Source organism: Citrobacter tructae, from assembly GCF_004684345.1.
Taxonomy (GTDB): Bacteria; Pseudomonadota; Gammaproteobacteria; order Enterobacterales; family Enterobacteriaceae; genus Citrobacter; species Citrobacter tructae.
In genome coordinates, this window is the sequence record NZ_CP038469.1 from 4,254,344 (window position 1) to 4,312,014 (window position 57,671).

Consider the following 57,671-nt stretch of genomic DNA (forward strand, 5'->3'; position numbering starts at 1 on the left):
CATCACCTGGTTGCTGAGCGAGAAGGCATCTTACGTGACGGGCAGTTTTCTGGAACTGGCGGGCGGGAAGTAATGTGTTGTTTGCCGGATGGCGACCTGGACTAATAAAATGTCCAGGCCACCACCCGGCAATCCGGATTACAGGTTTTCGCCGTTGCTGGCGATCACTTCTTTGTACCAGTCAAAGCTCTTCTTGCGTGAGCGCGACATATCGCCGGTGCCATCGTCATGTTTGTTCACGTAGATAAAGCCGTAGCGTTTGCTGTACTGGCCGGTGGTGAACGACACGCAGTCGATGCAACCCCACGGCGTGTAGCCCATCAGGTCTACTCCATCATACGTTACCGCTTTCATCATCTCTTCAACGTGGGCGCGCAGATAATCGATGCGATAGTCGTCGTTGATGCTACCGTCTTCTTCCACTTTGTCGTAAGCGCCAAACCCGTTTTCAACGATAAACAGCGGCTTCTGATAGCGTTCATACAGCTCACATAAGGCATAGCGCAAACCCACGGGGTCTATCTGCCAACCCCAGTCAGAGGCTTTTACGTGCGGGTTCGGTACGCTGCCTTCAAAGCCGGAAATCGCATCACCGCTGCCGCCTTCCGCTTTAACGGCGTTGGTCATGTAGTAGCTGAAACCGAGATAGTCACAGGTACCTTCGCGCAGGATCTGTTCGTCGCTTGCCTCCATTTTGATGTTGAATTCACGGCGCTCCCACTCATTCAGTACATAAGATGGGTAGTAACCGCGCAACTGGACGTCGGTGAAGACGTAGCGCTCACGCATCGATTCTTGTGCAAACATCATATCTTCCGGCTTACAGGAGAAGGGGTACAACGGCACCATCGCCAGCATGCAACCGACTTTCATTTCGGGATTAATACGACGAGCAGCCTTCACCGCCAGCGCGCTGGCGATAAATTGATGGTGCAGCACCTGGTACATGGTCTCTTCGGGGTTTTCGTGCTCGGTGTACACCACGCCGGAACAGCAGTAACCAAACAGCGGCGCGCGCCAGTTGCGCTGGTTGTTGATTTCATTAAAGGTCATCCAGTATTTGACCTTGTGCTTGTAGCGTTCAAACACAACTTCAGCAAAACGAACAAAGAAATCGACTACTTTTCGGTTGGTCCAGCTACCGTACTGCTGCACCAGATGCAGCGGCATTTCAAAGTGGGAGAGGGTGATGACTGGCTCAATATTGTACTTAAGCAACTCATCGAACATGTCGTCGTAAAACTTCAGCCCTTCTTCATTCGGTTGGGTTTCGTCACCTTGCGGGAAGATTCGGGTCCAGGCGATAGACGTGCGGAAACATTTGAAGCCCATCTCAGCAAACAGCTTAATGTCTTCTTTGTAATGACCGTAAAAATCGACGGCTTCGTGGTTGGGATAGTATTTACCGGGCACAACGTCCTGAGTGATTTCGCGCGGAACACCGTGCGCGCCGCCGGTCAGTACGTCACAAATGCTTGGTCCTTTGCCGCCTTTGTTCCAGCCGCCTTCGACCTGATGCGCCGCAACCGCGCCGCCCCATAAAAAATCTTTCGGTAAGGTAAGTTTTTTCATTTGCGCTCAGTCTCAAATTAATATCATCTGATTTTGAGTCTAACAAAGGAAAGGTAAATGTCACGATATAACAAAATAGGTTTAATGTGATTTGTTACATCAAAAAAACAGATTGTTTTTTTACGCTAATCTTTTCGCCAGTTTGCGGCCCAGTGATTCCAGAATATAAATAACGGGGATTTGCGTGGTAATATCATAGACTCCGGCAATGCGGGTTTGCGGGACGTGCCAGGAGAGGTTAAAGTCGGCCAACTTCGCCAGACGTGAATGCTCATGGCTGGTAACCGACAGTACCTTGCAGTTGTGCAGGCTGAACTGGCTGGCGAAACGCAGGATCTCTTCTGTTTCACCAGAAACAGAAAGGACGATCGCCAGCGCGTTTCTGGCCATATCGTTGGTTACCGGGAAATAGGGATCATCAATATGGTTGCTGAATTTCCCAACGTTAGAGAAAAAACGTGCGCCGTATTTAGCCAACGATCCGGATGTGCCCGCGCCGACGAATATAATACGCTCGGAAGATAATATAATATCAACAGCCTGATCGAGTAATGTGTCGAACTCGTCGTTATTCACACCTTTAAAAAAACTGATTATTTCGCTGGCTCCGAAATTAGCCTGTTGCGGTTCATTCTGCTCTAAATATAATTTAAAGCGTATGCGAAACTCAGAGTAGCCTTCACAGTTAAGTTTGCGGCAAAAGCGCAGCACGGTGGTGGTCGAAACCCCTACGGCATCAGCCAGCTCGCGAATGGTCATGTACATGACTTTGTCACGGTTCTTGATGACATAGTTGTAGACCAACATCTCAAGATTGTTGAGACTGGCGATGGCGGCGTGGGAGAACATACTCACAATGGCAAAACTCACTCATCAGACTTCATCTACAGGGAATAATAACATGCAGCCAAATGACATCACTTTTTTTCAACGTTTCCAGGATGACATTCTGGCCGGACGCAAGACCATTACTATTCGCGATGCTTCCGAATCCCACTTCAAAACCGGTGATATTTTGCGGGTTGGACGTTTCGAAGATGACGAGTACTTCTGCACTATTGAAGTGGTCGGCACCTCGACGGTGACATTGGACTCGTTGAATGTAAAACATGCTCAACAGGAAAATATGACCCTCGAAGAGCTTAAACGTGTGATTACAGAGATCTACCCGGACCAGACGCAGTTTTATGTGATTGATTTTAAATGTCTTTAATTTTTATGGTACGGCTGTTAGCTGAAAAATAAAAACTAACTATATGATTTTTATGAATTATTGGTTTTTTAGTAATTATTTTAGCTAACAGGTGTTCACTGGAACCATTCTCAGTTACGCTAGAGACGAAATCACGAAAGTGTTCGTCTCTTGGGAGTAAGCTATGGTTCAGAAGCCATTAATTGCGCAGGGATATTCGCTGGCAGAGGAAATAGCCAACAGCATCAGTCATGGTATCGGGCTGGTGTTTGGTATTGTTGGACTGGTGCTGTTACTGGTTCAGGCTGTGGATACTAATGCCAGTGCTATGGCCATTACCAGCTATAGCCTTTACGGCGGCAGCATGATCTTGCTGTTCCTCGCTTCAACCTTGTATCACGCGATCCCCCATCAGCGAGCGAAAATCTGGCTGAAAAAATTCGACCATTGCGCTATTTATCTGCTGATAGCCGGGACCTATACGCCATTTCTGCTGGTGGGGTTGGACTCGCCACTGGCGCGCGGGTTAATGGTTGTGATCTGGAGCTTGGCACTGCTCGGTATTCTGTTCAAACTGACCATTGCACACCGATTTAAAGTTCTATCGCTAGTGACCTACCTGACCATGGGCTGGTTGTCATTGATTGTTGTTTATCAACTGGCGATTAAGCTGGCGGCTGGGGGAGTAACGTTGTTGGCAGTTGGCGGAGTGGTTTATTCACTGGGCGTTATTTTCTACGTCTGCAAGCGTATCCCTTATAACCATGCCATCTGGCATGGGTTCGTGCTGGGCGGCAGCGTGTGCCATTTTCTGGCCATCTATCTTTATGTTGGGCAAGCGTAATCCTTGATGCCGGATGATGATAGCACCATCCGGCGGTACTTTTTTACTCTTCCAGCGAATACGGCAGCGGTACAATATGCAATGTTTTCGCGTCGTCACGAACGCGGAACACGCTATCGGCTTCCATGTCGTTATTCATCACAACCTGTACCAGCACCTGACCATCCGCCAACTGAACTGCAGCAAGCACGGTACCGGTACGGCGCCAGTTCTCGCCCATTTTCAGCTCCAGGTCTTCACCCGCTTCCGGTACTCGACTGGCAGAACCCGCCAGTGACCACAGTGCGCGTTTGTTAGCGCCGCGGAATTTTGCCCGAGCCACCATTTCCTGACCGGCATAGCAGCCTTTTTTGAAGCTGATGCCACCCAGCGCCTGCAGGTTGGTAGCCTGCGGAATAAACTGACCGCTGTTGGCGGTATCAATCACCGCGATACCGGCTTCGATATCCAGCGCCAGCCACTGTTGGCTGTTGTTCAGCTCGGCTTCTCCGCGCAGTTTTTCTACCAGCGCTTCCGCCGTGGCAGTATCGGTAATTAGCAAGAAGCGTTCGGCCGGGTGTTCAAACCACAATATTGTGGAAGCACCTTCCGTAATCACCTGCTTATCGCGTGTTGGCAGCTCGCTAAAGAGATTATCCAGTGCGGCACGCGCCTGGAATCCGGCAACGCCCAATAGCACGCGCTCATCGTCAGGCGCAATTACCACCTTTGAGAAGACCGCATATTTTTTCAGTTCGGTAAGCTGGGCATCGCGCAGGCTACGGCGTTCAAACCACGCAAAGCCATCAGCCTGGCGGAAGAGGCGCAGATTGCTCCACATTTTGCCTTTGGCATCGCAGTGGGCAGCCAGCACATGTTGATGCTCGGTCAACTGGCTGACATCAGCAGTGACCTGGCCCTGAATATACTTCTCACTGTCGGTGCCGGTAATGGTCGCGAGCGCCCAGTCATCAAGCGTCATCAGCGTCAGAGGCAAACGCGTTGACGCACAAGGCTGACGAGGAGGAAAAGATGTAAAAGCCATAATAATGTCCTGATTTGCTTAACGCAGTGATAGTGACTAATGGTAAAAGAGCTATGGCCCATTGCAAGCGGTTTAAACATCCTATTTGTGCCATATTTAAGCTTTGCGAGGAAACATCCATAACGGATGAACCCTTTGACTTAATGTGGTTTTATTTAGCGATCGTGCTTCCGTTTACTGATATTCCCGTAAAAGCGCGTGAAAAACACGTTACAATAACGGGTACTTCGTTTTCGCGAGACAGGAAGAAGAACATGGATATTAACAACAAAGCACGTATTCATTGGGCATGCCGTCGCGGTATGCGTGAGCTGGACATCTCGATCATGCCGTTTTTCGAACATGAGTATGACAACTTAAGTGATGACGAAAAACGCATCTTTATCCGTTTGCTGGAATGTGATGACCCCGATTTGTTTAACTGGTTGATGAACCATGGGAAGCCGGCTGATGCACAGCTGGAGCAAATGGTACGGCTTATTCAGACACGGAATCGGGAACGTGGTCCAGTGGCAATCTGATTTACGCGTCTCCTGGCGCGCACAGTGGATTTCGCTGCTCATTCATGGGCTGGTGGCGGTGCTTATTTTATTGATGCCCTGGCCACTGAGTTACACCCCTTTATGGTTGATTTTGCTCTCTCTGGTGGTGTTCGACAGCGTGCGCAGTCAGCGCCGTATCAACGCTTGTCAGGGAGAGATTAGACTATTGATGGATGGTCGTCTGCGCTGGCAAGGGCAAGAATGGACTATCGTTAGCGCACCCTGGATGATGAAAACGGGCATGATGTTGCGCTTGCGGTCAGGTACAGGAAAACGTCAGCATCTGTGGCTGGCGGCGGACAGTATGGATGATGCCGAGTGGCGGGATTTGCGTCGGTTAATATTACAACCATCGATGCAGAAATAGCGCTGACGGTAAGGTTGCAGACCTTAACCGTCAGCCAGCGGACGATCAGGACCAGTGTTCGGCCATTTCGCCGAGAATTTGTTCACACCACGCCTGAATGCGTTCATCGCTAAGGTCGTACTGGTTAGTTTCATCCAGCGCAAGGCCGACAAACAACTGCCCATCGGCAATAACAGGTTTATCGCTGGTGAATTCATAGCCTTCTGTTGGCCAGTAACCGACAAACTTCACACCTTTCGTGACTAACTTGTCGTGCAGCATACCCAGCGCATCCAGGAACCATTCGCCGTAGCCCAGTTGATCGCCCATGCCATAGAGAGCAACAATTTTGCCTTCCAGATTGAGGTTATCCAACTGATCCCAGACCGCTTCCCAGTCCTCCTGAATTTCACCGAAATCCCAGGTTGGGATACCCAAAATGAGCACGTCGTATTGCTCCATTAAGGTCGGGGAATCATCCTTGAGGTTGTGTAATGTCACCAGCTCGGGACCAAGGATATCGCGGATTTTTTCTGCTGCCATTTCGGTGTAGCACGTGCTGGAACCGTAAAAAAGACCCATGTTCATTACGTAAACATCTCAATTCTGCTGTAGCGTTGCGCGTAGTGTATCAGAATCCCCGCAATCACGGCACAATGAGGCATAATGCATCAAAAATGAGAGTGGAATAAGGGGCGCGAGTGGAACAAGATCTGGCGCGCATCGAGCAATTTCTTGATGCCCTGTGGCTGGAACGAAATCTGGCGGAAAACACGTTAAGTGCGTATCGTCGCGATCTGACCATGCTTATTGAATGGCTACACCATCGTGGTGTTTCTCTGGCGACGGTACAGAGCGATGACCTGCAAACACTGCTGGCTGAGCGAATGGATGGGGGTTATAAAGCCACCAGTTCCGCGCGTTTGTTGAGTGCAATGCGGCGCTTTTTTCAGCATTTGTATCGCGAGAAAATTCGCGATGATGATCCCAGCGCTTCGCTGGCTTCACCTAAGCTACCGCAGCGTTTGCCAAAAGATCTCAGTGAGGCGCAGGTAGAGCGATTGTTGCAAGCACCGCTGATTGAGCAGCCGCTGGAGCTACGCGACAAAGCCATGCTCGAAGTATTATATGCCACCGGTTTGCGTGTTTCTGAACTGGTGGGGCTGACGATGAGCGATATCAGTCTGCGTCAGGGGGTCGTACGGGTCATCGGTAAAGGCAACAAAGAGAGACTGGTGCCGTTAGGTGAAGAGGCCGTGTACTGGCTGGAAACATACCTGGAGCACGGGCGGCCATGGTTGCTGAATGGCGTCTCTATTGATGTATTGTTCCCCAGCCAGCGCGCGCAGCAGATGACACGACAGACCTTCTGGCATCGAATTAAACACTATGCTGTGTTAGCGGGAATTGACAGTGAGAAGCTGTCGCCACACGTGCTGCGGCATGCTTTTGCTACGCATTTGCTTAACCATGGTGCTGACCTGCGCGTGGTGCAGATGCTGCTTGGTCATAGCGATCTCTCTACCACACAAATTTATACCCATGTCGCAACGGAGCGCTTGCGTCAATTACATCAACAGCATCACCCGCGTGCGTGAGTGCTGACAGGAAAGGATAGGTTATGAAAAAAAGCTTTATGATGCTCACCCTGCTGGCGACGGCGTTTTCAGGCATGGTGCAGGCAGACGACGCGGCGATTCGTCAGTCATTAACTAAGTTGGGCGTACAAAGCACTGAAATTCAACCCGCTCCGATTGCGGGAATGAAAACCGTACTGACCAACAGCGGCGTGTTGTACGTTACTGAAGACGGTAAGCACATTATTCAGGGACCGATGTATGACGTAAGTGGTGCAAGTCCGGTGAACGTCACCAATCAACTGCTGATGAAGCACCTGAACGCGCTGGAAAAAGAGATGATTATCTACAAAGCGCCGCAGGAAAAACACGTTATCACCATTTTCACCGACATCACCTGTGGCTACTGCCACAAGCTGCATGAAGAGATGAAAGACTACAATGCATTGGGGATCACCGTGCGTTATCTGGCCTTCCCTCGTCAGGGACTGGAAAGCCAGGCTGAGCAAGACATGAAGTCTATCTGGTGTGCGCAAGACAAAAACAAAGCGTTTGATGATGCGATGGCGGGTAAAAGTGTGAAGCCAGCGACCTGTGATGTGGATATCGCTAACCACTACGCGCTTGGCGTGCAGTTTGGCGTTAGCGGCACACCTGCGATCGTCCTGAGCAATGGCTATGTCGTTCCGGGCTACCAGGGTCCGAAAGAGATGAAAGCATTCCTGGACGCACACGAAAAACAGACCAGCGGTAAATAATACGCGTGAAACAACAGATACAACTGCGTCGGCGTGAAGCCGACGAGACTGCCGACCTGCCTGCGGATTTGCCGCCACTGCTGCGTCGTTTGTACGCCAGTCGCGGTGTGCGCAGTGCGCTGGAACTTGAGCGTAGCGTCAAAGGCATGTTGCCGTGGCAGCAACTGAGCGGTGTCGAAAAGGCGGTTGAGATCCTCTATAACGCCTTTCGTGAGGGAACTCGCATCATCGTGGTGGGAGATTTCGACGCCGATGGCGCGACCAGTACGGCGCTGAGTATCCTGGCGATGCGTGCGTTGGGCTGTAGCAACATTGACTACCTGGTGCCCAACCGTTTTGAAGACGGTTATGGTTTGAGCCCGGAAGTCGTGGATCAGGCTCATGCCCGGGGCGCTCAACTGATCGTCACCGTCGACAACGGCATCTCTTCCCATAGCGGTGTTGAACATGCCAGAACGCTGGGGATCCCGGTAGTGGTTACCGATCACCACTTGCCTGGCGATACCCTGCCTGGCGCAGTGGCTATTATCAACCCTAACCTGCACGATTGTGCGTTTCCGTCGAAATCACTGGCAGGCGTCGGCGTGGCTTTTTACCTGATGCTGGCGCTGCGTACTTTTCTTCGCGATAAGGGCTGGTTTGATGAGCGCGGTATTGTCCCGCCAAACCTCGCAGATCTGCTTGATCTGGTGGCACTGGGTACGGTGGCGGATGTTGTTCCGCTGGATGCCAATAACCGCATTCTAACGTGGCAAGGTTTAAGCCGTATTCGCGCGGGGAAATGTCGTCCTGGCATTAAAGCGTTGCTTGAGATTTCGAATCGAGATCCGCAAAAACTGGCCGCCAGCGATTTAGGCTTTGCGCTGGGACCGCGTCTGAATGCGGCAGGCCGCCTGGATGATATGTCCGTTGGCGTGGCGCTGTTGTTGTGCGACAACATAGGTGATGCGCGTGTGCTTGCCAGTGAACTTGATGCGCTCAACCAGACGCGCAAAGAGATAGAACAGGGCATGCAGACGGAAGCGTTGACCCTGTGCGAAAAGCTTGAGCGCAGCAGCGAGACGTTGCCGGGTGGACTGGCGATGTATCATCCCGAGTGGCATCAGGGAGTGGTGGGGATACTGGCGTCACGAATTAAAGAGCGTTTTCACCGTCCGGTGATCGCTTTTGCACCGGCTGGCGACGGCACGCTCAAAGGGTCGGGTCGTTCGATTCAGGGACTGCACATGCGTGACGCGCTCGAGCGACTGGATACCTTGTATCCCAACATGATCCTCAAATTTGGCGGACATGCCATGGCAGCAGGATTATCGCTGGAGGAAGCGCAGTTTGAGTGCTTCCAGCAGCGTTTCGGCGAGCTGGTGACCGAGTGGCTCGACCCTGCCTTATTGCAAGGTGAAGTGGTGTCTGATGGCCCGCTGACCGCGGCGGAGATGACCATGGAGGTCGCGCAAATGCTGCGCGATGCCGGACCGTGGGGGCAAATGTTCCCGGAACCGCTGTTTGATGGGCGTTTTCGTCTGCTTCAGCAGCGTTTGGTTGGCGAGCGTCATTTGAAGGTAATGGTAGAGCCCGTAGATGGCGGGCCGCTGCTGGACGGTATTGCGTTTAACGTCGATACCAGTTGTTGGCCTGATAACGGCGTACGTGAAGTCCAGCTTGCCTATAAGCTGGATATTAACGAGTTTCGCGGCAACCGCAGTTTGCAGATTATTATCGACAGTATCTGGCCAATTTAGCGCCAGTAATCGCTATAAATAAGGGCGCAGATCCGGTAAAATCTCGCCCTTACACCGCATTTTGACTCGTCCAATAAAAGAAAACAGACCATGTTTGAAATTAATCCGGTAAATAACCGCATTCAGGACCTCACGGAACGCACTGACGTTCTTAGGGGGTATCTTTGACTATGATGCCAAGAAAGAGCGTCTGGAAGAAGTAAACGCCGAGCTGGAACAGCCGGACGTCTGGAACGAACCCGAACGCGCGCAGGCGCTGGGTAAAGAACGTTCTTCCCTTGAGGCCATTGTCGACACACTCGAGCAAATGAGTCAGGGCCTGGAGGATGTCTCCGGCTTGCTGGAACTGGCCGTAGAAGCCGACGACGAAGAAACCTTTAACGAAGCCGTTGCCGAACTCGATACGCTGGAAGAAAAACTGGCACAGCTGGAATTCCGTCGTATGTTCTCCGGTGAATATGACAGCGCAGATTGCTATCTCGATATTCAGGCAGGTTCTGGCGGCACCGAAGCGCAGGACTGGGCCAGCATGCTGATGCGTATGTATCTGCGTTGGGCTGAAGCTCGTGGCTTTAAGACTGAAATTATTGAAGAATCTGAAGGTGAAGTTGCGGGTATTAAATCCGTGACCATCAGAATTGCTGGCGAGTATGCTTACGGCTGGCTGCGTACCGAAACGGGTGTGCACCGTCTGGTACGTAAGAGCCCGTTCGACTCCGGCGGCCGCCGTCATACGTCGTTCAGCTCTGCGTTTGTCTACCCGGAAGTTGACGACGATATTGATATCGAAATTAACCCGGCGGACCTGCGCATCGACGTTTACCGTGCCTCGGGGGCGGGTGGTCAGCACGTTAACCGTACGGAATCTGCGGTGCGTATTACTCACATTCCAAGCGGATTAGTGACACAGTGCCAGAACGACCGTTCCCAGCACAAGAACAAAGACCAGGCCATGAAGCAGATGAAAGCGAAGCTTTATGAACTGGAAATGCAGAAGAAGAATGCCGAGAAGCAGGCGATGGAAGACACCAAGTCAGACATCGGCTGGGGTAGCCAGATTCGTTCTTATGTCCTTGATGACTCCCGCATCAAAGATCTGCGTACCGGGGTTGAAACCCGTAACACGCAGGCGGTGCTGGATGGCAGCCTGGATCAATTTATCGAAGCAAGTTTGAAAGCAGGGTTATGAGGAACCAACATGTCTGAACAACACGCACAGGGCGCTGACGCGGTAGCCGATCTTAACAATGAACTGAAAACGCGCCGTGAAAAGCTGGCTAACCTGCGCGAGCAGGGGATCCCGTTCCCGAACGATTTCCGTCGCGATCATACCTCAGACCAACTGCACGCTGACTTCGACGCGAAAGAAAACGAAGAGCTGGAAGCGCTGAACATTGAGGTATCCGTCGCTGGTCGTATGATGACCCGCCGCATTATGGGCAAAGCCTCATTCGTGACGCTGCAGGACGTTGGTGGCCGTATTCAGCTGTACGTTGCTCGCGACGATCTGCCGGAAGGCGTCTACAACGAGCAGTTTAAAAAATGGGATTTGGGCGATATCCTCGGCGCGAAAGGTAAGTTGTTTAAGACTAAAACCGGCGAGCTGTCCATCCATTGCACCGAGTTGCGTCTGCTGACCAAAGCGCTGCGCCCGCTGCCGGACAAATTCCACGGCCTGCAGGATCAAGAAGCGCGTTATCGTCAACGCTACCTGGATCTCATCTCTAACGATGAATCTCGCAACACTTTTAAAGTGCGTTCACAGATCATGGCGGGTATCCGTCAGTTCATGGTCGGTCGTGGCTTTATGGAAGTGGAAACCCCGATGATGCAGGTGATCCCTGGCGGTGCTGCTGCACGCCCGTTCATCACCCATCATAATGCGCTGGATCTGGACATGTACCTGCGCATCGCGCCGGAACTATACCTCAAGCGTCTGGTGGTTGGTGGTTTCGAACGTGTGTTCGAAATTAACCGTAACTTCCGTAACGAAGGTATCTCCGTTCGTCATAACCCAGAGTTCACCATGATGGAACTCTATATGGCTTATGCGGACTACAAAGATCTGATCGAACTGACCGAATCTCTGTTCCGTACGTTGGCGCAAGACGTTCTGGGAACCACCGAAGTTCCTTACGGCGAGGAAGTTTTCGACTTTGGTAAACCGTTCGAAAAACTGACCATGCGTGAAGCGATTCAGAAATATCGTCCGGAAACCAATATGGCGGATCTGGACAGCTTCGACTCTGCTAAAGCGATTGCTGAATCTATCGGCATCAAAGTAGAGAAGAGCTGGGGTCTGGGTCGTATTGTGACTGAGATTTTTGAAGAAGTGGCGGAAGCGCACCTGATTCAACCGACCTTCATTACCGAGTATCCGGCAGAGGTTTCTCCGCTGGCGCGTCGTAATGATGAAAACCCGGAAATCACTGACCGCTTCGAATTCTTCATCGGTGGACGTGAAATCGGTAACGGCTTCAGCGAGCTGAACGATGCAGAAGATCAGGCTCAGCGTTTCCAGGATCAGGTTAACGCCAAAGATGCTGGCGATGACGAAGCGATGTTCTACGACGAAGATTATGTTACCGCTCTGGAACACGGTCTGCCGCCGACAGCTGGCTTGGGTATTGGTATCGACCGTATGGTCATGCTGTTCACCAACAGCCACACTATCCGCGACGTGATCCTGTTCCCTGCGATGCGTCCGGTTAAATAAGCCTTAAAATGTAAAGTAAAGCCCCGGCCATGTGTCGGGGTTTTTTATTTGCGGCGTGCGAAATTCAGCAGTGATGCTCTTGCTGTAGGATTTGCTGTCTGCAATACCATCCACGGGCTGAAGGCCCACGGAGTGGTATCCAGCGCGCATAAAACATCCTCGAGTTCACTCCACTGGTAGTCCATCACTTCATCCGGATTCGGCTGTAGCTGACTCACGACCTGCGCGGCGTAGACCGGGCAAACTTCGTTTTCCACAATCCCACTGGGATCTGCGGCGCAGTAGCGAAAATCAGGATACACAGGGGTGAGTTCGGCGATCTCTGTGCCCATTTCGAAATGAGCGCGGCGGATAATGGCGTCAGTAATTGTTTCACCGGACTGCGGATGGCCGCAGACGGAGTTGGTCCAGACGCCGGGCCAGGCTTTTTTGTGCAGCGAACGGCGGGTTACTAACAGTTGACCCTGATCGTTAAATAGCCAGCACGAGAAAGCAGAGTGCAGGGGCGTTGTCGCGGTATGCGCCGCATACTTTTCCAGTGTTCCGCAGGGCTGTCCCTGCTCATTTAACAAAATGACGTGTTCCTGTCGCATAGCGTCCACCATTAATCTTAAGCATCACTATTATATGATTAATTGCGACAGATTGATTATCCGTCGGTGTGAAATGCCTGAACAGACGATTCGCGTCGCGATATGATTTGGCATCCGGCATCTGGCTGCTATGATAAAGCGTCTTAAAATGTTGCGAGGAATTGTTTTGAGTGCAGGACGCCTGAAGAAAAATGGCTTGGGTATTGCGATGCTGCTGTGTGCTGGCCTGCTGTTAGCAGGGTGCTCCGGGAACCAGTCGTCTGATACAGGAAGTTATTCCGGCTCCGTGTATACCGTGAAACGGGGAGATACGTTATATCGTATTTCACGTGCGACAGGGACCAGCGTCAAAGATATCGCTCGCCTGAACAACATTTCACCCCCTTATACCATTGAAGTCGGGCAAAAGCTCAAGGTTAGCGGTGGCGCGAAAACCAGCACCGCATCGGCTAAAACAAAATCGAAATCCTCCACCAAAACAGCAGCAGCCAGACCGTCTTCCTCTGTGCCGCAGTCATCCTGGCCGCCGGTGGGGCAACGCTGCTGGCAGTGGCCGGCCAGTGGGAAGGTGATTCTGCCATACTCCACGGCGGAAGGTGGCAATAAGGGGATTGATATCTCTGCCGCGCGCGGTACGCCAGTTTATGCGGCTGGAGCGGGTAAGGTGGTTTATGTTGGCAATCAGTTGCGTGGCTACGGTAACCTCGTGATGATTAAACATGGTGAAGATTACATTACTGCTTACGCTCATAACGACACGCTGTTGGTAAACAACGGACAAAACGTGAAGGCTGGGCAGAAAATTGCCACCATGGGCAGTTCAGATGCGGCCTCAGTACGCCTGCATTTCCAGATCCGCTATCGCGCGACGGCTATCGATCCGCTACGTTATCTGCCGCCGCAAGGCAGTAAGCCAAAATGCTGACGGTGAATTAATCGCCAGTCAGATGGTCAGCCCCTTGCCAGGAAGTGTGTAAGGTTTATAATCCCTTACGCACTTCAATGCGGGCGTAGTTCAATGGTAGAACGAGAGCTTCCCAAGCTCTATACGAGGGTTCGATTCCCTTCGCCCGCTCCAAATTCAACTCTCCTGAAGTATATCAAACTCAATTTTTCCTCGATAAATCAGCAGTTATAGCATTCTATTAGTCTATTGAACTCAATTGTACTCCCCCAGGGCCAAGCGACTAGGCCTGTTTGAGGGCTTCCGGAGTGGGGTCAGTCTAAAGTGATAATGCTTCAGCATAGAGAAAGTTCGGGGAGAAAAAGAAGGGGGTAGCCACCCGCATAGTGACTCCCCCCTGCTTATATCCGGGATCAGGATTTCGGCTTGTGGTCCTCAACCACCCAGACGGTTAACTCTTTTTCCAGTGTTTGCGTCCCTGTTGTTGCCTTCACCTTCACCCAACTTTCACCTGCGGTATCCGTTCTCAGTTCAGAGTAGGCATTCCCTAACTTAAAACTGGTTTTATCCGGCGTCATCGTAAAGGTTCCTGTATCGGGTTTGGCTTTGCTGCCCGCGCTAAATTCGACATTGCCGTTTAACGGATTACCGAATTTATCCCGCAATCGGGCCATAAAGCCTACCGGTTCAAGATTGGCAACGGCATAGCCAGGATCCTGCTCCAGAGTGAGCACTGGATTCTGGGCATCGGCATTCAGCGTCAGCGAAGCATTCGCGGAAACACGACTTCCGTGTTCAGCCAGCGTGGCGGTCAGCGTGTAGCGACCCGCCTTATGGCCGTGGACATTCACGGTTGCAGTGCCGGATTCATCGGTGGTGACAAGTGTATTGTCAATCACCAGAGGATCGCTTGACGATGGTCCTGTGGCCGTAATTTTCAGCTTACGATTGCTGATGTCGATCCCTGAAGCATCGGTCAGATGCAGGGTAAACGTCACGTTGTCCACGTCACTTACCACGGCTGATGTCGATGAAGGCGTGATCGCCAACGATGCATTTTGGAGATCCGACAGCACTTCAATAGTCTTAGTCGCCGTAATGGGCTGACGCTCGTTCACGAAGGTTGCCCGTAATTGATAGTTTCCGGCCTCAGCGGCAACGAAGGTTGTTGATGCCACTCCCTTTTCATCCAATGTCAGCACGGACTGGTCCAGTTTTAATCCACTGGCGGGTTCGCTGGTCAGGCGCACGTCACCACTAAACGGGTTATTTTGGCCGTCTACGACCTGTACCTGAATTTCATGAGCCGTTGAAGCGTTAGCCACGATGCTCTCTGTCGGTGCCGTCAAATTCACTACCGCGCTGGTGATATCAGGTACAAAGCCCAGTTCAATGGTCGAGGACTCAATATGATGTTCCCCGTCCGTAGCTCTGGCTTTAACGGTGTAATTACCGGCCTTAACAGTGGTTAACGTCACCGTGGCGTAACCCTCTTTATCGGTGGTTATTTTGTCCGGATACACGAGCCCCTGTGGTTCAACGATCAGCTCCACTTTCTGTCCTGCAACCGACATGGCAGCATTGTCGAGCTTGATCTCAAGCGTGGCGCCATCACGACCGTTTGCTGCAATATTGGTTATTGCGCCATTGTCTTTGGCAGCCAGAGACAACGTTGCACCCGCCATTGCAGAGGCAAATGTTACGCTCAGTGATGAGCTGATGTTTCCTACGCTCAGCTTAATATCATAGGTTCCCGGCGTTGAACTGATCAGTGAGAATGTCGCCTCCCCTTTGGCATCGGTCGTAACAACGTTGTCCCCATTCACGACCTTCACCTCTGGCGGTAATTCCAGTGTGATGGTGTATCCGGACAGCGCATTGCCATAACGGTCAGTCAGGGTAACCCTCGCGATGTTACTCTGCTTACCATCCGCCAGCGCATTGTCCCGAGCCAGGTTAAAAGACTGAATCACCGGCTGCGTCTTGTCGGCAATCCAGTTGGCCGGTTTTTCCAGCCCGGAGAAATCGTGTTTTTCAGATGTCACACCTATACGCGTCGCCTGAGCCAGTTCGGACGTTGCTTTGGCGGTATACACGCCGTCTTTTTCTTCTACGGCAGTAAAACTAACCTCGCCGCTGGCTGAAACCGCATAAAAACGTAAGCTATCATCACCGGTGATGGCGTTCCCGTCATTATCCCTGGCGTCTAACGTCAGATTGATGGGATGCCCAACAACCTGTTCTACGGGCGTTACTGTCAATGTCGATTTCGTCGCCTCGGCGGAAACCGCTTTCAGCTTAACTGTCAGAGTTTCTGTTTTACCCATAATTTTCGCGGTGATGCGCGCCGTACCCGCAGTTAAACCCGGCGTCAGCATCGCGGTATACACCCCGGTACGGGTTTCCTGAACGTCGCCCAACGTCGGGGTCTGGGCAGAACGTTGACGGTTTACCTGCGTGTCGGGCGTAAATGCCAAAGACAGTTCAATATCATGTGCAAGTCCTGTTAACGGTTGGTCATTGGCATCTTTTAGTACCAGCGTAACCGGATGCTGTGATTGTCCGTCAGCAGCGATAATCGGCTCATGTTCACCGTTCAGCGTGAATTCCATCGTGCCGACAGAGGCTGAACTCCCCGTTACCGTCACGTTCATCACCGCATAGTTAGAGACGTTTCCTTTTACATCTCGCGCCGTTGCGCCAATCTGCCAGTGATTAGTGCCGCCAGGTGTATAGGTCGGCAACGTCAACTGCCATGAAGTACCGCGACCGGAAATGCGTCCCCCGGCGGCGGTAAATGCGCTATCGTTCCACTCAACCGACTGAATGCCCCAGCGGGATTTATCCAGTGAAATAGTCACCGGGACAACGGTCCCTCCTTCCCCTTGAACGCTCTCAGGCAGGCTAATTTTCAGCACCGATTTTTTGCGGTACTCCAGAACAATATTGTTATTACGTTCGACAAAATCGTAGCGCCCGTGCTGAACTTCACGCATTACCGCAACGTTGTCGCTGTCCAGTTGCTTCGCCAGCGGGATGCCGGGGCGATAGTTAATCTCAATGCCAAAGCGTGAGTCATGTGTATTGCTCTCCCCCTGCTTGTGTTCAGCAGAAAGCGTAACCAGCGGAACCGGTGTATAGGTGATCCCGCCCGTAAAGGCGTAAGGATTCTCCTGCAGGTGGTCGCGGCCAAAAAGACCGACATTCTTGCCGTAATACTTTTCATATTTAAGCGATGCACCCAGTTGCGGATACGACGGCAACCAACCCTTGGTATAGATATCCCAGCCATCAGCCGGACGTTCCTGATAATCTTCCAGGTTATGAGAATCTTTCCATTTTGATAACCGCAAATATGCATTTGCGCCTGCGTGTAAATAATCTCGCCAGTACTCAATACCCGCGCCCATACGTGCGTGATGACGACTTAAATCGTAGTCGTAAAACAGGTTTGCACCCAGCATCGAATTATCTGGCGTGAAGTAGCGATAACCCACGCCAATATTGGTTTGGGTTCTGTCATCCGTACGATGAAGCGATGTTTGGCTAAATAAAACATGTTGTTTTTTATCAACCCACGGATAAAGGAAATCAAATGCGGAATCTTTCAAAGAGAAAGATTCATCCACGTTGAGTTGAATACGTGCATTACCGTACTGCTGCAGCCACTCTACCACTTCCTTCGTTGCCTGCGCTGATACGGTATTTGCAGCAAAGCTTCCTGCATGGCCGTTTTCAATACTCCTGCCAGCCTGGGCTGCTAAGGAAGACAGGGCGCGCACCTCCTGCTGTTCAGCGGTTTGTGATGCCTTAACGGCTGACGCATGGCTGATTGTTGGCGTGAAGCTGAGAAGCGCAGGATACAGGGCCTGCAAAGCGATCGTTGACCATGCTACAACCTTGTTAACGGGGCCTGTTGCCCCATTGTTCCGCGAAATTTTCTTATTTGACATTCGTAACTCCAATATCAATTAAAAAAATCAAAGGTTATTCCATGTTATGAACGGGATGCGTACTATATGTATTTTATAGAAAATTTCAAGAGGTGTTTGTGGAACAAATAGCTGGATGTTTTTACACTGTGGGATATTTATTTAACTGTTGCTGTAAGTAGCTTTGAAATATGATGTTCCAATAGATGATAGATTAAGAAAATTTTTTATTTGGAGCGGTTATTGACGTGTGTTTAATATATTCAATGTGGCGGTTTTCTAATAAATTAAACACACAGTCTTGTGGAAATTAATCTGCAAACGAGCATCTTAATGTGTAACCGCATGATGCGGTGTCTTTTACCCATTAGCAGCCGCAGCGCCGCCCTTGAGTACAGCCTGGCCCGCAGAGACATTCCTGGCATTTTTCTGTTTACTGTTTTCAAAATGGTTAACAGGCAAACAGTTACGCTGCGGTTTTATATTTATTGGTAATAATAAACGGCGTTGCATGGTTTTGCTGTCCCAAATTATCTAAACGCAGTATTCGATCCCAAGAGTATTAGGAGAATTTAGTCTAAAATACTTTTTTTGCTTAGGAGTTTTCCTATCGCGTAGCCACCGTGTTCGCGTAGTGTTAAAATTCATGAGTTTCTGACCTCTTCTTGTGCTAGTGGATGAGGTGCTGGTCGTCAATAAGACGAAAGAATTAAATGGGTTAAAACCACATTGCTAAATAAGCGGCACTGTTTTTTTACATGGTCGGCAACCGTCAAGGAGTGACGATAACCTATTGATAACGCTTATTTTTACTATGATGTAAGATATAAGGGAAGATATGTTCAGTATGCGTCGACATGCCAATTTCATTAAACGCTTTAAGTCTGTAAGTTGTTTATTTACGGCCAGCGTTCTTTTCCCCATGCAAATCTCTGCGGCAGTATCAGATTATGATGCTTTGATTATTGAAGCCCGGGGGGGGAATAGTGCGCCGCTATTGCGCTACCTCGAGGATCAGGGAAAGAAAAGCGCGCTCACGCCCAATCAGGTTGCCGACTGGCTGCAAGTCTCTGGCTGGGTCGATAACAACGATAAAGCAACGATTGCTATCTGGCAGCAGTATCGCGGAAAGGTGGATGTGCCTGCGCGTGGCAAAGTCGCCGCTGCGCGTGCGTATCGCAATCAGAAAAGCTGGAATGATTCGTTAGCGATCTGGGAAAGCGTGTTGCAGGAAGAGCCTGACAACGCGGATATTCGTACTGGCTGGATAATGACGCTGGCCGATGCCCGTTACAATCAACAAGCCCTGACCGAAGCGAATAAATGGGCACAGGCTCATCCGGGCGCCGATTCTGATGCCTTGCTTGCCTACGTGTATCATTCGCAGAATAAAAACTGGGACGCGTTGCTTGTCGCCAGTCAGGCAGTTGACGTTGATCCGAACAATAAAAATGCAAAATCTACGTTGTTGTCTGCGATGTCAGCCAACCGCATCGCTGAACCTGCGCTGGGACTGGCGGAAGAGGTTCCAACATCCGACCCTGTTAAGCGTCGTCTTGCGCTTGATGCCGCCGCCGAAAAAGTGCGCTCCTCTTATACTACAGCGCGCAACGAAGAAGAACGTTTTATCGTGGCGGATAAAGCCCTTGTCCGGTATGACCAACTGCTTACCGCGTGGAAAGATGATCCCTCTGCCCAGGGCGATGTGCGTCGGGCGAGGATTGACCGCATGGGTGCCTTGCTGGTACGCAAGCGCACTGCTGAAGTCATTACGGAATATGAGTCACTTTCTGCCGAAGGTGAAATCCCCAACTATGCAAAACGCTGGGTGGCTTCCGCGTGGTTAAGCGAACGTCAGCCGGAAAAAACCGAAGCGATGCTGATGAGCATCTACTACCCGAACGGGCCGTTACCCGTTACGCCGCTCGGCCCTGAAGATCAGCAAGATCTGTTCTATGCGCATATTGATAATGAAAACTTTGTTGATGCCAAAAAACAGGTCGATACGTTAATTAAAGACAGTCCGTATCTGCGACGGATCTATGGTTCGCCCACGCCGCAGCCTAACGATAACTGGCTGCTTGGCCAGACGTTGCTTGCGCAATATTACATTGCCGCCAATGAGCTGCCTGAAGCCGAAAAGCTGACGGAACATCTGGCACGTACAGGCTCGGGTAACCAGGGACTGCGTATACTCTACTCTTCTGTGCTCGAAGCCCGCGGCTTGCCGCATGCGGCCGAGAAAGAGCTGAAGCTTGCGGAAGTGATCGAGCCAAGCAATCTGGAGCTGGAGCGTCAGCAGGCTTATGTGGCACTGGATCTTCAGGAATGGAAGCAGGCCGATGAACTGACTGATGACGTCATCGTCCGTAGTCCGGATGATGAAGCGACGCTGCGCCTCGCGCGCATCCGTGACGTGCACAAAATGTCGGAAGTGCGGATTAGCGGAACACAGGGGATCTCCTCTGATAGCCCGGTCAGCGGTAAGAATGACTTCAACATCAATACCGCCATTTACAGCCCGCCGATCAATGACAACTGGCGACTGTTTACCGGATTCAACTTTGCCACTGGTGAATTTGAAGAAGGTAAAGGCATCAGCCGCGATCTGGCTGCCGGTGCGGAATGGACCTCCCGTGACTACTGGGCAGAAATGGAAGTTTCAGGCCGTAATTATGGCGATGGTCAGAAAATAGGTGGCCGTCTTTCTGGCTGGCATGATTTCAATGATAACTGGCGCGTTGGCGGTTCGGCGGAGCGTCTTTCACGTAATACCCCGCTGCGCGCATTGCGTAGCGGTGTGTACGCAAACGGCGGGGATATGTTTGTCCGCTGGTATCAAAATGAACGACGAGAGTATCAGTTGTCGTTTGCCGCTTCACATTTCTCGGATGGTAACGATCGTATCGAGTACGGGCTGAGCGGAAAAGAGCGCATGTGGACGACGCCGCGCTTCACGCTGGACTTCACACCGGGCATCGGTGGAAGTACCAACACCAAAGAGAATGTGCCGTATTACAACCCTAAGAGTGATTTTTCCGTTGTACCAGGGCTTGCCGCAGAGCAGGTTCTTTACCGCCACTATGACACTGTGTGGACGCAGCAAGGCGTGGCTGGCGTAGGTGGCTACTGGCAGCAAGGTGAAGACGTGGGCGCCATCGTTCAGGTGGGATACGGACAGCGGCTTAAATGGAACAACGTCGTGGATGGCGGGGTGATGCTGGTGTGGGATAAACGCCCCTACGACGGTAAACGTGAGCGGAATATCTCCCTCGCTTTCGATTTGAATGTCAGGTTTTAAGGATTGTTCATGCTGAAAAGATGCCTGTGGCTTAGCGCACTCATCGCTGGCTGGTTAATGATTACCGCGTGCAGTAGTGCGCACAATACGACGCCTCGCTATGTTCCTCCGGGAGAGAGGACCGCGCTGACGGCGGACCATCCGTGGCCAAAAAATAGTTTCCTGGTGCTGGGCTATCACGATGTCGAGGATGGCGCCGCCGATCAGCGCTACCTCTCTGTGCGCACCAGTGCGTTGAGCGATCAGATGGGCTGGCTACGTGATAATGGCTATAACCCGATCAGCGTGCAGCAAATTCTCGATGCCCATGACGGTAAAATCGTGCTGCCGGAAAAAGCGGTATTACTCACCTTCGATGACGGCTATAGCAGTTTTTATACCCGCGTCTGGCCGCTGCTGAAAGCCTACAACTGGCCTGCACTATGGGCACCGGTGGGAAGTTGGGTGGATGCCCCCGCCGACAAAAAAGTGGATTTTGGCGGCCTGATGACGGCCAGGGATAAATTCGCCACCTGGAAAATGGTCGAGGAAATGGGCAAATCACCGTTGGTGGAGGTTGGTGCGCACACTTGGGCCTCGCATTTCGGCGGCCTGGCAAATCCGCAGGGAAGTAAAGAACCGGCAGTGGCGAACCGCCTGTACGATAAGAAAACCGGTACTTATGAAACGGATGAGCAGTATTACCGCCGCATAAATACCGATATCTCATTGATCACCAACAAAATTAAGTCTGTAACCGGGAAATCACCGCGTGCGTGGGTGTGGCCGTACGGAGCGGCCAACGGCACAACCTTAACCCTTGCCAAAGAGCATGGTTATAAGATGGCGTTTACGCTCAACGAAGGGCTGGCGAATGCGGCGTTTCTTGATGATATTCCGCGTGTACTGATATCGGATAACCCTTCTCTCAAACGTTTTGCCAGTCAGGTTGCTCAGGTGCGAGAACCGCAGACGATGCGCGTGATGCATGTCGATCTGGATTATGTGTATGACAAAGATCCTGCCCAGCAGAAGAGAAACATTGATAAGCTGATTCAGCGTGTTTACGACATGCGTATTTCACATGTTTTCCTGCAGGCGTATGCCGACCCTAAAGGCGACGGGAATATTCGCGAACTCTATTTCCCTAACCGCTGGCTGCCGATGCGTGCCGATCTCTTTAACTACATCTCCTGGCAATTACAAACGCGGGCAGGGGTGACGGTGTATGCCTGGATGCCAGTTTTGGCTTTCGATCTCGACGCCTCTATTCCACGCGTAACCGCGTGGGATCCGAAAACGGGGCGCAGTGCGATCAATCACGAGAGCTATGTCCGTCTGTCTCCCTGGGATAGCGAAGCGCGTAAACGCATCACTGAGATCTATGAAGACCTGGCGAAGCACGCCAGCTTCAAAGGTATTTTGTTCCATGACGATGCGTTCCTGACGGACTTCGAAGATGCATCGCCGGAGGCGTTAGCCGCCTACCGCGCTGCGGGCCTTCCGGATAGTATTGAGAAAATCCGTAACGATCCGCAGGCATTTGAGCGCTGGACTCGCCTGAAAAGTAAGATGCTGATCGACTTTACCCAGCAGCTGACGCGTTCGGTGCGTAACATTCGCGGTCCGCAGGTACAAACTGCGCGCAATATTTACGCTATGCCAGTACTGGAACCTGAAAGCGAAGCCTGGTTTGCACAAAACCTGAATGATTTCCTTAATACCTACGATTGGACTGCACCCATGGCGATGCCATTGATGGAAAATATTCCAGCCAATGATGCTAACGCATGGCTCGACAGACTGGTGAATGCCGTTGCACAGACCCCTGGCGCGCTGGATAAGACCGTATTTGAACTGCAGGCACGTGACTGGCGTAAATCCGGCGAACAGGCCGAAATCAGTGGTAAACAGATAGCCGAATGGATGCGTCAGCTTAAATTAAGTGGCGCAGGTAACTACGGTTATTACCCGGATGATTTCATCAGCGACAAACCCGAGATGTCAGAGATTCGCTCGACGTTCTCATCATACTGGTACCCGCAAAAATGACCGATCGCATTATTGCTTTCCTGATACTTTGCCTGATGTTCAGCCTGCCGTTTGGCGTGGCTGTAGTCTTTACGGGTGAAGTGATGCTGAACTTCGTCTTCTTCTGGCCCTTGTTCATGTCTGCATTGTGGATAAGCGGCGGGGTGTACTTCTGGTTTTACCGTGAACGTCACTGGAAATGGGGAGACGATACACCGCCACCCACGCTGGAGGGGAATCCGCTGGTTTCGATTCTGATCCCGTGTTTTAACGAGGGGATCAACGCGCGCGAAACCATCGGTGCAGCGCTGGCGCAGCGTTATAAAAACATTGAAGTCATTGCCATCAACGACGGTTCGACGGATGACACCCACGACGTGCTGGAACAGCTGGCAGTGGAACACCCGAGCTTGCGGGTGATTCATTTGGCTGAAAACCAGGGCAAAGCGCTGGCGCTTAAAACCGGTGCGGCGGCGGCGCGCAGCGATTACTTGGTGTGTATTGATGGCGATGCGTTACTGGATCGCGATGCGGTTGCGTATATTGTGGCCCCGCTGATCCAGTTCCCGCGCGTTGGTGCGGTCACCGGGAACCCGCGAATTCGTACCCGTTCCACGTTGATTGGTCGCGTGCAGGTTGGCGAGTTCTCGTCGATCATCGGCCTGATTAAACGTACCCAGCGAGTCTATGGGCAGATCTTTACCGTTTCTGGCGTAGTTGCCGCGTTTCGTCGTCGTGCGCTGGCTGAGGTCGGATACTGGAGCCCGGACATGATCACCGAAGATATCGACATCAGTTGGAAGCTGCAGTTGCGCCACTGGTCGGTATTCTTTGAGCCGCGCGCACTGTGCTGGATCCTGATGCCTGAAACGTTAAGAGGGTTGTGGAAACAGCGCCTGCGCTGGGCGCAAGGGGGGGCCGAGGTGTTTATCGTTAACATGCGCCGCCTGTGGTCGTGGGAGTTCCGCCGCATGTGGCCGCTGTTCCTTGAGTTCTGTTTTTCGACCGCCTGGTCTTTTGCCTATGCGATCAGTATCGTGCTGTTCCTGTTGGGATTAATGATCCCGATGCCCGACTCGCTGTATGTGCAAAACTTGTTCCCACCGGCATTCACCGGGTTAATTCTTGGCGTGGTCTGCCTGCTCCAGTTTGCGGTAAGTCTGATGATCGAACGACGCTATGAAAAAGGTATTGGCGCCTCGTTGTTCTGGATTATCTGGTTCCCGGTGGTGTACTGGATGCTGAGCCTGTTCACCACGCTGGTAGCGTTCCCCAAAGTCATGCTCAAGCGCAAACGCGGCAGGGCGCGCTGGGTCAGTCCTGACCGTGGAATAGGGAGGATCGAATCATGAACCAACCTCTGATCTTTACCGAACAGCGTTTTCTGCCACGGGCGATCGACGTGCTGTTGACGCTGGTTGCCTGGATTGGGTTTATTTACCTGATTTATAAAGGGCTGATCACCGCACTGGCACACTCGCCATATATGGGAGTACGGCCCTTTTTCACCACGCTGGATACGGTAACGTTTTATATCCTTGTCGCCCTGGTCAACGGTCTGGTGCTGATTGGCTGGGCAAAGTACAACCAGTATCGTTTTCGAGTGGAGCGACGCAGCCGCAGACCTGGACTGGAAGACCATGAACTGGCGGAAAGTTTACGCATTACCCGGGAACTGGTTACGGAACTAAACAAGGCGAGGGTGCTGACGGTCCACCATCACGAGAACGGTGAAATCAGCCATGTCGATGTCGACAAGCACATCGCCGATAACCGATTGCCGCCACCAACGCCTGCGATGCTGGAGTATTTGTCGCCAGAGCGGGAGCCGTCGTTGCAAACAAGGCCTGAGTGATATTATTTCTGCCGCCAGTTGCTTCCTTCAGACTCGCATAGGTCTATGATTAGACCCAGAGAATAAAAAAATGCGAGGCAATGTCGTGGATAAGGAACTACTGGATGCAGGTTACCGGGCCTATACCGGCGAGAAGATTGACGTCTACTTCAACACGGCGATGTGTCAGCATTCGGGCAACTGCGTGCGGGGAAGCGCGAAGCTTTTCAACCTGAAGCGTAAACCGTGGATAGTCCCGGATGAAGTGGATGTCGCGACGGTTATTAAGGTTATCGATACCTGTCCGAGTGGTGCGCTGAAATATCGCCAGAAATGAGTGAGGGGAACCATGGAAATTCTTGCAGGCCACAATAAGTTCTATGTGAACGATGCACAGGGCAACCAGGTTGCCGAGATTGTCTTCGTGCCGACGGGCGAACATCTGAGCATCATTGAACATACCGATGTTGATCCCAGCCTGAAAGGCCAGGGCGTCGGTAAACAGCTGGTAGCGAAGGTGGTGGAGAAAATGCGCGCTGAAAACCGCAAGGTTATTCCGCTGTGCCCGTTTGCTAAACACGAGTTCGATAAAACCCGTGAGTACGACGATATCCGCGCCTGACAATCCTGATTTTGCCGGAAGGTATCGCCGCCATCCGGCACATCACTCCCGATGCAGCAGATCCTGATAAATCCCCGTCAGCACACCTTGCGGACCAAATTCTTTTTTAATCCACTGAGTTACCCGACCAGTTGCCGAATGCTGGGTCGCCAGCAGCATGCGTGAATCCTGACGCGGGTTGTGGATCTGGCGCATCACCAGTAGCGACTTTTCCATCGCCTCGCGCACCATGTAGTCCGGCAAAAAGCCAATACCTTCACCGAGGATCTGGCACTGACACTTGGTATTAAAATCGGGGACCAGAATAGACTCCTGTCCGTGCAGCAGCCAGCCGACCTTCTTGTTAATCGTGTGCGCAGTGTCTTCCACCATGATATTCGGGTACAGCCGCAGCTGGCTCTCTGAGATCGGCTCGGGCATAAAGGCCAGCGGGTGATCTGGGGCGATGGCAAATGACCAGCGGATCGCCCCGATCTCGGTGTAATCAATTCCACCACCGTCGAGTAGGGTATCCGGTGCGCCAATGGCGATGTTGGCCAGGTTATTAATGATGGAATCCCAGACGCCGTTATAGACCTCAGTGGTCACGGTTATCTGACAGGTTGGAAACTGCTTTTTGAGTGCCTGCAGCAGCCGCGCGGTATGCTGCGGGGTGTAGAGCAACTGGTTAATACAGATGCGCACTCGCGCCTCGATACCTTGGGCGATGGTATCAATGCTGCGCTTGATAGCGTGGAAGTCGTTCAGCAGATCGGTCGCTTTACGGAAGAAATAGCGGCCGGACTCGGTCAGCTCAATGCTGCGAGTACTGCGGGTAAACAGCACCACGTCCAGCCCTGTCTCCATTCGCTTGATGGTGTAGCTAATGGCGGAGGTGGTTAAACCCAGTTCCTCAGCGGCCTTGCTGAAACTGCTGTAGCGCGCCACCATGGTGAACGCCAGCAGGTTCTCCTCGGTAAAAATTGAATTCATCCTCTCTCCCTTCCGACCACAAGGCTACCGCCCGCCATACGATGATTGTTGAATGTATTTGTAATCCTTATACAGAGCAATCAGTTTTGAACAGAATTTAACACTAAACTTACATTTGATTTGAAGGCAATCACACTTCTGTCCTTTAGTTGTAGGCCGCTATCCGCGCAGCATACCGCTTAATTACTCGGACGACTGATTAGCACGTAAAAGAGCGTCAGCCATAAGGGAAAGATTGCACTACAGCACGTTTTACTCTCATTGTTAAATACTATTCAACAATCGCCTCACTAACGATGAATGAAATTTAAGCGGATGTTATTCTTATCACTCTGTTGCTATTCTCAGGTTATCGGAATTTTAAAAAGCCTTAAAAACTGCAGGAGAGGAATTATGTCAGAGAAAGAACTCATTACTGAATTTCTGCTGGCGGCAGAGCAGGGCAATGCACAGGGATTAAAATCCTGTCTGGCAAAAAATGTGGATATTAACGCGACCAATCGCCAGGGGCGTACTGCCATAATTATTGCCAGCCTGAATAAACATTATGACTGCGTTTCTTTATTGATTGAGGCCGGTGCCGATATTAATAAGCAAGATCAAACCTGCTTTAATCCATTCCTGATTAGCTGCCTGACGAATGACTTAACGCTGCTGCGTTTGGTATTACCGGCTAACCCCGATCTTAATTGCCTGAGCCGTTTTGGTGGCGTCGGCATTACACCTGCCAGCGAAAAAGGTCATGTGGAGATCGTGCGCGAGCTGCTTCTGCGTACCGAAATCAACGTCAACCATACCAATTTTGTCGGCTGGACGCCGCTGCTGGAAGCCATCGTACTCAACGACGGCGGCGCGAAGCAGCAGGAAATCGTCAAGCTGCTGCTTGAAAATGGCGCTAACCCGCACATGACGGATAAATATGGCAAGACCCCGCTGGAACTGGCGCGGGAGAAAGGGTATCACCAAATCGCCGAGCTGTTGATTGCCGCCGGAGCCTGACCGAGGAGCGCCACTATCGCCACGCCAACACGGCGATGCGTAGCGGCGCTAACCGCCGACGGCGCGTTTCTTGAATTTCGGGGAACGGGGCGAGTTGAACAGGTTTTTTCCCGCGCGGTGAACCTGTTCATACCCGAACAGCAGCGATTGTTCACTTTACTGAGCGAGAGCGGCGATAACGCGCCTAACAGCTGTCGGCTGGCGCTGACGCATTGCGAAGATCTGTTTCAACCCGGTGAGCCGGTGAGTTTTACCCAGTCAGGGATAGCCGTTGGTACTGATAAATGGATAACAACATCCGATTGCCAGGCGTGGCAAATGCCGATCTGGTCAGCAGATGCAGACCACTTCGCAGCAATTTCCTGGCGTGGCTGGTCAGAGGTTATCCGGCAACAGCTTAATCACCACGACACATTATTTTTGTACCAGGGAGATAACCCGTTTTATCAGGAAATCGCCCGTGAATTACAGTTGCGCCGCCGGGCATTAATCACCGCACTGGATAACGGTGAAGATATTTCTGCCGCTGTCGGCCAGTTAATCGGTTTGGGAATTGGCTTAACGCCATCATCTGATGATTATTTAGTGGGCTTAAGTACAATTTTATTTATTAACCAGCATCCATTAAAGAAATATCGACAAGATTTTTTAGCCGCCATACAGAGTGAAGGGAATAACACGACATTACTCAGTAAAATAACGCTGGAAGAGGCTTTTCATCAGCGTTATCGGGAAAACGTCGCGCGGCTGGTAACTCATATTATTACTCAGCAACACCATGTTGCTACGCAATATATTACTGACATTAAAAATATCGGCTCAAGTTCTGGCTGCGACATGCTGTACGGCATGGCGGACGCCTGCGCCCTGAGCCACCGGTCTGGAGGGAATTATGTCGATCAGGATAGTTGTTAAAAAGAACACGTATTTTGATTCTGTGTCACTGATGTCTATCTCAACGCGCGCTAACAAGCTCGATGGCGTGGAGCAGGCGTTTGTGGCGATGGCAACGGAAATGAACAAAGGCGTGCTGAAGAATCTTGGCCTGCTGACGTCTGAACTGGAAGAGGCGAAGAGTGGCGATCTGATGATTGTCATCAAAGGCGCGAGCGAGGCGGCGAACGAGCAGACGCTGGTGGCTATCGACGAGCTGTTTACGCATAAAGAGCAGGGCGGTCAGCACGAAGCGCGCTATGCGACGCTTGCCAGTGCGAAGAAGCACGTTCCCGACAGTAACCTGGCAATGATTTCCGTCAACGGCCTGTTCGCGGCACGTGAAGCGCGTCAGGCGCTGCAAAACAACCTCAACGTGATGCTGTTCTCTGACAACGTGTCCCTCGACGACGAGCTGGCGCTGAAACAACTGGCGCACGAAAAAGGACTGTTGATGATGGGGCCAGACTGCGGGACCGCCATTATTAACGGCGCGGCGCTGTGTTTTGGTAACGCAGTGCGTTGCGGCAATATCGGGATTATCGGCGCATCCGGTACCGGTAGCCAGGAACTGAGCGTGCGCATTCATGAATTTGGTGGCGGCATTTCCCAGCTTATTGGCACCGGCGGACGCGATCTGAGTGAAAAGATTGGCGGCCTGATGATGCTCGACGCGATGAATATGCTGGAAGCCGATCCGCAAACCGAGATCATCGCGCTGATCTCCAAGCCACCAGCACCTGCTGTGGCGCGTAAAGTGCTGGATCGCGCACGTACCTGTCACAAACCGGTGGTGGTGTGCTTCCTCGGACGTGACGTTGCGATGGCGGATGAAGACGGATTGCAGTTCGCCCGTGGCACTAAAGATGCGGCGCTACGAGCGGTCCTGTTAAGCGGCGTGAAAAAGGAGAGTCTGGATCTGCATCCGCTCAACTGGCCGCTGATTGAAGAAGTGCGCGCGCGTCTGACACCGCAGCAAAAATATATTCGTGGGCTATTCTGCGGCGGCACTCTATGCGATGAGGCGATGTTTGCCGCCATGGAAAAACATGCGGAAGTTTACAGCAACATTCATCCGGACCCGGCGTTCCGCCTGCAAGATCTCAACCGCAGCGTCGCGCACACCTTCCTTGATTTCGGTGATGATGATTTTACCAACGGTAAACCGCATCCGATGATCGATCCAACCAACCGTATCAGCCGTTTATTGCAGGAAGCGCGGGATCCGGAAGTGGGCGTGATCGTGATGGATTTCGTCCTTGGCTTTGGATCGCATGAAGATCCGGTCGGCGTGATGCTCGACGCGATCGTTGAAGCAAAAGCGATCGCCGCCGCAGATGGACGTCCGCTGGAGATTCTTGGCTACGTGCTGGGCACCGATTTGGATACGCCGTCGCTGGAAAAACAGTGCCAGATGCTGACTGATGCTGGCGTCATCTGGGCGAGCAGCAGCACCAACACCGGATTGCTGGCGCGTGAATTTATCTGTAAAGGGGAGGAAGCCTGATGAGCCAGACGCTGTTTACCCAGCCGCTGAACGTGATTAACGTTGGCATCGCGATGTTCAGCGATGACCTGAAAAAGCAGAACGTACCCGTGACCCAGCTCGACTGGACGCCGCCGGGCCAGGGCAACATGCAGGTGGTTGCTGCGCTGGACGAGATTACCGATTCGCCGCTGGCAGACAAAATCGCTGCCGCTAACCAGCAGGCGCTGGAACGTATTATTAAGTCGCATCCGGTGCTGATTGGTTATGACCAGGCGATCAACGTGGTGCCGGGCATGACCCGTAACACCATCCTGCATGCCGGACCGCCTACCCGTTGGGAAAACATGTGCGGCGCAATGAAGGGCGCAGTCACCGGCGCGCTGGTGTTTGAAGGACTGGCGAAAGATCTGGCTGCCGCCGCTGAACTGGCCGCCTCCGGCGAAATTATCTTCTCGCCGTGCCACGAGCATGACTGCGTGGGATCGATGGCGGGCGTGACGTCGGCGTCAATGTTCATGCACATCGTTGAGAACAAAACCTACGGCAACCGCGCATATACCAATATGAGCGAGCAAATGGCGAAGATCCTGCGTATGGGTGCGAACGATCAGAGCGTTATCGATCGCCTGAACTGGATGCGCGATGTGATGGGGCCGATGCTGCGTGATGCGATGAAACTGGCGGGCGAAATCGATCTGCGTCTGATGCTGGCACAGGCGCTGCACATGGGCGATGAGTGCCATAACCGCAACAACGCCGGGACGGCACTGTTAATTCAGGCGCTGACCCCGTGGATCATCCAGACCGGTTATCCGGTCGCGCAGCAGCGCGAAGTCTTCGAGTTCGTCCTCAGCAGCGACTACTTCTCCGGACCGACGTGGATGGCGATGTGTAAAGCCGCGATGGATGCCGCGCACGGCATTGAGTACAGCACAGTGGTGACGACGATGGCGCGTAACGGCGTCGAGTTCGGTTTGCGCGTCAGCGGTTTACCGGGTCAGTGGTTTACCGGCCCGGCTCAGCAGGTGATTGGTCCGATGTTTGCGGGCTACAAGCCGGAAGATTCCGGGCGCGATATCGGTGACAGCGCGATTACCGAAACCTACGGCATTGGCGGTTTCGCCATGGCGACGGCGCCGGCTATTGTGGCGCTGGTCGGCGGTACGGTAGAAGAGGCGGTTGATTTCTCTCGCCAGATGCGTGAAATCACGCTGGGCGAAAACCCGAACGTCACCATTCCGCTGCTCGGTTTTATGGGCGTACCGACCGCTATCGACATCACGCGCGTGGGCAGCACCGGCATACTGCCGGTGATCAACACCGCGATTGCGCACAAAGATGCGGGGATCGGCATGATCGGCGCGGGAATTGTACACCCGCCGTTTGCCTGTTTTGAAAAGGCGATCCTCCGCTGGCGCGATCGCTACTGCCAATAACAACAATCGGGGGCTAACGCCGTTAGCCCCATGCTAGCAAAGCGAACAACGTTACTTACCTGCAGGGCTGGGCGATCTCCGCGATCGCAAACGATGCTTAACCTGTTAAGGATATTCCATGAACAGCATAAAACTAGAATGGAAACGGGGTGACTGGGCGGCTTACTTTGGGCTGATGACCAACAACCTGACTAACCTGCTAACAATGATGGGACTGCTCATTTTTGTTGTCGGGATACCGACTGAAATTGTCTATGGCCGTATTGCGCCTGCCTTTGGTTTGGCGGTGTTGGTGGCCAGCGTCTGCTATGCCTGGTTTGGCCTGCAGATGGCAAAACAAACCGGACGTAAAGACGTGACGGCGCTGCCGTCCGGGCCGAGCGCACCGTCAATTTTTACCGTTACGTTCCTGGTGCTGATGCCGGTTTATCAGCAAACCAAAGATGCCAACTTCGCCATCCAGATAGCGCTGGTGTGGTGTTTTGTCGAAGCGTTGATTCTGGTGGGCGGTTCGTTCCTGGGCGAGACCATCCGCAAGATGATCCCGCGCACGGTACTGCTCTCCTGTTTATCCGGGCTGGGTCTGCTGCTGTTGGCGATGAACCCGATGCTGCAGGCGTTTGAAGCGCCGACCGTATCGTTCATCGTGCTGTTGCTGATCTTCATTAACTGGTTCGGTAAGAAGCCGATTTTTGCCCGCATTCCGACCGGTTTGCTGTTGCTGATTGCCGGTACGGCCCTGGCATGGATCTCCGGTTTGCAAAGCCCGGAAGCGATCAAAGCATCGATGTCCTCTTTTGGCTTCAACCCGCCGGAAATTCACGTCGACAGCTTCCTGCAAGGTCTGCCGCACGCGCTGCCGTACCTGGCTTCTGCGGTTCCCCTGGGTCTGGCGAACTATATTTTTGACCTTGAGAACATTGAAAGTGCGCACGCCGCAGGTGATGAGTACAACACCCGCAAAGTCATGATGGCGAACGGCTTTGCCTCGATGTTGGGCTGTATGTTGGGGAACCCGTTCCCGGTCACCGTGTATGTCGGGCATGCGGGCTGGAAAGCGATGGGCGCCAGCATTGGTTATACCCTCGCGTCAGGTATCACCATGTTCCTGGTGCCGCTGTTTGGTCTTGGGGCGTTTATGCTCGCCATTATTCCGATGACCGCGATCGTGCCGATCTTAGTGTTTATCGGCGTGGTGACTGCCAACCAGGTGGTGCGAGAAACGCCCAAAGTTGAGGTGCCCGTCATCTTCATCTGTCTGTTCCCGTGGATAGCCAACTGGGCGTTGACCATCGTTAACAGCGTGATGGGGGCGGCCGGAACGTCAGCCGCGAAACTTGGGACCGATCTGCTGCACAGCAAAGGTGTGTACTACGACGGGCTGGTGCATCTCGGTAGCGGCGCACCGCTGGCCAGTATGCTGTGGGGCTGTATCGCTATCTTTGCCATTATCAACAAGCCATTACGCGGAGCCATTGCTGCCGCCGGTGGTGCGCTGCTGTCACTGTTTGGGGTGATCCACTCCCCGGCCGTTGGGTTTGCTGAAGGCAGCTCGCTGATGTTTGTCATGGCCTACCTGATGATGGGCGGTATGTTCGTGATAAAGCATGTTCTCGACAGCCGTGAAGCCGTGACTACCCTCGAGCAACAACCGACCAAAACCTCCTGAATCGTTTTGCTGTGGAAGATGACGCTATGAAAGAACTTGTGGTCGTTGCCATTGGCGGCAACAGCATTATCAAAGATAACGCCAGTCAGTCGATTGAGCACCAGGCTGAAGCAGTAAAAGCGGTTGCGGATACGGTGCTGGAGATGTTGGCATCCGACTACAACATTGTGCTGACACACGGTAACGGTCCGCAGGTGGGGCTCGATCTGCGGCGCGCGGAGATTGCCCACGAGCGGGAGGGCTTGCCGCTGACACCGCTGGCAAACTGCGTTGCTGACACCCAGGGCGGCATTGGTTATCTGATCCAACAGGCGCTGAATAACCGCCTGGCGCGGCGCGGCGAACAGAAAGCAGTAACCGTGGTCACGCAGGTGGAGGTCGACAAAAACGATCCGGGCTTTGCTAACCCGACCAAGCCTATCGGGGCGTTCTTCAGTGAAGCGCAGCGTGATGCGCTGCAACAGGTCAATCCGGGCTGGCGCTTTGTTGAGGATTCCGGGCGCGGCTACCGTCGGGTAGTTGCCTCGCCGGAGCCGAAACGCATTGTCGAGGCGGAGGCGATTAAAACGCTGACCCAGCAAGGTTTTGTGGTGATTGGCGCGGGCGGCGGCGGGATCCCGGTGGTGCGTAGCGATCAGGGAGATTACCAGAGCGTAGACGCGGTGATTGATAAAGATCTCTCCACCGCATTGCTGGCGCAGGAGATCCGCGCCGACGTGCTGGTAATTACCACCGGCGTCGAGAAAGTGTGTATTCACTTCGGCACACCCAACCAGCAGGCGCTGGACACGGTGGATATGGCAACAATGACCCGCTACATGCAGGAAGGGCACTTCCCTCCGGGCAGCATGTTACCCAAAATTGTTGCCAGTCTGGCGTTCCTGGAGCGCGGCGGTAAGCGGGTGATCATCACCACGCCGGAATGCCTGCCCGCCGCGCTGCGTGGCGAAACGGGCACTCATATTGTCCATTCCTGAAAGGAGATGCAAATGAAGGAAAACAACAGCCGCCGTGAGTTTTTAAGCCAGGGCGGAAAAATGGTGACCGCTGCCGCGCTGTTTGGCGCGATAGCCCCGGTCGCGTATGCTGCTAATCCTGTCGGGACAGCCTGTGGCGCGAAGAGCACGATGACGATTAACGATAAACACTATTACCTGGATAACGTCCTACTGGAAGCGGGGTTCGATTACGAAAACGCGGTGGTGGTACATACTCGTACCGCTCTGCAAACCGTTGAGATTCAGGACGGAAAGATTGTTGCGCTGCGTGAGAATAAGCAGCATCCGGATGCTACGCTGCCGCACTACGATGCGGGTGGAAAGCTGATGCTGCCTGCCATGCGCGACATGCACATCCATCTGGATAAAACGTTTTATGGTGGCCCGTGGCGTTCGCTGAATCGTCCGGCGGGTACCACCATTCAGGATATGATCCGCCTGGAGCAAAAGCTGCTGCCTGAACTCCAGCCGTATACGCAAGAGCGTGCGGAAAAGCTTATCGACCTGCTGCAATCAAAAGGCACCTCGATTGCCCGCAGCCACTGCAATATTGAGCCGGTTTCCGGGCTGAAAAATCTGGAAAACTTACAGGCAGTGCTGGCGCGTCGTCAGCCGGGTTTTGCCTGTGAAATCGTGGCATTTCCACAGCATGGCTTGCTGTTATCGAAGTCTGAGTCGTTGATGCGCGAAGCGATGCAGGCCGGGGCGCAGTATGTGGGCGGGCTGGATCCGACCAGCGTGGATGGGGCGATGGAGAAATCCCTCGACACCATGTTCCAGATTGCTCTCGATTACAACAAAGGCGTGGATATCCATCTGCATGAAACCAGTCCGGCAGGCGTGGCGGCGGTGAATTACATGGTGGAAACGGTAGAGAAAACCCCGCAACTGAAAGGCAAGCTGACCATCAGCCATGCGTTTGCGCTGTCTACGCTGAACGAACAGCAGGTTGATGAACTAGCAACCCGCATGGTAGCGCAGCAAATTACCATTGCCTCGACGGTGCCGATTGGCACGATGCACATGCCGTTGAAACAGCTGCGAGACAAAGGTGTGGTGGTGATAACCGGTACCGACAGCGTGATCGACCACTGGTCGCCGTATGGTCTGGGGGACATGCTGGAGAAGGCGAATCTGTATGCACAGCTCTATATTCGCCCGAACGAACTCAACCTGTCGCGGGCGCTGTTCCTCGCCACTGGCGATGTGCTGCCGCTCAACGATAAAGGCGAACGCGTCTGGCCGAAAGCACAGGATGAAGCCAGCTTTGTGCTGGTGGATGCCTCCTGCTCGGCGGAAGCTGTCGCCCGCATCTCTCCACGTACCGCAACTTTCCATAAAGGCCTGCTGGTATGGGGAAATGTGGCGAGCTAGCCGTGTTTCACGCGCAGCGGCAAACGTCGCTGCGCACTGTCTTTACCCTACGATCCCCATATAGCCGTGAATCCCCATATATACGCCGACCATGCCGATGAGTACGCTGGAAAAATAGGGAGCTTTGCGCGCCAGCGTGTTAAATCCGCTCCAGCGTTTGGCTGCCTGTTGCACGCTGATTGCCGCACCTACGCCCACTGTTACCAGCGTTAGCGCCAGCCCGAGGCTGAAGCACAGCACCATGGTGGCCCCCAGCGTGAAGGCTTTGAGCTGGATGCAAATCAGCAGTACCGTAATGGCTGCAGGGCAGGGGATCAGTCCGCCGGTCAGGCCAAAAAGTAAAATTTGTCCGTTGCTGACCTCTTTACCCGCAAAGCGGCGCTGAATATCCGTGGCATGCGCCCGTTCGTGGGCATCCTGATACGCTTTTGAATCTTCGGTGAGTCCTGCCAGTGCAGCATGTTTATGAGCGTGGTCATGAACGTGATGATGGTCATGGTGGTGATGATCATGATCATGATGGTGATGTTCGTGATGGTGATGTTCGTGATCATAGTCGTGATGAGTCTGGGCCAGCCAGTTTTGTTCACCGCGCCAGGTGCGCCAGAACATCCACAATGCGGTGCTCAAAATAATGATCGCCGAGACAAACTGCAGCCAGGGTTCAACTGCCTGGGCGGTAAACGCTTTGCTGATATACATTCCGCCCAGCGCGATCAACCACACCACGGCGGTATGCGATAGCGTTGCCGCCAGCCCCAACATCACTGCCTGTTTAATTGTGCCCTTAATGGCGATGATAAAGGCCGCCATCATTGTCTTGGAATGCCCCGGCTCCAGGCCGTGTAACACGCCCAATAAAATCGCGCTGGGAATGAAAAACCAGGCATTGCCTTGCTGAAGAAGCGTAGAAAATTCACCCATGAGAATGATTCTTAGTTGTTTTGTTTCATCTGATTCTACTCCCCCCCAGTACCAAATACTACCCCCCAGTAGATCGGCGCGGTATAGTGAGTCATGATTTATGCAACGGGGATAGGACGATGTCACATACAATCCGCGACAAACAAAAGCTGAAAGCCCGAGCCAGTAAGATTCAAGGACAGGTAGCGGCGTTGAAAACCATGCTCGATGAACCGCATGAATGTGCAGCCGTTTTACAACAGATTGCGGCGATTCGTGGAGCCGTAAACGGATTAATGCGTGAAGTGATTAAAGGCCATCTGACCGAGCATATTGTGCATCAATGCGATGAAATAAAACGCGAAGAAGATTTGGATGTTGTCCTGAAAGTGCTGGATTCTTATATTAAATAAGGTTGAGTGCGGCTCATCCACGTACTGATGAATGAGCCGTTAATACAACACGTTCTAGCCAAAAAACATCACGGACACGCACAGCAGACCAACAATCAGGGTGATCAGATTCCCTACTGAACGGTACGGTTTTAGTGCCGGAATCAGATAGGTGGACAGCGTCGGCATGATGAACAAAATCATGGCGATCAGCGGTCCGCTAATCGCGTAAATCATTGAAATCGCATTTGGATTAATGCAGCAAATGATAAACGTGATGGTTGAGACCAGCATAATAGACAGGGCGCGGTTAAAGGCCCGGCTTTTCTTCACACCCACCTGATGCAACGACGTTTTCACCACCTCTGTTGCCCCTTCAATCACGCCAAAGTAGGTGCCGAGGAACGATTTTGACATCGCTACCACGGCGACGATGATCCCGGAAATCGACAGCCATGCTGGCGCGTTGGGCATCATCGACAGCGCTGACAGAATGGTCACGCCCTCGTGTTTAGCATCTTCAATGTAATTTACGGGAATCGACAACAGACAGCTGAAGACGAAAAACAGCACGCTCAGACAGATGATGACGTAGGCTACCTTCATGATTTTTTTGCATTTACCCATGGCCTGCTCGCCGTATTTCTCACGTCTGTCGATAGCAAACGTGGAGATAATGGGCGTATGGCTAAAAGCGAAAACCATCACGGGAATAGATATCCAGACTTGATGAAGCGTGTGCTGATCGAAAGACATCTGGCCGGTGAGTAACGTCGGCTGCCAGCTTCCGGTCAGGTAGAGCGACAGGAACAAAAAGTACGCGATGAGCGGGAACACCAGAAAACCCATCACCCGGATGGTGGCTTGTCGACCCATCAGAAAAATCAAATTCAGCACCAACACCACGCCCAGACTGACCAGCATACGAACGCGAAGATCTATCTCGATATGTTTTGCCAGCTGTTCGGTGAGTGAATTGGTGATCGCCACGGCGTAGATCAGCACCACCACAAAGAAGGCAACAAAATAGAGGGTGGTAATCAGGCTGCCTATCTTTTTGCCGTAATAGTGGGTGACCGCGCCGGTGATCCCTTCACCCGCAGAGGTTTTTGACGACAGGATAAACTGGCACAGCGCTTTGTGCGGCCAGTAGGTTAAAGGCCAGGCGACGAGAGCGGTGATAAACAGCACCACCGCACCCGCAGAACCCAGTTGGATGGGGAGGAAAAGGGTTCCTGCGCCGACGGCAGTCCCATATAACGCGAAGCTCCAGAGAGTCTCTTCTTTTGACCAAATTTTCGACATTATTTGAACGTATCAACTATAAAATAAACAAAAAGAAGCGCAATTTACCACAAATGAGAGGGGCAGGGGGAGGTGTGAACAAGTGGGTGGATGAATGGTTGAATAGCCGGAATTGAGAAAATTCCGACTATTCATTGGATTATCAGGCAGTAACGCGCTGCTGGCGACGCTTCATCACACGCTCGCGCAAGGTGTCATACGCCCAGTTATAAAACATGGTGTACGGCAGGAAGAACAGGAAGAAACCTATTTCCAGTGTGAATGCCTGTAGCAGGCTGACGTTCAGTACATATGCCACAATACTCACCCCGATAACAATAAAACCACTCTCAAAACCTAATGCGTGAAATGCGCGTACTTTAGCCGTACGTTTCACCAGGTGCGATGGCCATAAGCGGTCAAATAGGGCGTTATAAATGATATTCCAGATCATCGCCGTGGTCGCCAGAAGTACGGTCAGTCCGCCCATTTCCAGCACCGATCGCTGCATCAACCACGCGGTGGTTGGCGCGAGAACCGCGGTGGCAATGCCCTCAAAACAGACGGCGTGAAAAATACGCTCCAGTAACGAGCGGCGTTGGACTGTATCGTGTTGCATAACGTAAAACCTTCTTTGATGCCCGGATAACGGAATAGTGGCAATTTTATCGTTTTATGTGATATCTAAAAGATAGAATCCATCGATAAAATAGATACTTTATGCGCTACTCTCCTGAGGCATTAACGGCATTCGTTGAGACCGTATCCTGCGGCTCTTTTTCTGCGGCGGCGCGGCGGTTACGCAAAAGTCAGTCCACCGTCAGCACGGCGATAGCCAATCTGGAAGCCGATCTCGGCTTTGCACTGTTTGACCGTTCTTCACGCCAGCCAACGCTCACTGAACAAGGTAAGCGGGTGCTCGGTTATGTGCAGGCGATTCTGTCGGCGAGCGATCGTCTGGACGAAGCGGCGATTTCGCTGTCGGGTGAAACGGAAGCACGTCTGACCTTTGTGCTTTCGGACACCCTGCACCCGGATGTGCTGGAAGAATTGATGGTGCAGTTTGACCGATTGTTCCCACATACCGAATTTGAATGTCTGATTGGTGAAGACGAGGACGTGATCGATCTACTGCAAAAGGGGCGTGCGCAGGTTGGTTTGATTGAAGCACGAGAGGATTACCCCACGGATATGGGCGTCACGCGGCTGCCGATGCAAACCTGGATGGGATTGTACGTTGCGGCTTCTCATCCGCTGGCGGCGCAGGAAAAACTGCAGTGGGAGCAGTTGCACACCTGGCGTGAACTGCGTCTGAATACCTATCTGGAAAGCGGTACCAACGTGGCGCGCGGTCCCGTGTGGTCTGCTCCCAACTATTTACTATTGCTGAGTATGGCGGTGCAGGGGTTTGGCTGGTGTGCGCTGCCTTGCGCGCTGGTGGAAGAATTTGCCGCGGAAAAACCGCTGGTGCAGCTGAAGGTCCCCGGCTGGCCAAAGGCTATCTCGATCGACCTGTTGTGGAATAAGAAATCGCCTCCTGGCGTGGCGGGAAGCTGGCTACGCGATCATTTACAGCAGGGTGGCATCACAATGGCAGATAAATGATACACATTTCCTTTGTGATAAAAATCACCATTTTTTAAACAACTCAGATAACTATTCTTAACAATCATCTACTATGGCGCTGTTATTTTGCGCTGAGGTGGCGATGAAAGAGGTTGTGATAGTGGGGGCGTTGAGGACACCGATTGGCTGCTTCCAGGGAACGCTGGCGCGTCACTCTGCCGTTGAACTAGGCAGTATGGTTGTCAGGGCGTTAATGGAACGCACAGGAGTGGATGTTCACGCAATTGATGAAGTAATCCTCGGTCAGGTTCTCACGGCGGGTGCAGGGCAAAACCCGGCGCGCCAGTCCGCTATCAATGGGGGGCTACCCAATACCGTTTCAGCCATCACTATTAACGATGTTTGTGGCTCGGGCCTGAAAGCGCTGCATCTGGCGACGCAGGCGATCCAGTGTGGCGAAGCCGACATTGTGATTGCTGGCGGGCAAGAGAATATGAGCCGCGCGCCGCATGTCCTGACAGACAGCCGTACCGGGGCGCAGTTGGGTAACAGTCAACTGGTCGACAGTTTGGTGCATGACGGGTTGTGGGATGCCTTCAACGATTACCATATGGGCGTCACCGCAGAAAATCTGGCGCGGGAATACGGCATCAGCCGAGAATTACAGGATGCCTACGCGCTTCACTCGCAGCACAAAGCACGGATGGCAATCGATGCCGGGCGCTTTAAAGATGAGATCGTGCCGGTGGTGACGCAGCGTAACGGGCAATCGTTCGTGGTGGATACCGATGAGCAGCCCCGCACCGATGCCAGCGCCGAAGGGTTGGCGCGCCTGGATCCTACCTTCGACAGGCTCGGTTCAGTTACGGCGGGTAATGCGTCATCGATCAACGATGGCGCCGCCGCAGTGATGATGATGAGCGAAGCCAAAGCGCAGGAGCTGAATTTACCCATACTGGCGCGTATTCGTGCCTTTGCCAGCGTCGGTGTCGATCCGGCTTTGATGGGCATTGCGCCAGTGTATGCGACCCGGCGTTGCCTTGAGCGCGTCGGTTGGCAACTGGCGGATGTTGATCTTATCGAAGCCAACGAAGCCTTCGCCGCGCAGGCGTTATCCGTTGGGAAAATGCTGGAGTGGGATGAGCGGCGGGTGAATGTGAACGGCGGAGCCATTGCTCTGGGCCATCCGATTGGCGCATCGGGTTGCCGGATTCTGGTTTCACTGGTGCATGAAATGGTGAAACGTCGGGCGCACAAAGGCCTGGCAACGTTGTGCATCGGCGGTGGTCAGGGCGTCGCGCTCGCCATTGAACGAGATTAACGACCTTAGATTTCCTTTCTCAAACGCCTTCCCTGCTGTGTCATCTCTGCACCTGCAAAAAAGCCCTCCAGCGGGAGGGCAAGGCCAGTTACAGAAACATGCATTCTCAAACCTCGCCAACTTATCAAAACAGTGTTTTATTTCATGTGATTAACAACGCACTTTGTTAGAAAAGGTGTGTGAGCGTGTCTATAGCACGACTGTATTTTCAATGCGTTATGCTTGCCGCTAATGCGTTACTCTTTTGATTGATTACATATCCAATTGTTTTAAAAGATTTTATTTAAATAAGGATCGCTATTTATATGCGCTAGCGTGATCGCAATTACACTTTTGATATTAACTTGCATAAAAAGTGAAACATCGTTTTAGTTATAATTGAAAACGCGTTCCGGGAGGGATATCATGAACGCATTAGGTAAAACGGAACGGCGTTTTGCTATCGCTCAAGAATTCACGGTCAATTTATCACTGGAGGTAAATGTGGACGTAAGACAAAGTATCCATAGTGCGCACGCGAAAACCCTGGACACTCAGGGGCTGCGTAATGAGTTTTTGGTCGAAGAAGTGTTTGTTGCAGATGAATACACCATGGTCTACAGCCACATCGACCGCATCATTGTTGGCGGCATTATGCCAGTGGCCAAAACCGTCTCCGTGGGGGGCGAAGTCGGCAAACAGTTGGGCGTAACCTATTTCCTCGAGCGTCGTGAATTAGGTGTGATCAACATCGGCGGTCCGGGCACGATTACCGTTGACGGCCAGTGCTATGAAATTGGTCATCGCGATGCGCTGTACGTCGGGAAAGGGGCAAAAGAAGTGGTTTTCGCGAGTATCGATGCAGCGAAACCGGCTAAGTTTTACTACAACAGCGCACCAGCACACACTACCTATCCAACCAAAAAAGTCACGCCAGCAGACGTTGCGCCAGTCACTCTGGGTGATGACCTCACCAGTAACCGTCGTACCATCAACAAATATTTTGTGCCGGATGTGCTGGAAACCTGCCAGTTGAGCATGGGGCTGACCGAACTGGCCCCGGGCAACCTGTGGAACACCATGCCGTGCCATACCCATGAACGTCGTATGGAAGTCTATTTTTATTTCAATATGGAAGAAGACACCTGCGTATTCCATATGATGGGACAGCCTCAGGAAACGCGTCATATTGTGATGCACAACGAGCAGGCGGTCATTTCCCCAAGCTGGTCTATTCATTCTGGTGTTGGCACAAAAGCCTATACATTCATTTGGGGTATGGTCGGCGAAAACCAGGTCTTTGATGACATGGACCACGTCGCAGTAAAAGATCTGCGCTAGTCGCGGGCGGCCACTCAACCTGTCGGTGATGGGCAATATGATAAATAAGGATTAACAATGATTTTGAATGCATTCTCTCTTGAAGGTAAAGTCGCCGTTGTGACCGGTTGTGACACTGGCCTGGGCCAGGGTATGGCGCTGGGTCTGGCGGAAGCGGGCTGCGATATCGTGGGTATCAACATCGTTGAACCGACCGAAACCATCGAGCGCGTTACCGCGCTGGGTCGTCGCTTTTTAAGCATGACCGCCGACCTGCGTCAGATTGACGGCATCCCGGCGCTGCTGGAGCGCGCAGTGGCTGAATTCGGTCATATCGACATTCTGGTCAACAACGCGGGTCTTATTCGTCGTGATGATGCGATCAACTTCAGCGAAAAAGACTGGGACGACGTCATGAACCTGAACATTAAGAGCGTATTCTTTATGTCCCAGGCGGCGGCGAAGCACTTTATCGCGCAGGGCAACGGCGGCAAAATTATTAACATCGCCTCCATGCTCTCTTTCCAGGGCGGTATCCGCGTTCCGTCTTACACCGCATCAAAAAGCGGCGTTATGGGCGTAACCCGTCTGATGGCGAACGAGTGGGCAAAACACAATATCAACGTTAATGCGATTGCTCCGGGCTACATGGCGACCAACAACACGCAACAACTGCGTGCTGATGAGCAGCGTAGCGCAGAAATCCTAGATCGTATCCCGGCGGGCCGCTGGGGTCTGCCTGACGATCTGAAAGGGCCAATTGTATTCCTGGCATCCAGCGCATCTGACTATATTAACGGCTATACCGTTGCGGTAGATGGCGGCTGGCTGGCACGTTAACTGCTCTTCTTCCAATATCGACAAATAAAAACCCTGCCCAAAAACGGCAGGGTTTTTTTTCTTTTAAGCCTTACATTTCGGATATGAAGCTGAAAGGGCGGCCTGAAAACGGTGGAAATTATGCTTTCAGGAAATCTTCGCGTACCGGCGTGAAGGTATCGAGTAATGTTCCCGGTTTTAAACACACGCAGCCGTGCATAATATTGGGCTGTTTATACAACGTGTCTCTTGCGCGCACGACATGCTTTTCTTCGCCAATGGTAAATTCAAATTCTCCGGATAGCACATAGGTCAACTGCTCGTGTGGGTGGTTGTGCATCGGGCCAATCGCACCTTGTTCGAAATTGACTTCAACGGCCATCATTTTGCCATCGTGAGCCAAAATGCGGCGGGTAACGCCATTGCCCAGATCTTCAAGGGTGGTCTCTGTATGAAAAATAAACATCCGGCATTCCTGTAATTTACTGAAACGTTGTTTCAGTAAACGTATCTCAGAGCATTAAAAAAAGAAATGCTGGTTCACAGATGTGGAAAGTTGATCACATCTTTGGTTCACTGGAGAGACAACAACGAATAAGGGGTAATGATGAAAACGATCGGTCTGTTAGGCGGTATGAGCTGGGAATCGACCATTCCTTATTATCGACTCATTAATGAAGGCGTTAAGCAGCGTCTAGGCGGCCTGCATTCCGCGCAGATCCTGCTACACAGCGTGGATTTCCATGAGATTGAGCTGTGTCAGAGTCGCGGTGAGTGGGATAAAGCGGGCGATATTCTGGCGCAGGCTGCGCTGGGGTTACAGCAGGCGGGCGCAGAAGGGATTGTGTTGTGTACCAACACCATGCATAAGGTGGCCGGAGCAATTGAAACTGCCTGCGACGTGCCGTTTCTGCACATTGCCGATGCAACAGGTCGTGCCATCAGCCAGCAGAAAATGAGCAACGTGGCGCTGCTGGGTACGCGATACACCATGGAGCAGGATTTCTACCGTGAGCGCTTACAGACTGAATTTGGTATTAGCACGCCGATCCCTGAACAGGCCGACCGCCAGAAGATTAACCAGATAATCTTTGATGAGTTGTGTCTCGGCGAATTTAGCGATGCTTCGCGCGATTATTACCTTGGCGTGATTAACGCGCTGGCGCGTCAGGGCGCACAGGGGGTTATTTTTGGCTGTACTGAGATTGGTCTGCTGGTTCCCGCAGAGCTTAGCCCGGTTCCGGTGTTTGATACCGCGGCCATTCACGCGGCGGATGCGGTGGAGTTTATGCTGTCATAGGCCGGTCTAAAATAGCATCCAGCGGATCGAGCAGACGCGCAAGATCGGTTTGCAGGTGCGTTGTGAACGCATCAACCAGCGCCGATGTGGGCCGATGCAATGGGCGGATCAGACTCACGGTAAACGGTACGTTGATACTGAAACGGCGGACGACAACGCCGCTGGCAGCATAATCCAGGGCAGTGAGAGGATTGACCACCGAGATTCCCGCCCCGGCACGCACCATCGCACAAACGGAGGCGGCGCTATGCGTCTCTACGACCATGCGCCGTTTGACCTCATGCTCGTGGAACAGAGCATCCAGCAGTTGGCGGTAGCTATCCGTTCGCGACAGACTAATATAGTTCTCGCCCTGAAAATCCTGCGGCGTTAAGACCGATTTTTCACCCAGCGGGTGTCCTTGCGGCAACACGCAGACTTCATCTAACGAGAGCAACTCCGTGCGTTGAGTTCCGGCGGGAGTATGCAGCGTTTCTGTTATGCCTAAATCGTGACGCTGTGCTGACAGCCACTCCTCCAGCAGCGGTGATTCCTGCGGCACAATCTGAATATTGACCTGCGGATAGCGTGCCAGGAACGGGTGTAGCAGCGATGGCAAAAAGGATTGCGAAAATACCGGCAGACAGACGATAGACAGCTCGCCCTGGCGGAACTCGCGCAGGCTTTCGGCGGCGCTCACGATCCGCTCCAGTCCGTACCAGGAACGCTGTACCTCTTCAAATAACCGCAGCCCTTGCACCGTGGGGTGTAGACGTCCACGGCTGCGCTCAAACAGCTTTAATCCCAGTACCTGCTCAAATCGTGCCAGCTCGCGGCTGACGGTCGGCTGCGAAGTATTCAGCATCCGCGCGGCTTCTGTGAGATTTCCTGCCGTCATGATGGCGTGAAAGATTTCGATATGGCGCAAGTTAACGGCAGGCATGGACAATCCTCGAATCAAGTAATCCATATCATTTTTGCATAGACTCGCGATAAAACGATATTTTTTATTCTCTTCTGGCTGTGGCGTAATCATAAAAAAGATGATGACTGGAGTCCGCTATGCCACGCCCGCTCAACAATATCGACACCGATCTGACCGCCGATAACCTGCTACACCTGCCTGCTGAATTCGGCTGCCCGGTTTGGGTTTATGATGCGCAGATTATCCGCGCGCAAATTGCAAAATTGAGCCAGTTTGATGTGGTGCGTTTTGCTCAGAAGGCCTGCTCAAATATTCATATCTTGCGCCTGATGCGCGAGCAGGGCGTGAAGGTGGATTCCGTATCATTAGGTGAAATTGAACGAGCGCTGGCGGCGGGGTTTGTGCCGGGTAACGATGAAATCGTCTTTACTGCCGACATGATTGATGAAGCGACGCTTTCAAGGGTGCACGAGCTGCAGATCCCCGTTAACGCCGGGTCGGTGGATATGCTTGAGCAACTGGGCCAGGTGTCGCCAGGTCACCGCGTATGGCTGCGCGTTAACCCGGGCTTTGGTCACGGGCACAGTCAGAAAACCAATACAGGTGGCGAGAACAGCAAGCATGGCATCTGGCACAGCTCGCTTCCGGCGGCGCTGGAAGTAATTCAGCGCTATAAGCTGAAGCTGGTCGGTATTCACATGCACATTGGGTCCGGCGTCGATTACGGCCATCTTGAGCAGGTGTGCGGCGCGATGGTGCGTCAGGTCGTTGAGTTTGGCCAGGATCTTGAAGCGATCTCGGCGGGCGGTGGTTTATCCATTCCGTATCGTGAAGGGGAAGAGCCTGTCAACACCGATCATTACTTCGGTCTGTGGAACGCCGCGCGTGAGCAAATTGCTAAACATCTGGGGCATCCGGTGAAGCTTGAGATCGAACCGGGGCGTTTCTTGGTCGCGGAAGCGGGTGTGCTGGTGGCGCAGGTGCGCAGCGTGAAGGCGATGGGTAGCCGCCACTTTGTGTTGATCGATGCAGGTTTTAACGATCTGATGCGTCCGGCAATGTACGGCAGCTATCATCATATTTCGGCCCTGGCGGGGGATGGTCGTTCGCTGGAACTGGCTCCTCAACGGGAGACCGTGGTTGCCGGGCCACTGTGCGAATCGGGTGACGTGTTTACCCAGCAGGAGGGCGGCAAAGTTGAAACCCGTCTGTTGCCAACGGTCGTGCCCGGGGATTATCTGGTACTACACGATACCGGAGCCTACGGTGCGTCGATGTCGTCGAACTACAATAGTCGTCCGCTGCTGCCGGAAGTGCTGTTTGATAACGGCGCAGCGCGACTGATTCGCCGTCGCCAGACCATTGAAGAGCTGCTGGCGCTGGAACTGTTTTGAGTGAATGCCCGATAGTATTTATCGGGCTTACGCTGCTTTGATGGTGAATCTGGCCACTCTGATTAATCGTTTGACGACGAATTCCCTGATTCTGTCAGCGTCGATACGGAGTGTCGACGTACCAGGGTGGGGTTAAATACGTGGGTAATTTCCGGCACTGGACGGTTTTCTGCCAGCGCCAGCGCCAGTTCGGCGGCCTGGGTTGCCATCGTCACTATCGGGTAACGTACCGTCGTCAGCCGTGGACGCACGTAGCGGGAAACCAGCACATCATCAAAGCCAATCAGTGAAATCTCGCTCGGCACATCAATGCCATTATCATTTAATACACCCATGGCGCCCGCCGCCATCGAATCGTTATAGCAGGCGACAGCGGTGAAGTTTTTGCCACGTCCCAGCAGCTCCGTCATCGCCTGTTCGCCGCCGCTTTCATCCGGTTCGCCGAAGGTCACCAGCCGATCGTTAACCGGGATATTGCTTTCTGCCAGTGCATCGTAATAGCCCTGCAGACGATCTTCTGCATCCGAAATGCTGTGATTGGAGCACAGGTAGCCGATGCGTGTATGACCCTGCTGGATGAGATGGCGGGTTGCAAGCCATGCGCCGTAACGGTCATCCAGGGCCACGCAGCGTTGTTCGAAACCCGGCAGGATGCGGTTGATCAGTACCATGCCGGGGATTTGCTTCATTAATGACGCCAGTTCCGCGTCCGAGATAATTTTAGCGTGGACTACGAGGGCCGCGCAGCGGTGGCGGATAAGCTGTTCAATCGCCTGCCGCTCTTTCAGTTCGTTATGATAGCCGTTGCCAATTAGTAAAAAGTTACCGGTGTTATAGGCCACCTGCTCGACAGCTTTAACCATTGCCCCAAAGAATGGATCGGACACATCACCCACCACCAGGCCGATGGTTTCTGTGGATTGTTGTGCCAGCGCACGCGCATTAGCGTTGGGGTGGTAGCTGAGTGATTCCATTGCACTCATTACAGCCAGGCGCGATGCTTCGCTGGCTTTGGGGGAATGATTGATCACTCGAGAAACGGTGGCGACTGATACACCAGCTAGTCGGGCTACGTCCTTTATGGTCGCCATGATAGTACCTGTTGTGGGTAAACGCTTACATTCCGTCAGTGTTACGGAAAATGGCTGGCTGTTCAAGCAGATTGCCCATCAGGACTTCGCAAATGTGAGCGCGCACGAGTGAAGTAAGACAGAAATAGAAAATGAAAATCTTTGCTTACACTTTGCGATGAGCTGTTGCGATTGTTCGCTGGCGAGGGCGTTGATTCGATTGCTAGAGTTGGGATCCCAGAGGTATTGATAGGTGAAATCGACTTTCGAGTTGATCACAAGATTTACACCAACCTGCGCAGATGCGCAGGTTTTTTTTTGCCTTACGTGTATCTGTAACAGTAAGGGATAATTTACACAACTGGTTGCACTTGGGTTCATTCCTTTGCGTTTTCGAACTGGCATATCAGGCATGTGCAGACCACAATCAAGATCCCAGAGGTATTGATTGGTGAGATTATTCGGTACGCACTTCGTACCCTGTCTCTTGCACCAACCTGCGCGGATGCGCAGGTTTTTTTTCGCCTCTGTTTTCGGATTCCATTTACCTGTCGCGCCCATCCCCCAACTCGTATAATCTGCCACCATTCATCCTTATATAATCGATGGTACAGGGAGTTGAGATGCTATTAGGGTTTTTTCGTAATTTGTTTCGCGTGCTTTTCCGCGTTCGCCTTACGGGTGATGTCAGTGCGCTACGGGGAGAACGCGTCTTAATCACTCCCAATCATGTCTCTTTTATCGATGGTATGCTGCTGGCGCTGTTCTTACCTATTCGCCCGGTTTTTGCGGTTTACACCTCGATAAGCCAGCAATGGTATATGCGCTGGCTCACCCCACTGATTGATTTCGTGCCGTTAGACCCGACCAAACCAATGTCAATTAAACATCTGGTACGTCTGGTTGAGCAGGGACGCCCGGTGGTTATCTTCCCTGAAGGCCGTATTTCGACCACCGGTTCATTGATGAAAATCTATGACGGTGCCGGATTTGTCGCTGCGAAATCGGGCGCGACGGTGGTGCCTGTACGCATTGAGGGTGCGGAGCTGAGCTATTTTAGCCGTCTGAAAGGTCTGGTTAAACGGCGCTTCTTCCCGCGCATTCAGTTGCACATCCTGCCGCCCACCAAGCTACCGATGCCGGAAGCGCCGCGCGCACGCGATCGCCGTAAGCTCGCCGGTGAAATGCTGCACCAGATTATGATGGAAGCGCGCATGGCCGTGCGACCGCGTGAAACGTTATATGAATCTTTGCTGTCGGCGAAATACCGTTTTGGCGCAGGCAAAAACTGCATTGAAGACGTTAATTTTATCCCGGACAGCTACCGTAAGCTTCTGACCAAAACGCTGTTTGTCGCACGCATTTTGGAAAAGTACAGCGTAGAAGGCGAGAAGATTGGCCTGATGCTGCCCAACGCGGGGATCAGCGCCGCCGTGATTTTTGGGGCCATTGCCCGTCGACGTATTCCGGCGATGATGAACTACACGGCGGGTGTGAAGGGATTAACCAGCGCCATTACCGCCTCCGAAATCAAAACTATTTTTACCTCCCGCCAGTTTCTCGACAAAGGTAAGCTCTGGCATCTGCCGGAACAGCTTACCCAGGTGCGCTGGGTTTATCTGGAGGATTTAAAAGCCGATGTTACCTTTGGCGATAAGCTGTGGATTTTCTCTCATCTGTTGATGCCACATCTGGCGCAGGTGAAACAGCAACCTGAAGAAGCGGCGGTGATCCTCTTTACCTCCGGCTCTGAGGGCCACCCGAAAGGCGTGGTGCACAGCCACAAAAGTATTCTGGCGAACGTCGAGCAAATTAAAACTATTGCCGACTTTACTGCTGACGATCGCTTTATGTCGGCGCTGCCGCTGTTCCACTCTTTTGGCCTGACGGTGGGGCTGTTCACGCCGCTGCTGACCGGTGCAGAAGTCTTTCTCTATCCCAGCCCGCTGCATTATCGCATCGTGCCGGAACTGGTTTACGACCGTAATTGCACTGTGCTGTTTGGCACCTCGACGTTCCTTGGCAACTATGCGCGCTTTGCCCATCCTTATGATTTCCACCGCCTGCGCTACGTGGTGGCCGGGGCAGAAAAGCTGCAGGACACCACCAAGCAATTGTGGCAGGAGAAGTTTGGTCTGCGCGTGCTTGAAGGTTATGGCGTGACGGAGTGTGCGCCAGTGGTGTCGATTAACGTGCCGATGGCGGCAAAATCGGGCACGGTAGGGCGCATTCTGCCTGGTATGGATGCCCGACTGTTGGCCGTTCCGGGCATTGAAGACGGTGGCCGTTTGCAGTTGAAAGGTCCAAATATTATGAGCGGCTATCTGCGCGTTGAAAAACCGGGCGTGCTGGAAGTGCCGACGGCAGAAAATGCCGAGGGCGAGGTTGAGCGCGGCTGGTATGACACCGGCGACATCGTGCGCTTTGACGAGAACGGCTTCGTGCAGATTCAGGGACGCGCCAAGCGCTTTGCGAAAATTGCTGGAGAGATGGTCTCGCTGGAAATGGTGGAGCAACTGGCACTCGCGGTCTCCGCCGACAAAATGCACGCCACGGCTATCAAGAGCGATGCCAGCAAGGGTGAAGCACTGGTTCTGTTCACCACAGACAGCGAGCTGACGCGTGAAAAACTGCTGCAGTATGCCCGTGTACACGGTGTGCCTGAACTCGCTGTGCCGCGTGATATTCGACACCTGAAACAACTCCCTCTGCTCGGCAGCGGTAAGCCGGACTTTGTAACGCTGAAAAGCTGGGTAGATGAAGCGGAAAAACAACATGCGTGAGTCAGTACACACTAATACTTCAATCTGGTCTAAAGGGATGATGTCCGTTATCGCCGCGCAGTTTTTGTCGGCGTTTGGCGATAACGCGCTGCTGTTTGCTACGCTGGCATTGCTGAAGGAGCAATTTTATCCGGACTGGAGCCAGCCGATCCTGCAAATGGTGTTTGTGGGTGCTTACATTCTTTTTGCCCCTTTTGTCGGTCAGGTGGCTGACAGCTTTGCCAAAGGCAGGGTGATGATGTTTGCCAATGGCCTTAAGTTGCTGGGGGCGGCAAGTATTTGCTTCGGCGTTAATCCTTTTCTGGGGTATACGCTGGTGGGGGTCGGCGCGGCGGCTTATTCACCAGCCAAGTATGGCATTCTCGGAGAACTGACCACCGGCGACAAACTGGTAAAAGCCAACGGTCTGATGGAAGCCTCAACCATCGCCGCAATTCTACTGGGTTCCGTTGCTGGCGGCGTGCTGGCCGACTGGCATGTGATAGCCGCACTTTCTGTCTGCGCGCTGGCCTATGCGGGCGCCGTGGTGGCTAACTTGTCTATCCCCAAACTGGCTGCCGCGCGTCCGGGGCAGTCGTGGCATCTGGGGAAAATGACGCGCAGCTTCTTCTGTGCGGCGTCTTCGCTGTGGCGCAACGGTGAAACGCGATTCTCACTGGTCGGAACCAGCCTGTTTTGGGGCGCGGGAGTGACGCTGCGTTTTCTGCTGGTGCTGTGGGTTCCGGTAGCGCTGGGTATTACCGATAACGCCACGCCGACCTATCTTAATGCCATGGTGGCTATTGGGATTGTGGTTGGGGCCGGTGCGGCAGCGAAGTTGGTGACGCTGGAAACGGTGTCTCGTTGTATGCCTGCGGGGATCCTGATTGGCGTCGGTGTACTGTTCTTGTCTCTGCAACATGCGCTGCTGCCGTCCTATGCGCTGCTGATGCTCATCGGTGTGCTGGGCGGTTTCTTTGTTGTGCCGCTAAATGCGCTACTGCAAGAGCGTGGTAAAAAAAGCGTGGGTGCGGGCAATGCCATCGCGGTGCAAAATCTGGGTGAAAACAGCGCCATGCTGCTGATGCTTGGTATTTACTCGCTGGCGGTACTGGTAGGTATTCCGGCAGTTGCCATCGGTATTGGCTTTGGCGGACTGTTTACACTGGCGATTACGGCGCTGTGGATCTGGCAACGCCGTCATTAATATTAAATGCCGGTTGTCTGAGTAGGCCGGATACGGCGCTTAAACCGCCATCCGGCAGAACAACCGCATTACGCCATCACGGTGCAGGATAGGTATAAACCTGATGCACTGCTTCAATCTCTGCCAGCACCTCTTCGCTTAACTGCAGATGCAAACTTTCAACGTTGGTTCTTAGCTGCTCCATGGTCGTCGCCCCCAGCAGGGTGCTGGCGACAAACGGCTGGCGACGCACAAATGCCAGTGCCATCTGCGCTGGATCCAGGTTATGGCGTTTGGCGATATCCACGTAAGCTGCGACGGCTTTTTGCGTCTGCTCACTGCTGTAGCGCGTGAAGCGGCTAAACAGTGTATTGCGCGCACCGGCAGGTTTCGCGCCGTTGAGGTATTTACCCGTTAACGTGCCAAAACCCAGGCACGAGTATGCCAGTAGTTCAATGCCTTCGTACTGGCTGACTTCCGCCAGTCCCACTTCAAAGCTGCGGTTCAGCAGGCTGTAGGGGTTTTGGATAGTGACAATGCGCGGCAGATCGTGTTTATCCGCAAGATGCAGATAGCGCATCACGCCAAATGCGGTTTCGTTGGACACGCCGATATAGCGAATTTTCCCGGCGCGCTGAAATTCGGTCAGGGCTTCCAGCGTTTCCAGCAGGGTGATCACCGGCGCGGAGTCCGTCCAACTGTAGCCCAGCTTGCCAAAGCAGTTGGTCGGGCGCTGAGGCCAGTGAACCTGATACAGGTCCAGATAATCAGTTTGCAGGCGTTTGAGGCTGTCGTTAAGCGCCTGACGAATGTTTTTACGGTCCAGCGCCTGATTAGGACGAATACCGCTGTCATTGTTACGCGACGGACCGCTGACCTTTGAGGCCACGATCAGTTTTTCACGGTTGCCGTGTTTGGCGAGCCAGTTGCCGACGTAGGTTTCCGTGAGTCCCTGGGTTTCAGGGCGCGGCGGGACCGGATACATCTCGGCAACGTCGATTAAATTGATGCCTTGTGCAACGGCATAGTCAAGCTGTGCATGTGCGTCGGCTTCGCTGTTTTGTTCACCAAACGTCATTGTGCCCAGCCCCAGTGTACTGACTTCCAGCGAGCTGTGGGGTATACGGTGATATTGCATAGCCGTTTCCTTTTTATAATCACAACATAAGGATTATAAAAATGGCTGAGGGAAGGGAAAAAGGGAAGCAAAATTGTTAAGGCCAGCAGCGTAGCTGACCTTAACCATCAACGCTCAATAATTTGAGACACATCATCGCGGTTAATCTGCATCGCATTGCCTTGCTGATCGTGGTAGCTCACCAGACCGGTATCGTCATCAATTTCAGGTTTACCATCGGTCAGGATCATACGACCATCTTTTGTCGCCATTACATAATCACTGCTGCAACCAGAAACGGCAAAAGCCAATCCTACTGCGGAAATTAAAACTGCCCATTTTTTCATCTATTTATCCTCACATGGCCTGCGTCTGACACTAGTTTAGTAATAACGCGAAGTTACGCCGGACAAAAGCAGTAAAATCTTAATCTGTGAGAACAAAAGGTGATGTGGGTCATCGCTCCCCTTGCAGGGAGCGATGAATGGGTTCAGAGCGGGTTCTTTTTATTGCGCAACAGGTTCAGGGTCTCTACACCGATAGAGAAGAACATCGCGAAATAAATGTACCCTTTCGGCACATGCACATCGAAACTTTCCAGAATCAGTGTGAAACCGACCAGAATCAGGAAAGCGAGCGCCAGCATTTTTACCGATGGGTGACGATCCACGAACTCGCCTATCGGGCGTGCTGCAAACATCATCACACCGACGGCAATGACCACCGCCGCCATCATGATAAACAGATGATCGGACAAGCCTACTGCGGTGATGACGGAGTCCAGGCTGAAGATAATATCTAACAACATGATCTGCACAATTGCCCCCAGGAAAGAGGAGACGCGCGTTTTCAGCCCTTCTTCTTCACCTTCAATCGACTCATGGATCTCTTTACTGGCTTTCCAGATTAAGAACAATCCACCGAGTAGAAGGATCAGGTCACGTGCTGAGATCGCCTCGCCAAATACCTCAAACAGTGGGTTTGTCAGACGTGTTACCCAGGCGATAGAGGCCAGGAGTGCCAGACGCATGATCATCGCTGCCGCCAGCCCGATACGTCGGGCATGACTGCGTTGCGCGGTCGGGAGTTTGGCAACTACCAAAGAAAGGAAAATAATATTGTCGATCCCAAGAACGATCTCCAGCAGCGTCAGCGTACCGAGCGCCAGCCAGGCGTTAGGATCGGTTATCCATGCAAATAACATCGAACAAAGTCCTGCCAAAAAAAAGAAGCGCTAATTATAGGCGCGTAACGCGGCGGGTGAAAGGCCGCGCTGTGCCTATTGTGTCTGGAATAAAAAATGCCGCTCTAGCAGCGCGCGCGTGAAGTTCTTTTTCAGATAAAAACCGCGTGGTAAGGTCAGGATAGGCTCACCATTTGCGCCAATGGCTTCGGTAAGTGCTTTTGCATTGGCGGCTTTTGGGCGTAGCTGTAACACTTCCCCATGGCGGGCGGTGATGCGTTCGACGTGGCCCAGTACGATCATGTCCATCAATTCTTCCCAGTCCAGGCGCAATTGCTGGTCTTCTTCTTCATTCGGACTCCACAGCAGCGGAGACCCCACGCGCCGTTGTGCTAACGGGATACTACGCTCTCCTTCAACTGGCACCCACAGCACGCGTTTAAGCTTGTGGCGGACATGGCTGGTTTCCCACGTTACACCGGTATTGCCTGTTAACGGCGCTACGCAAACGAAGGTGGTTTCCAGCGGTTTTCCAAGACTGTCCACAGGGATCGTTTTCAGCTCCACACCCAGCGTGGCAAAATCCTGTTCCGGTTTGCTGCCTGCGCTGGCCCCGAGCCAAATCTCCAGCAGCACGCCGATCCAGCCTTTATCCCGCTTCAAATCTTTGGGAGTCACTATCCCCGCCATTGCTGCCAGTTCCCCTAATGTATAACCCGAGAGCTGCCGTGCCTGGGCAAGCAATTGAGCCTCAGATTCAGGGGGGGAAAGCAGCGGCTGGAGTTTTGGCATTGAGTTAACCCTTAGGCGAAAAAATGAACAATGATTTTATACCGAGTGGACAAAGTTTATCTTTTTCCACATGTTTTATTCAATTATCTGATTTATATTGATTTTTAGATTTCATTACGCAGAGTTGCGCAACAGTCGATTGGGTTTTCCAATTCTGGTCACTGACAATGAACAGGATCTTACACCATGTTATCCACAGAAAGATGGGATAACTGTGAAAAACCCCCACTACTGTTTCAATTTACAGCCTTGACGTGCGACGAAAATCGAATTTTCACACAAAATGTGCCTAACTTATTGGCACAATCTGTGGATAAATCCAACGCTGGTTGATCTTTCATCAGATCGAAGATCGCATGCGTGATGCACATCACGTTTCTGGGCGTTTATTGGCTGTGAATGCTTTTAACTGAATGAATTTAGAAGACTAATTTTTATATGCGACCGCGGCCTTATTCAGACTGTTCCGGGTTTTCCCATAGTAATTCCGTACTTCTTCACAACTATATCCACAGAAAAGGTGAATAAAATCGCCTAAGTCGTCCATCCTCTGTTTATAACTCAGTCCTTTGCTGTGAGTTATTCAATTGTTATTAGAGCCTCGTGCGCTTCACAGAGTGGTTTACCGCCTCTCAGGAGTGTGAAACAATCGTTTATATATAAGGTTTATGTTGAGGTAGTCCGGTGATTGATGACGATGGCTACCGCCCGAATGTAGGGATAGTAATTTGTAACCGCCAGGGGCAGGTCATGTGGGCCCGGCGATTTGGTCAGCACTCCTGGCAATTCCCGCAAGGTGGGATAAACGCGGGAGAGACAGCAGAGCAGGCGATGTACCGGGAACTGTTTGAAGAAGTGGGCCTCAGTCGTAAAGATGTCCGGATCCTTGCTTCTACTCGTAACTGGTTGCGTTACAAGTTACCGAAACGTTTGGTGCGTTGGGACACGAAGCCGGTTTGTATCGGCCAGAAACAAAAATGGTTTCTTCTGCAATTGATAAGCAGCGATGCTGAGATCAATATGCAAACCAGCAGCACGCCCGAGTTTGATGGCTGGCGTTGGGTGAGTTACTGGTATCCGGTTCGACAGGTGGTGTCATTTAAACGCGATGTCTATCGCAGGGTGATGAAAGAATTCGCAAGTGTTGTGATGGCGCTTCAGGAGAGTACCCCAAAGCCGCAAAGCGCACCTGCGTACAGACGTAAAAGAGGTTAAGCTACGCAAATTATGCTCACCCGCCTGCGCGAAATAGTCGAAAAGGTTGCCAGTGCTCCGCGTCTTAATGAGGCGCTGAATATTCTGGTTACCGACATCTGTCTTGCGATGGATACAGAGGTCTGCTCGGTTTATCTGGCCGATCACGATCGACGTTGTTATTACCTGATGGCGACCCGGGGACTCAAAAAACCACGCGGTCGCACCGTTGCACTGGCGTTTGATGAAGGTATCGTTGGCCTGGTTGGCAGGCTGGCGGAACCCATCAACCTCGCCGATGCGCAAAAACACCCCAGCTTTAAGTACATTCCTTCGGTAAAAGAAGAGCGGTTCCGCGCCTTCTTAGGCGTACCGATCATTCAGCGCCGCCAGCTATTGGGCGTGCTGGTGGTTCAGCAGCGTGAGCTGCGCCAGTACGATGAAAGCGAAGAATCATTCCTGGTGACGCTCGCCACGCAAATGGCGGCCATTCTTTCTCAGTCGCAGTTAAACGCGCTATTTGGACAATATCGCCAAACGCGAATTCGTGCGCTGCCCGCAGCGCCAGGTGTGGCGATTGCCGAAGGCTGGCAGGATGCGACGCTGCCGCTGATGGAGCAGGTATATCAGGCTTCAACGCTGGATCCGGTTCTGGAACGTGAACGACTCACTGGCGCGCTGGAAGAAGCTGCGAACGAATTCCGCCGCTACAGCAAGCGTTTTACCGCCGGGGCGCAGAAAGAAACGGCGGCAATCTTCGATTTATACTCGCATCTGCTTTCCGATACACGTCTGCGCCGCGAGCTGTTTGCGCAAGTTGATAACGGTTCGGTGGCCGAATGGGCCGTTAAAACGATCATCGAAAAGTTTGCCGAACAGTTTGCCGCGCTCAGCGATAACTATCTTAAAGAACGGGCCGGGGATTTACGTGCGCTCGGCCAGCGTCTGCTGTTCCATCTTGATGACTCTATTCAGGGGCCGAATGCCTGGCCGGAACGCTTCGTGCTGGTGGCGGATGAGCTTTCCGCGACTACTCTGGCCGAACTTCCGCAGGATAGGCTGGTTGGCGTGGTGGTCAGAGACGGTGCCGCCAACTCCCATGCGGCGATTATGGTGCGCGCGCTGGGCATTCCTACCGTGATGGGGGCCGATATTCAGCCGTCGGTATTACACCGTCGTACACTGGTGGTGGACGGTTATCGCGGCGAAGTGTTGGTCGATCCTGAACCGGTTTTGATCCAGGAATATCAGCGCCTCATCAGTGAAGAGATTGAACTGAGCCGTCTGGCGGAAGATGACGTTAACCAGCCTGCCCAGTTGAAAAGCGGCGAGCGCGTTAAGGTGATGCTCAACGCTGGACTGAGTCCGGAACACGAAGAGAAACTCGGGAGCCGAATCGACGGTATCGGGCTGTATCGCACCGAAATCCCATTCATGCTGCAAAGCGGTTTTCCATCGGAAGAAGAACAGGTTGCCCAGTATCAGGGCATGCTGCAGATGTTTAACGACAAACCGGTAACCCTGCGTACACTTGATGTCGGGGCCGATAAACAGCTGCCTTACATGCCAATCAGCGAAGAGAATCCGTGTCTTGGCTGGCGTGGGATCCGCATTACGCTCGATCAGCCGGAGATCTTTTTGATCCAGGTTCGCGCGATGCTGCGTGCTAATGCGGCAACCGGCAACCTGAGCATTTTGCTGCCGATGGTCACCAGTATTGATGAAGTGGACGAAGCGCGACGCCTAATTGAGCGCGCCGGACGCGAAGTGGAAGAGATGATCGGATACGCGATCCCGAAACCGCGCATC

The 57,671-nt window shown here is 52.6% G+C and carries 53 protein-coding genes and 1 tRNA gene (2 of these 54 running past the window's edge); 36 read left to right on the forward strand and 18 right to left on the reverse strand.

Going from position 1 to position 57,671, the window contains the following annotated elements:
- Nucleotides 1-73 carry the 3' portion of an SDR family oxidoreductase gene (locus E4Z61_RS21050; protein ID WP_135324409.1) on the forward strand. 671 nt of this gene lie to the left of the window's left edge, so 73 of the gene's 744 nt are visible here — the last part of the coding sequence; its start codon lies beyond the left edge, outside the window; the stop codon is at nucleotides 71-73.
- A 65-nt stretch (nucleotides 74-138) separates the two neighbouring features.
- On the opposite strand, the gene bglA is transcribed toward E4Z61_RS21050, so the two are convergent.
- A complete protein-coding gene (gene bglA / locus E4Z61_RS21055; protein ID WP_135324410.1) occupies nucleotides 139-1,572 on the reverse strand; it encodes a 6-phospho-beta-glucosidase BglA in 1,434 nt (477 codons plus the stop codon).
- Nucleotides 1,573-1,692: 120 nt separating this feature from the next.
- On the reverse strand, nucleotides 1,693-2,421 hold the full coding sequence (locus E4Z61_RS21060; protein ID WP_135324976.1) for a MurR/RpiR family transcriptional regulator: 729 nt from the start codon (nucleotides 2,419-2,421) through the stop codon (nucleotides 1,693-1,695).
- Between the two features lie 52 nt (nucleotides 2,422-2,473).
- Between E4Z61_RS21060 and yqfB the strand changes: the two genes are divergently transcribed.
- Together yqfB and trhA are read left to right on the forward strand one after the other, a co-directional pair.
- Nucleotides 2,474-2,785, forward strand: a complete 312-nt coding sequence (yqfB, locus tag E4Z61_RS21065) for a N(4)-acetylcytidine aminohydrolase (protein ID WP_135324411.1) — start codon at nucleotides 2,474-2,476, stop codon at nucleotides 2,783-2,785.
- 163 nt (nucleotides 2,786-2,948) lie between these two features.
- On the forward strand, nucleotides 2,949-3,608 hold the full coding sequence (gene trhA / locus E4Z61_RS21070; protein ID WP_135324412.1) for a PAQR family membrane homeostasis protein TrhA: 660 nt from the start codon (nucleotides 2,949-2,951) through the stop codon (nucleotides 3,606-3,608).
- Between the two features lie 43 nt (nucleotides 3,609-3,651).
- On the opposite strand, the gene ygfZ is transcribed toward trhA, so the two are convergent.
- Nucleotides 3,652-4,632 (reverse strand): tRNA-modifying protein YgfZ, encoded by a 981-nt coding sequence (gene ygfZ, locus E4Z61_RS21075; RefSeq protein WP_135324413.1) that lies wholly within the window; start codon nucleotides 4,630-4,632, stop codon nucleotides 3,652-3,654.
- A 254-nt stretch (nucleotides 4,633-4,886) separates the two neighbouring features.
- Here ygfZ and sdhE point away from each other — a divergent pair, with 254 nt between their 5' ends.
- On the forward strand, nucleotides 4,887-5,153 hold the full coding sequence (gene sdhE / locus E4Z61_RS21080) for an FAD assembly factor SdhE (protein ID WP_096755798.1): 267 nt from the start codon (nucleotides 4,887-4,889) through the stop codon (nucleotides 5,151-5,153).
- Nucleotides 5,134-5,541 (forward strand): protein YgfX, encoded by a 408-nt coding sequence (locus E4Z61_RS21085; protein ID WP_135324414.1) that lies wholly within the window; start codon nucleotides 5,134-5,136, stop codon nucleotides 5,539-5,541. Before sdhE ends, E4Z61_RS21085 begins: the two co-directional genes overlap by 20 nt.
- Before the next feature lie 45 nt (nucleotides 5,542-5,586).
- Here the strand turns inward: E4Z61_RS21085 and fldB are convergent, their stop codons facing one another.
- Entirely contained in the window at nucleotides 5,587-6,108 is a 522-nt protein-coding gene (gene fldB, locus E4Z61_RS21090; RefSeq protein WP_045447250.1) for a flavodoxin FldB, read from the reverse strand.
- Between the two features lie 113 nt (nucleotides 6,109-6,221).
- Here fldB and xerD point away from each other — a divergent pair, with 113 nt between their 5' ends.
- The 5 genes from xerD (at nucleotide 6,222) to lysS (ending at nucleotide 12,310) form a co-directional block, all read left to right on the forward strand.
- Nucleotides 6,222-7,118: a site-specific tyrosine recombinase XerD gene (gene xerD / locus E4Z61_RS21095; RefSeq protein ID WP_135324415.1), complete on the forward strand. Its 897-nt coding sequence runs from the start codon at nucleotides 6,222-6,224 to the stop codon at nucleotides 7,116-7,118.
- Nucleotides 7,119-7,141: 23 nt separating this feature from the next.
- Nucleotides 7,142-7,855: a bifunctional protein-disulfide isomerase/oxidoreductase DsbC gene (gene dsbC / locus E4Z61_RS21100; protein WP_135324416.1), complete on the forward strand. Its 714-nt coding sequence runs from the start codon at nucleotides 7,142-7,144 to the stop codon at nucleotides 7,853-7,855.
- 5 nt (nucleotides 7,856-7,860) lie between these two features.
- The gene (gene recJ / locus E4Z61_RS21105) at nucleotides 7,861-9,594 is read left to right on the forward strand and encodes a single-stranded-DNA-specific exonuclease RecJ (protein WP_135324417.1); all 1,734 of its coding nucleotides are present in this window, start codon (nucleotides 7,861-7,863) and stop codon (nucleotides 9,592-9,594) included.
- A 90-nt stretch (nucleotides 9,595-9,684) separates the two neighbouring features.
- Nucleotides 9,685-10,783, forward strand: a protein-coding gene (prfB, locus tag E4Z61_RS21110; protein ID WP_135324418.1) for a peptide chain release factor 2 whose coding sequence is annotated in 2 segments (ribosomal slippage) — nucleotides 9,685-9,759 and nucleotides 9,761-10,783 — 1,098 coding nt in all. Because the reading frame shifts where the segments join, the coding sequence is not laid out codon by codon here.
- A gap of 9 nt (nucleotides 10,784-10,792) precedes the next feature.
- Entirely contained in the window at nucleotides 10,793-12,310 is a 1,518-nt protein-coding gene (gene lysS, locus E4Z61_RS21115) for a lysine--tRNA ligase (RefSeq protein ID WP_135324419.1), read from the forward strand.
- A 44-nt stretch (nucleotides 12,311-12,354) separates the two neighbouring features.
- On the opposite strand, the gene idi is transcribed toward lysS, so the two are convergent.
- Nucleotides 12,355-12,903, reverse strand: coding sequence for an isopentenyl-diphosphate Delta-isomerase (gene idi / locus E4Z61_RS21120; RefSeq protein WP_135324420.1), 549 nt, complete (start codon nucleotides 12,901-12,903; stop codon nucleotides 12,355-12,357).
- Between the two features lie 166 nt (nucleotides 12,904-13,069).
- Here idi and actS point away from each other — a divergent pair, with 166 nt between their 5' ends.
- Both actS and E4Z61_RS21130 read left to right on the forward strand, forming a co-directional pair.
- Nucleotides 13,070-13,828 carry an amidase activator ActS gene (actS, locus tag E4Z61_RS21125; protein ID WP_135324421.1) on the forward strand — a complete coding sequence of 253 codons (759 nt, stop codon included), beginning with the start codon at nucleotides 13,070-13,072 and terminating at the stop codon, nucleotides 13,826-13,828.
- A gap of 79 nt (nucleotides 13,829-13,907) precedes the next feature.
- Nucleotides 13,908-13,981 (forward strand) — tRNA-Gly (locus E4Z61_RS21130).
- A 239-nt stretch (nucleotides 13,982-14,220) separates the two neighbouring features.
- Here E4Z61_RS21130 and E4Z61_RS21135 read toward each other — a convergent pair.
- The gene (locus E4Z61_RS21135; protein WP_135324422.1) at nucleotides 14,221-17,760 is read right to left on the reverse strand and encodes an inverse autotransporter beta domain-containing protein; all 3,540 of its coding nucleotides are present in this window, start codon (nucleotides 17,758-17,760) and stop codon (nucleotides 14,221-14,223) included.
- Between the two features lie 817 nt (nucleotides 17,761-18,577).
- Between E4Z61_RS21135 and pgaA the strand changes: the two genes are divergently transcribed.
- The 6 genes from pgaA to E4Z61_RS21165 all read left to right on the forward strand — a co-directional run bounded on the left by pgaA (nucleotide 18,578) and on the right by E4Z61_RS21165 (nucleotide 25,506).
- Nucleotides 18,578-21,040 (forward strand): poly-beta-1,6 N-acetyl-D-glucosamine export porin PgaA, encoded by a 2,463-nt coding sequence (gene pgaA, locus E4Z61_RS21140; RefSeq protein ID WP_135324423.1) that lies wholly within the window; start codon nucleotides 18,578-18,580, stop codon nucleotides 21,038-21,040.
- A 9-nt stretch (nucleotides 21,041-21,049) separates the two neighbouring features.
- Nucleotides 21,050-23,071, forward strand: coding sequence for a poly-beta-1,6-N-acetyl-D-glucosamine N-deacetylase PgaB (gene pgaB / locus E4Z61_RS21145; RefSeq protein WP_135324424.1), 2,022 nt, complete (start codon nucleotides 21,050-21,052; stop codon nucleotides 23,069-23,071).
- Nucleotides 23,068-24,402 (forward strand): poly-beta-1,6-N-acetyl-D-glucosamine synthase, encoded by a 1,335-nt coding sequence (gene pgaC / locus E4Z61_RS21150; protein ID WP_135324425.1) that lies wholly within the window; start codon nucleotides 23,068-23,070, stop codon nucleotides 24,400-24,402. The genes pgaB and pgaC overlap by 4 nt, the downstream gene beginning before the upstream one ends.
- A complete protein-coding gene (gene pgaD, locus E4Z61_RS21155; protein ID WP_135324426.1) occupies nucleotides 24,399-24,905 on the forward strand; it encodes a poly-beta-1,6-N-acetyl-D-glucosamine biosynthesis protein PgaD in 507 nt (168 codons plus the stop codon). Before pgaC ends, pgaD begins: the two co-directional genes overlap by 4 nt.
- An 85-nt stretch (nucleotides 24,906-24,990) precedes the next feature.
- Nucleotides 24,991-25,221 (forward strand): 4Fe-4S mono-cluster protein YjdI, encoded by a 231-nt coding sequence (gene yjdI, locus E4Z61_RS21160; protein WP_135324427.1) that lies wholly within the window; start codon nucleotides 24,991-24,993, stop codon nucleotides 25,219-25,221.
- Nucleotides 25,222-25,233: 12 nt separating this feature from the next.
- Nucleotides 25,234-25,506, forward strand: a complete 273-nt coding sequence (locus E4Z61_RS21165; protein ID WP_135324428.1) for a GNAT family N-acetyltransferase — start codon at nucleotides 25,234-25,236, stop codon at nucleotides 25,504-25,506.
- A gap of 42 nt (nucleotides 25,507-25,548) precedes the next feature.
- On the opposite strand, the gene E4Z61_RS21170 is transcribed toward E4Z61_RS21165, so the two are convergent.
- Nucleotides 25,549-26,478: a LysR substrate-binding domain-containing protein gene (locus E4Z61_RS21170; protein WP_135324429.1), complete on the reverse strand. Its 930-nt coding sequence runs from the start codon at nucleotides 26,476-26,478 to the stop codon at nucleotides 25,549-25,551.
- 315 nt (nucleotides 26,479-26,793) lie between these two features.
- Between E4Z61_RS21170 and E4Z61_RS21175 the strand changes: the two genes are divergently transcribed.
- The 7 genes from E4Z61_RS21175 (at nucleotide 26,794) to E4Z61_RS21205 (ending at nucleotide 35,376) form a co-directional block, all read left to right on the forward strand.
- Nucleotides 26,794-27,477 (forward strand): ankyrin repeat domain-containing protein, encoded by a 684-nt coding sequence (locus tag E4Z61_RS21175; RefSeq protein ID WP_332593089.1) that lies wholly within the window; start codon nucleotides 26,794-26,796, stop codon nucleotides 27,475-27,477.
- Nucleotides 27,478-27,492: 15 nt separating this feature from the next.
- Nucleotides 27,493-28,392, forward strand: a complete 900-nt coding sequence (locus E4Z61_RS21180; RefSeq protein WP_240703887.1) for an oxamate carbamoyltransferase subunit AllH family protein — start codon at nucleotides 27,493-27,495, stop codon at nucleotides 28,390-28,392.
- A complete protein-coding gene (fdrA, locus tag E4Z61_RS21185) occupies nucleotides 28,370-29,917 on the forward strand; it encodes an acyl-CoA synthetase FdrA (protein WP_135324432.1) in 1,548 nt (515 codons plus the stop codon). The genes E4Z61_RS21180 and fdrA overlap by 23 nt, the downstream gene beginning before the upstream one ends.
- Nucleotides 29,917-31,335, forward strand: a complete 1,419-nt coding sequence (locus E4Z61_RS21190; RefSeq protein ID WP_135324433.1) for a YlbE family protein — start codon at nucleotides 29,917-29,919, stop codon at nucleotides 31,333-31,335. Before fdrA ends, E4Z61_RS21190 begins: the two co-directional genes overlap by 1 nt.
- A gap of 118 nt (nucleotides 31,336-31,453) precedes the next feature.
- Nucleotides 31,454-33,004: a xanthine permease gene (locus tag E4Z61_RS21195; protein WP_135324434.1), complete on the forward strand. Its 1,551-nt coding sequence runs from the start codon at nucleotides 31,454-31,456 to the stop codon at nucleotides 33,002-33,004.
- A 26-nt stretch (nucleotides 33,005-33,030) separates the two neighbouring features.
- Complete coding sequence (locus E4Z61_RS21200) at nucleotides 33,031-33,981, forward strand: carbamate kinase family protein (RefSeq protein WP_135324435.1); 951 nt, start codon at nucleotides 33,031-33,033, stop codon at nucleotides 33,979-33,981.
- 12 nt (nucleotides 33,982-33,993) lie between these two features.
- Entirely contained in the window at nucleotides 33,994-35,376 is a 1,383-nt protein-coding gene (locus E4Z61_RS21205; RefSeq protein ID WP_135324436.1) for an amidohydrolase family protein, read from the forward strand.
- 42 nt (nucleotides 35,377-35,418) lie between these two features.
- Here the strand turns inward: E4Z61_RS21205 and E4Z61_RS21210 are convergent, their stop codons facing one another.
- On the reverse strand, nucleotides 35,419-36,300 hold the full coding sequence (locus tag E4Z61_RS21210; protein ID WP_135324437.1) for a nickel/cobalt efflux protein RcnA: 882 nt from the start codon (nucleotides 36,298-36,300) through the stop codon (nucleotides 35,419-35,421).
- Nucleotides 36,301-36,419: 119 nt separating this feature from the next.
- Between E4Z61_RS21210 and rcnR the strand changes: the two genes are divergently transcribed.
- Complete coding sequence (gene rcnR, locus E4Z61_RS21215; protein ID WP_135324438.1) at nucleotides 36,420-36,692, forward strand: Ni(II)/Co(II)-binding transcriptional repressor RcnR; 273 nt, start codon at nucleotides 36,420-36,422, stop codon at nucleotides 36,690-36,692.
- Between the two features lie 54 nt (nucleotides 36,693-36,746).
- Here the strand turns inward: rcnR and E4Z61_RS21220 are convergent, their stop codons facing one another.
- Both E4Z61_RS21220 and E4Z61_RS21225 read right to left on the reverse strand, forming a co-directional pair.
- Nucleotides 36,747-37,976, reverse strand: a complete 1,230-nt coding sequence (locus E4Z61_RS21220; protein WP_135324439.1) for an amino acid permease — start codon at nucleotides 37,974-37,976, stop codon at nucleotides 36,747-36,749.
- A 142-nt stretch (nucleotides 37,977-38,118) separates the two neighbouring features.
- On the reverse strand, nucleotides 38,119-38,574 hold the full coding sequence (locus E4Z61_RS21225; RefSeq protein ID WP_135324440.1) for a multidrug/biocide efflux PACE transporter: 456 nt from the start codon (nucleotides 38,572-38,574) through the stop codon (nucleotides 38,119-38,121).
- 101 nt (nucleotides 38,575-38,675) lie between these two features.
- Between E4Z61_RS21225 and E4Z61_RS21230 the strand changes: the two genes are divergently transcribed.
- The 4 genes from E4Z61_RS21230 (at nucleotide 38,676) to kduD (ending at nucleotide 42,981) form a co-directional block, all read left to right on the forward strand.
- Nucleotides 38,676-39,560, forward strand: coding sequence for a LysR family transcriptional regulator (locus E4Z61_RS21230; protein WP_135324441.1), 885 nt, complete (start codon nucleotides 38,676-38,678; stop codon nucleotides 39,558-39,560).
- Nucleotides 39,561-39,663: 103 nt separating this feature from the next.
- Nucleotides 39,664-40,842, forward strand: a complete 1,179-nt coding sequence (locus E4Z61_RS21235) for an acetyl-CoA C-acetyltransferase (RefSeq protein WP_135324977.1) — start codon at nucleotides 39,664-39,666, stop codon at nucleotides 40,840-40,842.
- Nucleotides 40,843-41,325: 483 nt separating this feature from the next.
- Nucleotides 41,326-42,162 carry a 5-dehydro-4-deoxy-D-glucuronate isomerase gene (gene kduI, locus E4Z61_RS21240; protein ID WP_135324978.1) on the forward strand — a complete coding sequence of 279 codons (837 nt, stop codon included), beginning with the start codon at nucleotides 41,326-41,328 and terminating at the stop codon, nucleotides 42,160-42,162.
- Between the two features lie 57 nt (nucleotides 42,163-42,219).
- Nucleotides 42,220-42,981: a 2-dehydro-3-deoxy-D-gluconate 5-dehydrogenase KduD gene (gene kduD / locus E4Z61_RS21245; protein ID WP_135324442.1), complete on the forward strand. Its 762-nt coding sequence runs from the start codon at nucleotides 42,220-42,222 to the stop codon at nucleotides 42,979-42,981.
- Nucleotides 42,982-43,099: 118 nt separating this feature from the next.
- Here the strand turns inward: kduD and E4Z61_RS21250 are convergent, their stop codons facing one another.
- Nucleotides 43,100-43,426: a cupin domain-containing protein gene (locus tag E4Z61_RS21250; RefSeq protein ID WP_135324443.1), complete on the reverse strand. Its 327-nt coding sequence runs from the start codon at nucleotides 43,424-43,426 to the stop codon at nucleotides 43,100-43,102.
- A 141-nt stretch (nucleotides 43,427-43,567) separates the two neighbouring features.
- On the opposite strand from E4Z61_RS21250, the gene E4Z61_RS21255 reads away from it, so the two are divergent.
- On the forward strand, nucleotides 43,568-44,260 hold the full coding sequence (locus E4Z61_RS21255; protein ID WP_135324444.1) for an aspartate/glutamate racemase: 693 nt from the start codon (nucleotides 43,568-43,570) through the stop codon (nucleotides 44,258-44,260).
- Here E4Z61_RS21255 and E4Z61_RS21260 read toward each other — a convergent pair.
- Entirely contained in the window at nucleotides 44,247-45,182 is a 936-nt protein-coding gene (locus E4Z61_RS21260; protein WP_135324445.1) for a LysR family transcriptional regulator, read from the reverse strand. The two genes, E4Z61_RS21255 and E4Z61_RS21260, sit on opposite strands and share 14 nt — an antisense overlap.
- A gap of 119 nt (nucleotides 45,183-45,301) precedes the next feature.
- Between E4Z61_RS21260 and lysA the strand changes: the two genes are divergently transcribed.
- Nucleotides 45,302-46,558 carry a diaminopimelate decarboxylase gene (gene lysA / locus E4Z61_RS21265; RefSeq protein ID WP_135324446.1) on the forward strand — a complete coding sequence of 419 codons (1,257 nt, stop codon included), beginning with the start codon at nucleotides 45,302-45,304 and terminating at the stop codon, nucleotides 46,556-46,558.
- Between the two features lie 62 nt (nucleotides 46,559-46,620).
- Here lysA and galR read toward each other — a convergent pair whose 3' ends face one another.
- The gene (galR, locus tag E4Z61_RS21270) at nucleotides 46,621-47,649 is read right to left on the reverse strand and encodes an HTH-type transcriptional regulator GalR (RefSeq protein ID WP_135324447.1); all 1,029 of its coding nucleotides are present in this window, start codon (nucleotides 47,647-47,649) and stop codon (nucleotides 46,621-46,623) included.
- Between the two features lie 78 nt (nucleotides 47,650-47,727).
- Nucleotides 47,728-48,213, reverse strand: a complete 486-nt coding sequence (locus E4Z61_RS24190; RefSeq protein WP_240703838.1) for a hypothetical protein — start codon at nucleotides 48,211-48,213, stop codon at nucleotides 47,728-47,730.
- Nucleotides 48,214-48,251: 38 nt separating this feature from the next.
- Here E4Z61_RS24190 and aas point away from each other — a divergent pair, with 38 nt between their 5' ends.
- On the forward strand, nucleotides 48,252-50,411 hold the full coding sequence (gene aas / locus E4Z61_RS21285; RefSeq protein ID WP_135324449.1) for a bifunctional acyl-ACP--phospholipid O-acyltransferase/long-chain-fatty-acid--ACP ligase: 2,160 nt from the start codon (nucleotides 48,252-48,254) through the stop codon (nucleotides 50,409-50,411).
- Nucleotides 50,404-51,597 (forward strand): lysophospholipid transporter LplT, encoded by a 1,194-nt coding sequence (gene lplT / locus E4Z61_RS21290; RefSeq protein ID WP_135324450.1) that lies wholly within the window; start codon nucleotides 50,404-50,406, stop codon nucleotides 51,595-51,597. Before aas ends, lplT begins: the two co-directional genes overlap by 8 nt.
- Before the next feature lie 76 nt (nucleotides 51,598-51,673).
- On the opposite strand, the gene E4Z61_RS21295 is transcribed toward lplT, so the two are convergent.
- From E4Z61_RS21295 to mutH, 4 genes are all read right to left on the reverse strand, one after another.
- Nucleotides 51,674-52,714 carry an NADP(H)-dependent aldo-keto reductase gene (locus tag E4Z61_RS21295; protein WP_135324451.1) on the reverse strand — a complete coding sequence of 347 codons (1,041 nt, stop codon included), beginning with the start codon at nucleotides 52,712-52,714 and terminating at the stop codon, nucleotides 51,674-51,676.
- 107 nt (nucleotides 52,715-52,821) lie between these two features.
- Nucleotides 52,822-53,040, reverse strand: a complete 219-nt coding sequence (ygdR, locus tag E4Z61_RS21300) for a lipoprotein YgdR (RefSeq protein WP_000758660.1) — start codon at nucleotides 53,038-53,040, stop codon at nucleotides 52,822-52,824.
- Nucleotides 53,041-53,183: 143 nt separating this feature from the next.
- The gene (locus E4Z61_RS21305; protein WP_135324452.1) at nucleotides 53,184-53,897 is read right to left on the reverse strand and encodes a TerC family protein; all 714 of its coding nucleotides are present in this window, start codon (nucleotides 53,895-53,897) and stop codon (nucleotides 53,184-53,186) included.
- A 75-nt stretch (nucleotides 53,898-53,972) separates the two neighbouring features.
- On the reverse strand, nucleotides 53,973-54,668 hold the full coding sequence (mutH, locus tag E4Z61_RS21310; RefSeq protein ID WP_135324453.1) for a DNA mismatch repair endonuclease MutH: 696 nt from the start codon (nucleotides 54,666-54,668) through the stop codon (nucleotides 53,973-53,975).
- Nucleotides 54,669-55,352: 684 nt separating this feature from the next.
- On the opposite strand from mutH, the gene rppH reads away from it, so the two are divergent.
- On the forward strand, nucleotides 55,353-55,883 hold the full coding sequence (rppH, locus tag E4Z61_RS21315; protein ID WP_135324454.1) for an RNA pyrophosphohydrolase: 531 nt from the start codon (nucleotides 55,353-55,355) through the stop codon (nucleotides 55,881-55,883).
- Nucleotides 55,884-55,895: 12 nt separating this feature from the next.
- Nucleotides 55,896-57,671, forward strand: the 5' portion of a protein-coding gene (ptsP, locus tag E4Z61_RS21320; protein WP_135324455.1) for a phosphoenolpyruvate--protein phosphotransferase. 471 nt of this gene lie beyond the right edge of the window; 1,776 of the gene's 2,247 nt are visible here — the first part of the coding sequence; the start codon lies at nucleotides 55,896-55,898; the stop codon falls past the right edge of the window.

Bases quoted from the DNA above. Each gene is read 5' to 3' on its own strand.
- bglA (WP_135324410.1), bottom strand. From the start codon at position 1,572: ATGAAAAAACTTACCTTACCGAAAGATTTTTTATGGGGCGGCGCGGTT.
- E4Z61_RS21060 (WP_135324976.1), bottom strand. From the start codon at position 2,421: ATGTTCTCCCACGCCGCCATCGCCAGTCTCAACAATCTTGAGATGTTG.
- yqfB (WP_135324411.1), top strand. From the start codon at position 2,474: ATGCAGCCAAATGACATCACTTTTTTTCAACGTTTCCAGGATGACATT.
- trhA (WP_135324412.1), top strand. From the start codon at position 2,949: ATGGTTCAGAAGCCATTAATTGCGCAGGGATATTCGCTGGCAGAGGAA.
- ygfZ (WP_135324413.1), bottom strand. From the start codon at position 4,632: ATGGCTTTTACATCTTTTCCTCCTCGTCAGCCTTGTGCGTCAACGCGT.
- sdhE (WP_096755798.1), top strand. From the start codon at position 4,887: ATGGATATTAACAACAAAGCACGTATTCATTGGGCATGCCGTCGCGGT.
- fldB (WP_045447250.1), bottom strand. From the start codon at position 6,108: ATGAACATGGGTCTTTTTTACGGTTCCAGCACGTGCTACACCGAAATG.
- dsbC (WP_135324416.1), top strand. From the start codon at position 7,142: ATGAAAAAAAGCTTTATGATGCTCACCCTGCTGGCGACGGCGTTTTCA.
- lysS (WP_135324419.1), top strand. From the start codon at position 10,793: ATGTCTGAACAACACGCACAGGGCGCTGACGCGGTAGCCGATCTTAAC.
- idi (WP_135324420.1), bottom strand. From the start codon at position 12,903: ATGCGACAGGAACACGTCATTTTGTTAAATGAGCAGGGACAGCCCTGC.
- E4Z61_RS21135 (WP_135324422.1), bottom strand. From the start codon at position 17,760: ATGTCAAATAAGAAAATTTCGCGGAACAATGGGGCAACAGGCCCCGTT.
- pgaA (WP_135324423.1), top strand. From the start codon at position 18,578: ATGTTCAGTATGCGTCGACATGCCAATTTCATTAAACGCTTTAAGTCT.
- pgaB (WP_135324424.1), top strand. From the start codon at position 21,050: ATGCTGAAAAGATGCCTGTGGCTTAGCGCACTCATCGCTGGCTGGTTA.
- pgaC (WP_135324425.1), top strand. From the start codon at position 23,068: ATGACCGATCGCATTATTGCTTTCCTGATACTTTGCCTGATGTTCAGC.
- pgaD (WP_135324426.1), top strand. From the start codon at position 24,399: ATGAACCAACCTCTGATCTTTACCGAACAGCGTTTTCTGCCACGGGCG.
- E4Z61_RS21165 (WP_135324428.1), top strand. From the start codon at position 25,234: ATGGAAATTCTTGCAGGCCACAATAAGTTCTATGTGAACGATGCACAG.
- E4Z61_RS21170 (WP_135324429.1), bottom strand. From the start codon at position 26,478: ATGAATTCAATTTTTACCGAGGAGAACCTGCTGGCGTTCACCATGGTG.
- E4Z61_RS21175 (WP_332593089.1), top strand. From the start codon at position 26,794: ATGTTATTCTTATCACTCTGTTGCTATTCTCAGGTTATCGGAATTTTA.
- fdrA (WP_135324432.1), top strand. From the start codon at position 28,370: ATGTCGATCAGGATAGTTGTTAAAAAGAACACGTATTTTGATTCTGTG.
- E4Z61_RS21190 (WP_135324433.1), top strand. From the start codon at position 29,917: ATGAGCCAGACGCTGTTTACCCAGCCGCTGAACGTGATTAACGTTGGC.
- E4Z61_RS21195 (WP_135324434.1), top strand. From the start codon at position 31,454: ATGAACAGCATAAAACTAGAATGGAAACGGGGTGACTGGGCGGCTTAC.
- E4Z61_RS21200 (WP_135324435.1), top strand. From the start codon at position 33,031: ATGAAAGAACTTGTGGTCGTTGCCATTGGCGGCAACAGCATTATCAAA.
- E4Z61_RS21205 (WP_135324436.1), top strand. From the start codon at position 33,994: ATGAAGGAAAACAACAGCCGCCGTGAGTTTTTAAGCCAGGGCGGAAAA.
- E4Z61_RS21210 (WP_135324437.1), bottom strand. From the start codon at position 36,300: ATGGGTGAATTTTCTACGCTTCTTCAGCAAGGCAATGCCTGGTTTTTC.
- rcnR (WP_135324438.1), top strand. From the start codon at position 36,420: ATGTCACATACAATCCGCGACAAACAAAAGCTGAAAGCCCGAGCCAGT.
- E4Z61_RS21220 (WP_135324439.1), bottom strand. From the start codon at position 37,976: ATGTCGAAAATTTGGTCAAAAGAAGAGACTCTCTGGAGCTTCGCGTTA.
- E4Z61_RS21225 (WP_135324440.1), bottom strand. From the start codon at position 38,574: ATGCAACACGATACAGTCCAACGCCGCTCGTTACTGGAGCGTATTTTT.
- E4Z61_RS21230 (WP_135324441.1), top strand. From the start codon at position 38,676: ATGCGCTACTCTCCTGAGGCATTAACGGCATTCGTTGAGACCGTATCC.
- E4Z61_RS21235 (WP_135324977.1), top strand. From the start codon at position 39,664: ATGAAAGAGGTTGTGATAGTGGGGGCGTTGAGGACACCGATTGGCTGC.
- kduD (WP_135324442.1), top strand. From the start codon at position 42,220: ATGATTTTGAATGCATTCTCTCTTGAAGGTAAAGTCGCCGTTGTGACC.
- E4Z61_RS21250 (WP_135324443.1), bottom strand. From the start codon at position 43,426: ATGTTTATTTTTCATACAGAGACCACCCTTGAAGATCTGGGCAATGGC.
- E4Z61_RS21255 (WP_135324444.1), top strand. From the start codon at position 43,568: ATGAAAACGATCGGTCTGTTAGGCGGTATGAGCTGGGAATCGACCATT.
- E4Z61_RS21260 (WP_135324445.1), bottom strand. From the start codon at position 45,182: ATGCCTGCCGTTAACTTGCGCCATATCGAAATCTTTCACGCCATCATG.
- lysA (WP_135324446.1), top strand. From the start codon at position 45,302: ATGCCACGCCCGCTCAACAATATCGACACCGATCTGACCGCCGATAAC.
- galR (WP_135324447.1), bottom strand. From the start codon at position 47,649: ATGGCGACCATAAAGGACGTAGCCCGACTAGCTGGTGTATCAGTCGCC.
- aas (WP_135324449.1), top strand. From the start codon at position 48,252: ATGCTATTAGGGTTTTTTCGTAATTTGTTTCGCGTGCTTTTCCGCGTT.
- lplT (WP_135324450.1), top strand. From the start codon at position 50,404: ATGCGTGAGTCAGTACACACTAATACTTCAATCTGGTCTAAAGGGATG.
- E4Z61_RS21295 (WP_135324451.1), bottom strand. From the start codon at position 52,714: ATGCAATATCACCGTATACCCCACAGCTCGCTGGAAGTCAGTACACTG.
- ygdR (WP_000758660.1), bottom strand. From the start codon at position 53,040: ATGAAAAAATGGGCAGTTTTAATTTCCGCAGTAGGATTGGCTTTTGCC.
- E4Z61_RS21305 (WP_135324452.1), bottom strand. From the start codon at position 53,897: ATGTTATTTGCATGGATAACCGATCCTAACGCCTGGCTGGCGCTCGGT.
- mutH (WP_135324453.1), bottom strand. From the start codon at position 54,668: ATGCCAAAACTCCAGCCGCTGCTTTCCCCCCCTGAATCTGAGGCTCAA.